At 41.6% G+C, this 57,671-nt stretch carries 54 protein-coding genes, 2 tRNA genes and 1 pseudogene (2 of these 57 running past the window's edge); 29 read left to right on the forward strand and 28 right to left on the reverse strand.

Annotation, left to right across the window (positions count from 1 at the left end):
• The 4 genes from PSE69_RS07900 to ppsR form a co-directional block, all read right to left on the reverse strand.
• Positions 1 to 71: the 5' end (the start) of a TonB-dependent receptor domain-containing protein gene (locus PSE69_RS07900; protein WP_272675202.1), read on the reverse strand. 2,068 nt of this gene lie to the left of the window's left edge; the window shows 71 of its 2,139 coding nt (coding positions 1-71); it begins with the start codon at positions 69 to 71; the stop codon falls past the left edge of the window.
• Between the two features lie 103 nt (positions 72 to 174).
• Positions 175 to 360 carry a hemin uptake protein HemP gene (gene hemP, locus PSE69_RS07905; protein WP_004919137.1) on the reverse strand — a complete coding sequence of 62 codons (186 nt, stop codon included), beginning with the start codon at positions 358 to 360 and terminating at the stop codon, positions 175 to 177.
• Positions 361 to 577: 217 nt separating this feature from the next.
• The gene (locus tag PSE69_RS07910; protein ID WP_036940000.1) at positions 578 to 1,627 is read right to left on the reverse strand and encodes a 3-deoxy-7-phosphoheptulonate synthase; all 1,050 of its coding nucleotides are present in this window, start codon (positions 1,625 to 1,627) and stop codon (positions 578 to 580) included.
• 127 nt (positions 1,628 to 1,754) lie between these two features.
• On the reverse strand, positions 1,755 to 2,615 hold the full coding sequence (ppsR, locus tag PSE69_RS07915) for a posphoenolpyruvate synthetase regulatory kinase/phosphorylase PpsR (protein WP_004919142.1): 861 nt from the start codon (positions 2,613 to 2,615) through the stop codon (positions 1,755 to 1,757).
• Positions 2,616 to 2,886: 271 nt separating this feature from the next.
• On the opposite strand from ppsR, the gene ppsA reads away from it, so the two are divergent.
• Entirely contained in the window at positions 2,887 to 5,262 is a 2,376-nt protein-coding gene (ppsA, locus tag PSE69_RS07920) for a phosphoenolpyruvate synthase (protein WP_014658213.1), read from the forward strand.
• A gap of 746 nt (positions 5,263 to 6,008) precedes the next feature.
• Here ppsA and ydiK read toward each other — a convergent pair.
• Entirely contained in the window at positions 6,009 to 7,124 is a 1,116-nt protein-coding gene (gene ydiK / locus PSE69_RS07925; RefSeq protein ID WP_014658214.1) for an AI-2E family transporter YdiK, read from the reverse strand.
• Positions 7,125 to 7,393: 269 nt separating this feature from the next.
• Between ydiK and ydiJ the strand changes: the two genes are divergently transcribed.
• From ydiJ to PSE69_RS07970, 9 genes are all read left to right on the forward strand, one after another.
• Positions 7,394 to 10,450 carry a D-2-hydroxyglutarate dehydrogenase YdiJ gene (gene ydiJ, locus PSE69_RS07930; protein WP_040133064.1) on the forward strand — a complete coding sequence of 1,019 codons (3,057 nt, stop codon included), beginning with the start codon at positions 7,394 to 7,396 and terminating at the stop codon, positions 10,448 to 10,450.
• Complete coding sequence (gene menI, locus PSE69_RS07935) at positions 10,447 to 10,863, forward strand: 1,4-dihydroxy-2-naphthoyl-CoA hydrolase (RefSeq protein WP_004919152.1); 417 nt, start codon at positions 10,447 to 10,449, stop codon at positions 10,861 to 10,863. The genes ydiJ and menI overlap by 4 nt, the downstream gene beginning before the upstream one ends.
• 369 nt (positions 10,864 to 11,232) lie before the next feature.
• The gene (gene sufA / locus PSE69_RS07940) at positions 11,233 to 11,613 is read left to right on the forward strand and encodes a Fe-S cluster assembly scaffold SufA (RefSeq protein ID WP_004919156.1); all 381 of its coding nucleotides are present in this window, start codon (positions 11,233 to 11,235) and stop codon (positions 11,611 to 11,613) included.
• 16 nt (positions 11,614 to 11,629) lie between these two features.
• On the forward strand, positions 11,630 to 13,129 hold the full coding sequence (gene sufB / locus PSE69_RS07945; protein WP_272675203.1) for a Fe-S cluster assembly protein SufB: 1,500 nt from the start codon (positions 11,630 to 11,632) through the stop codon (positions 13,127 to 13,129).
• A gap of 45 nt (positions 13,130 to 13,174) precedes the next feature.
• Complete coding sequence (gene sufC / locus PSE69_RS07950) at positions 13,175 to 13,921, forward strand: Fe-S cluster assembly ATPase SufC (RefSeq protein WP_004919160.1); 747 nt, start codon at positions 13,175 to 13,177, stop codon at positions 13,919 to 13,921.
• Positions 13,896 to 15,200: a Fe-S cluster assembly protein SufD gene (gene sufD, locus PSE69_RS07955; protein WP_004919163.1), complete on the forward strand. Its 1,305-nt coding sequence runs from the start codon at positions 13,896 to 13,898 to the stop codon at positions 15,198 to 15,200. The genes sufC and sufD overlap by 26 nt, the downstream gene beginning before the upstream one ends.
• A gap of 7 nt (positions 15,201 to 15,207) precedes the next feature.
• Entirely contained in the window at positions 15,208 to 16,446 is a 1,239-nt protein-coding gene (gene sufS, locus PSE69_RS07960) for a cysteine desulfurase SufS (RefSeq protein WP_004919165.1), read from the forward strand.
• A 170-nt stretch (positions 16,447 to 16,616) separates the two neighbouring features.
• Positions 16,617 to 17,033 (forward strand): cysteine desulfuration protein SufE, encoded by a 417-nt coding sequence (gene sufE, locus PSE69_RS07965; protein ID WP_004919167.1) that lies wholly within the window; start codon positions 16,617 to 16,619, stop codon positions 17,031 to 17,033.
• Positions 17,034 to 17,359: 326 nt separating this feature from the next.
• Positions 17,360 to 18,433, forward strand: coding sequence for a L,D-transpeptidase family protein (locus PSE69_RS07970; protein ID WP_014658217.1), 1,074 nt, complete (start codon positions 17,360 to 17,362; stop codon positions 18,431 to 18,433).
• Between the two features lie 93 nt (positions 18,434 to 18,526).
• Here PSE69_RS07970 and PSE69_RS07975 read toward each other — a convergent pair whose 3' ends face one another.
• From PSE69_RS07975 to PSE69_RS07995, 5 genes are all read right to left on the reverse strand, one after another.
• Positions 18,527 to 18,763 (reverse strand): major outer membrane lipoprotein, encoded by a 237-nt coding sequence (locus tag PSE69_RS07975; protein WP_004919171.1) that lies wholly within the window; start codon positions 18,761 to 18,763, stop codon positions 18,527 to 18,529.
• A gap of 549 nt (positions 18,764 to 19,312) precedes the next feature.
• Entirely contained in the window at positions 19,313 to 20,725 is a 1,413-nt protein-coding gene (pykF, locus tag PSE69_RS07980; protein ID WP_121875109.1) for a pyruvate kinase PykF, read from the reverse strand.
• 403 nt (positions 20,726 to 21,128) lie between these two features.
• Positions 21,129 to 21,205: transfer RNA gene (locus tag PSE69_RS07985), tRNA-Val, on the reverse strand.
• Positions 21,206 to 21,231: 26 nt separating this feature from the next.
• Positions 21,232 to 21,308 (reverse strand) — tRNA-Val (locus PSE69_RS07990).
• A 158-nt stretch (positions 21,309 to 21,466) separates the two neighbouring features.
• A complete protein-coding gene (locus PSE69_RS07995; protein ID WP_004919178.1) occupies positions 21,467 to 22,840 on the reverse strand; it encodes an MATE family efflux transporter in 1,374 nt (457 codons plus the stop codon).
• A 284-nt stretch (positions 22,841 to 23,124) separates the two neighbouring features.
• Here PSE69_RS07995 and PSE69_RS08000 point away from each other — a divergent pair, with 284 nt between their 5' ends.
• Positions 23,125 to 23,781 (forward strand): riboflavin synthase, encoded by a 657-nt coding sequence (locus PSE69_RS08000; protein ID WP_004919182.1) that lies wholly within the window; start codon positions 23,125 to 23,127, stop codon positions 23,779 to 23,781.
• Between the two features lie 168 nt (positions 23,782 to 23,949).
• On the opposite strand, the gene PSE69_RS08005 is transcribed toward PSE69_RS08000, so the two are convergent.
• From PSE69_RS08005 to punC, 4 genes are all read right to left on the reverse strand, one after another.
• Positions 23,950 to 24,225, reverse strand: coding sequence for a putative quinol monooxygenase (locus PSE69_RS08005; protein ID WP_004919184.1), 276 nt, complete (start codon positions 24,223 to 24,225; stop codon positions 23,950 to 23,952).
• 26 nt (positions 24,226 to 24,251) lie between these two features.
• A complete protein-coding gene (locus tag PSE69_RS08010; protein ID WP_004919186.1) occupies positions 24,252 to 25,007 on the reverse strand; it encodes a helix-turn-helix transcriptional regulator in 756 nt (251 codons plus the stop codon).
• A 152-nt stretch (positions 25,008 to 25,159) separates the two neighbouring features.
• Positions 25,160 to 26,308 carry a cyclopropane fatty acyl phospholipid synthase gene (cfa, locus tag PSE69_RS08015; protein WP_014658221.1) on the reverse strand — a complete coding sequence of 383 codons (1,149 nt, stop codon included), beginning with the start codon at positions 26,306 to 26,308 and terminating at the stop codon, positions 25,160 to 25,162.
• A 359-nt stretch (positions 26,309 to 26,667) separates the two neighbouring features.
• The gene (gene punC / locus PSE69_RS08020) at positions 26,668 to 27,891 is read right to left on the reverse strand and encodes a purine nucleoside transporter PunC (protein ID WP_121875110.1); all 1,224 of its coding nucleotides are present in this window, start codon (positions 27,889 to 27,891) and stop codon (positions 26,668 to 26,670) included.
• Between the two features lie 123 nt (positions 27,892 to 28,014).
• Between punC and punR the strand changes: the two genes are divergently transcribed.
• Positions 28,015 to 28,920 carry a DNA-binding transcriptional activator PunR gene (gene punR / locus PSE69_RS08025; RefSeq protein ID WP_014658223.1) on the forward strand — a complete coding sequence of 302 codons (906 nt, stop codon included), beginning with the start codon at positions 28,015 to 28,017 and terminating at the stop codon, positions 28,918 to 28,920.
• On the opposite strand, the gene purR is transcribed toward punR, so the two are convergent.
• Positions 28,921 to 29,946, reverse strand: coding sequence for an HTH-type transcriptional repressor PurR (purR, locus tag PSE69_RS08030; RefSeq protein ID WP_014658224.1), 1,026 nt, complete (start codon positions 29,944 to 29,946; stop codon positions 28,921 to 28,923).
• Positions 29,947 to 30,215: 269 nt separating this feature from the next.
• Here purR and cydH point away from each other — a divergent pair, with 269 nt between their 5' ends.
• Entirely contained in the window at positions 30,216 to 30,299 is an 84-nt protein-coding gene (gene cydH / locus PSE69_RS19860) for a cytochrome bd-I oxidase subunit CydH (RefSeq protein WP_101495216.1), read from the forward strand.
• Positions 30,300 to 30,374: 75 nt separating this feature from the next.
• Here the strand turns inward: cydH and sodB are convergent, their stop codons facing one another.
• Complete coding sequence (gene sodB / locus PSE69_RS08035) at positions 30,375 to 30,953, reverse strand: superoxide dismutase [Fe] (RefSeq protein ID WP_014658225.1); 579 nt, start codon at positions 30,951 to 30,953, stop codon at positions 30,375 to 30,377.
• A gap of 701 nt (positions 30,954 to 31,654) precedes the next feature.
• Between sodB and PSE69_RS08040 the strand changes: the two genes are divergently transcribed.
• On the forward strand, positions 31,655 to 32,002 hold the full coding sequence (locus tag PSE69_RS08040) for a Grx4 family monothiol glutaredoxin (protein WP_014658226.1): 348 nt from the start codon (positions 31,655 to 31,657) through the stop codon (positions 32,000 to 32,002).
• Between the two features lie 80 nt (positions 32,003 to 32,082).
• Here PSE69_RS08040 and rnt read toward each other — a convergent pair whose 3' ends face one another.
• Both rnt and gloA read right to left on the reverse strand, forming a co-directional pair.
• Positions 32,083 to 32,724 carry a ribonuclease T gene (gene rnt / locus PSE69_RS08045; RefSeq protein ID WP_004919199.1) on the reverse strand — a complete coding sequence of 214 codons (642 nt, stop codon included), beginning with the start codon at positions 32,722 to 32,724 and terminating at the stop codon, positions 32,083 to 32,085.
• Between the two features lie 118 nt (positions 32,725 to 32,842).
• Positions 32,843 to 33,250, reverse strand: a complete 408-nt coding sequence (gene gloA / locus PSE69_RS08050) for a lactoylglutathione lyase (protein ID WP_014658227.1) — start codon at positions 33,248 to 33,250, stop codon at positions 32,843 to 32,845.
• A gap of 171 nt (positions 33,251 to 33,421) precedes the next feature.
• On the opposite strand from gloA, the gene PSE69_RS08055 reads away from it, so the two are divergent.
• Positions 33,422 to 33,661: a DUF1289 domain-containing protein gene (locus PSE69_RS08055; protein WP_004919204.1), complete on the forward strand. Its 240-nt coding sequence runs from the start codon at positions 33,422 to 33,424 to the stop codon at positions 33,659 to 33,661.
• A gap of 555 nt (positions 33,662 to 34,216) precedes the next feature.
• Complete coding sequence (slyA, locus tag PSE69_RS08060; protein ID WP_036940025.1) at positions 34,217 to 34,651, forward strand: transcriptional regulator SlyA; 435 nt, start codon at positions 34,217 to 34,219, stop codon at positions 34,649 to 34,651.
• 495 nt (positions 34,652 to 35,146) lie between these two features.
• Here the strand turns inward: slyA and PSE69_RS08065 are convergent, their stop codons facing one another.
• Positions 35,147 to 35,614, reverse strand: coding sequence for a glycine zipper 2TM domain-containing protein (locus tag PSE69_RS08065; RefSeq protein WP_014658229.1), 468 nt, complete (start codon positions 35,612 to 35,614; stop codon positions 35,147 to 35,149).
• A gap of 542 nt (positions 35,615 to 36,156) precedes the next feature.
• Between PSE69_RS08065 and anmK the strand changes: the two are divergent.
• The 4 genes and pseudogenes from anmK to pdxY all read left to right on the forward strand — a co-directional run bounded on the left by anmK (position 36,157) and on the right by pdxY (position 40,489).
• Positions 36,157 to 37,274: pseudogene (gene anmK / locus PSE69_RS08070) on the forward strand (anhydro-N-acetylmuramic acid kinase).
• A gap of 24 nt (positions 37,275 to 37,298) precedes the next feature.
• Positions 37,299 to 37,952: a pyridoxamine 5'-phosphate oxidase gene (gene pdxH, locus PSE69_RS08075; RefSeq protein WP_004919212.1), complete on the forward strand. Its 654-nt coding sequence runs from the start codon at positions 37,299 to 37,301 to the stop codon at positions 37,950 to 37,952.
• A 160-nt stretch (positions 37,953 to 38,112) separates the two neighbouring features.
• Complete coding sequence (tyrS, locus tag PSE69_RS08080) at positions 38,113 to 39,387, forward strand: tyrosine--tRNA ligase (RefSeq protein ID WP_004919214.1); 1,275 nt, start codon at positions 38,113 to 38,115, stop codon at positions 39,385 to 39,387.
• Between the two features lie 238 nt (positions 39,388 to 39,625).
• On the forward strand, positions 39,626 to 40,489 hold the full coding sequence (gene pdxY / locus PSE69_RS08085; RefSeq protein WP_014658231.1) for a pyridoxal kinase PdxY: 864 nt from the start codon (positions 39,626 to 39,628) through the stop codon (positions 40,487 to 40,489).
• A gap of 54 nt (positions 40,490 to 40,543) precedes the next feature.
• On the opposite strand, the gene gstA is transcribed toward pdxY, so the two are convergent.
• Entirely contained in the window at positions 40,544 to 41,149 is a 606-nt protein-coding gene (gene gstA, locus PSE69_RS08090; protein ID WP_014658232.1) for a glutathione transferase GstA, read from the reverse strand.
• Between the two features lie 249 nt (positions 41,150 to 41,398).
• Here gstA and PSE69_RS08095 point away from each other — a divergent pair, with 249 nt between their 5' ends.
• Positions 41,399 to 42,265, forward strand: a complete 867-nt coding sequence (locus tag PSE69_RS08095) for a DUF817 domain-containing protein (RefSeq protein ID WP_004919221.1) — start codon at positions 41,399 to 41,401, stop codon at positions 42,263 to 42,265.
• 64 nt (positions 42,266 to 42,329) lie between these two features.
• Here PSE69_RS08095 and fabI read toward each other — a convergent pair whose 3' ends face one another.
• From fabI to pspF, 8 genes are all read right to left on the reverse strand, one after another.
• On the reverse strand, positions 42,330 to 43,118 hold the full coding sequence (gene fabI / locus PSE69_RS08100; RefSeq protein WP_004919224.1) for an enoyl-ACP reductase FabI: 789 nt from the start codon (positions 43,116 to 43,118) through the stop codon (positions 42,330 to 42,332).
• A gap of 150 nt (positions 43,119 to 43,268) precedes the next feature.
• Positions 43,269 to 44,072, reverse strand: a complete 804-nt coding sequence (gene sapF, locus PSE69_RS08105) for a putrescine export ABC transporter ATP-binding protein SapF (RefSeq protein WP_004919225.1) — start codon at positions 44,070 to 44,072, stop codon at positions 43,269 to 43,271.
• Entirely contained in the window at positions 44,072 to 45,067 is a 996-nt protein-coding gene (gene sapD, locus PSE69_RS08110) for a putrescine export ABC transporter ATP-binding protein SapD (protein ID WP_272675204.1), read from the reverse strand. The genes sapF and sapD overlap by 1 nt, the downstream gene beginning before the upstream one ends.
• Positions 45,067 to 45,957: a putrescine export ABC transporter permease SapC gene (gene sapC / locus PSE69_RS08115; RefSeq protein WP_004919231.1), complete on the reverse strand. Its 891-nt coding sequence runs from the start codon at positions 45,955 to 45,957 to the stop codon at positions 45,067 to 45,069. Before sapC ends, sapD begins: the two co-directional genes overlap by 1 nt.
• Positions 45,944 to 46,909 carry a putrescine export ABC transporter permease SapB gene (gene sapB / locus PSE69_RS08120; RefSeq protein WP_004919233.1) on the reverse strand — a complete coding sequence of 322 codons (966 nt, stop codon included), beginning with the start codon at positions 46,907 to 46,909 and terminating at the stop codon, positions 45,944 to 45,946. The genes sapC and sapB overlap by 14 nt, the downstream gene beginning before the upstream one ends.
• Positions 46,910 to 46,911: 2 nt before the next feature.
• Positions 46,912 to 48,585: an ABC transporter substrate-binding protein SapA gene (sapA, locus tag PSE69_RS08125; RefSeq protein ID WP_004919235.1), complete on the reverse strand. Its 1,674-nt coding sequence runs from the start codon at positions 48,583 to 48,585 to the stop codon at positions 46,912 to 46,914.
• Between the two features lie 366 nt (positions 48,586 to 48,951).
• On the reverse strand, positions 48,952 to 49,560 hold the full coding sequence (locus tag PSE69_RS08130) for a hypothetical protein (protein ID WP_004919238.1): 609 nt from the start codon (positions 49,558 to 49,560) through the stop codon (positions 48,952 to 48,954).
• Between the two features lie 550 nt (positions 49,561 to 50,110).
• A complete protein-coding gene (gene pspF / locus PSE69_RS08135; RefSeq protein WP_121875030.1) occupies positions 50,111 to 51,124 on the reverse strand; it encodes a phage shock protein operon transcriptional activator in 1,014 nt (337 codons plus the stop codon).
• Positions 51,125 to 51,408: 284 nt separating this feature from the next.
• Here pspF and pspA point away from each other — a divergent pair, with 284 nt between their 5' ends.
• From pspA to PSE69_RS08175, 8 genes are all read left to right on the forward strand, one after another.
• Complete coding sequence (gene pspA / locus PSE69_RS08140; RefSeq protein ID WP_004919242.1) at positions 51,409 to 52,080, forward strand: phage shock protein PspA; 672 nt, start codon at positions 51,409 to 51,411, stop codon at positions 52,078 to 52,080.
• Positions 52,081 to 52,159: 79 nt separating this feature from the next.
• Positions 52,160 to 52,390, forward strand: a complete 231-nt coding sequence (gene pspB / locus PSE69_RS08145) for an envelope stress response membrane protein PspB (RefSeq protein WP_004919244.1) — start codon at positions 52,160 to 52,162, stop codon at positions 52,388 to 52,390.
• Positions 52,390 to 52,743 carry an envelope stress response membrane protein PspC gene (pspC, locus tag PSE69_RS08150; protein ID WP_121875031.1) on the forward strand — a complete coding sequence of 118 codons (354 nt, stop codon included), beginning with the start codon at positions 52,390 to 52,392 and terminating at the stop codon, positions 52,741 to 52,743. Before pspB ends, pspC begins: the two co-directional genes overlap by 1 nt.
• An 89-nt stretch (positions 52,744 to 52,832) precedes the next feature.
• Positions 52,833 to 53,015: a hypothetical protein gene (locus PSE69_RS08155; protein WP_004919249.1), complete on the forward strand. Its 183-nt coding sequence runs from the start codon at positions 52,833 to 52,835 to the stop codon at positions 53,013 to 53,015.
• A gap of 120 nt (positions 53,016 to 53,135) precedes the next feature.
• Positions 53,136 to 54,533 (forward strand): YcjX family protein, encoded by a 1,398-nt coding sequence (locus PSE69_RS08160; RefSeq protein ID WP_004919250.1) that lies wholly within the window; start codon positions 53,136 to 53,138, stop codon positions 54,531 to 54,533.
• Positions 54,530 to 55,585 carry a YcjF family protein gene (locus PSE69_RS08165; RefSeq protein ID WP_004919253.1) on the forward strand — a complete coding sequence of 352 codons (1,056 nt, stop codon included), beginning with the start codon at positions 54,530 to 54,532 and terminating at the stop codon, positions 55,583 to 55,585. The genes PSE69_RS08160 and PSE69_RS08165 overlap by 4 nt, the downstream gene beginning before the upstream one ends.
• Positions 55,586 to 55,822: 237 nt before the next feature.
• Positions 55,823 to 57,382, forward strand: a complete 1,560-nt coding sequence (tyrR, locus tag PSE69_RS08170) for a transcriptional regulator TyrR (protein ID WP_014658237.1) — start codon at positions 55,823 to 55,825, stop codon at positions 57,380 to 57,382.
• A gap of 177 nt (positions 57,383 to 57,559) precedes the next feature.
• Positions 57,560 to 57,671, forward strand: the start of a protein-coding gene (locus PSE69_RS08175) for a hypothetical protein (RefSeq protein WP_014658238.1). The gene runs 263 nt beyond the window's last position; the window shows 112 of its 375 coding nt (coding positions 1-112); it begins with the start codon at positions 57,560 to 57,562; the stop codon falls past the right edge of the window.

Raw genomic sequence — 57,671 nt, forward strand, 5'->3', positions numbered from 1 at the left:
GCGAGTGTTGTCGCAAGTGCGGAAACGGTTATTTTTGATCCATTTAACGATATGGTGGGTGTAACAGACATCAGTTTAAACTCCATAGGAAATGCTTTCCTTATGTGGTGAATATCGCTGGCTGCCTTGATACAAGATCTGGGTGGCTTGCTGTGAATAAATTTTGAATAAAAACTATTTGGTTAAAATCAGTTTACCAGCACGAGTCTGCCTTAACTGGTATATCTCGCCGCGATGTTGGATCGCTAATTTACCTTCAGAGCCTAATAATTGATGACTATCTATAACGTCAACTTTTACGGGCGGAAGGGTTGAGTTGGCGATATTTTCAATAGGTGGTTTAGTGATGTTATCAGTCATATTTGGCCCAATTGATAATAAAACTAAGAGTGAGAATCATTATATTTAAGTTGCTAAGTAACATCAAGGGGTTTTTACATTTAGATGACAAAATCACTACAATGCATGAGTTGCTTATCGATTTAGGTCAATATTTGGTGAATATTTATGCGGAAAGGAACTCGACTCTTTCCTATCAAAGAGAGTGAAAGAGTCGGTGGGGGAATAAAATGTCAGCTTATTTAAAGCGGCTTTCTACTGCTTGGACCAAGATATCAATGAGTTGCTCGGTATCATCCCAGCCTAAACAAGGGTCTGTGATGGATTGCCCGTAAGTTAGAGGTTGACCTGTAATAATTTTTTGAGTGCCTTCAAGTAAGAAGCTTTCAGCCATTACACCACTAATTGCGGTCGAACCGCCTTTGATTTGCTCGGCAATATCGCGGGCGACTTCAAGTTGGCGACGGTGGATTTTTTGGCAGTTACCATGGCTAAAATCAACGACTAAATGTTCAGCTAATTCAAATTCACGTAGCTTATCACAAGCCGCTGCAATATCTCCGGCAGAGTAGTTAGGCTGTTTTCCACCACGCATAATAATATGGCCATGTGGGTTACCACTGGTTTGGTAGATGGTCATTTGGCCACTTTTATCGGGCGATAAAAACATATGTTGAGCGCTGGCTGCGCGGATGGCATCGATAGCAATACGGATATTGCCATCAGTACCATTTTTAAAACCAACAGGGCAAGAGAGTGCCGATGCCATTTCTCGATGGATTTGGCTTTCTGTTGTTCTTGCGCCAATCGCTCCCCAACTGATCAAATCAGCAATATATTGCCCTGTGACCATATCGAGAAATTCTGTTGCGGTAGGTAGCCCAAGCTGATTGACATCAATAAGTAATTTGCGGGCGAGCCGTATCCCCGTATTGACTTGGCAAGAGTTATCTAAATTAGGATCGGAGATCAGGCCTTTCCAACCTACAACGGTACGGGGTTTTTCAAAGTAGGTACGCATAACAATTTCAAGACGGTCTTGATAGCGTTCACGTAAGACATTCAGCCGATTAGCATATTCCAGAGCCGCATCAATATCATGAATAGAGCATGGGCCAACAATAACCAATAAACGGGGATCTTCCCCCGATAAAATTTTCTCTATCCGTTTACGTGACGCTGTCACGTTTTCAGCCACTTTCTCAGAAATAGGAAATTCGTCAGCGAGTGTCTGTGGGGTAATTAAGCTATCCACACGCTGAGTACGTAGTTCATCAGTTTTTTGCATTCTTTCTTCTCAAAAGCTTTAATAGGCAGAGCCGTATCAGTGATTAGGATCACAATAAACGAAAATGGCTCGAATTCAACCTACAACGTGAGATTGAATGAAAGATTTTTTAAAAAATACATTTCGACTAAAAGATACGCCGTTTTAGCCCCATCGTGTCAATGACTTTGGCAGAAATTTCCTCTACTGAGTAATTGGTTGTATTGAGATAGTTGATCTTGTTTTGTCTAAATAGTGCCTCGACCTCAGCAATTTCAATGCGGCATTGACGTAATGATGCATAGCGGCTGTTTTCACGTCGCTCTTCACGAATAGCGGCTAGTCTTTCCGGGCTTATCGTCAAACCAAATAATTTATGCGTATAAGGGCGTAGTGCAGCGGGTAACTGCAAGTTATCCATATCGTCTGCCGTAAATGGATAGTTAGCGGCTTGAATACCAAATTGCATGGCTAAATAGAGGCTGGTAGGGGTTTTGCCACAACGGGAGACGCCTAACAAAATCACTTGTGCTTGGTCTAGGTTGCGCAAGGAAATACCGTCATCATGGGCTAATGTGTATTCGATAGCAGCAATGCGAGCATCATATTGATTGATATTCTGTAGCGATAAGCCATGGGTACGGTTGAGTTTAGGCTCAGGCTCTAACCCCACTTCTTGCTGAATAGGGGCAACCAAGGTTTGCACAATATCCTGACAAAAACCGGCGCTGTCGGTAATAATTTTTTTTACGGAGGGGGAAATGATGGAATAGAACACCAGTGGACGGTTTTGAGTCTCTTGATAAATCGTATCAATTTTCTGTTTTATTTCCTGCGCACGTGCTTCTGTGGTGACAAAAGGTAGCGTATAGGAATTGAAAACTAAGGGAAATTGCGACAAAACAGCATGTCCTAGCGTTTCTGCGGTTATTGCGGTTCCATCTGAAATAAAAAAAACAGTTCGTTCTGTGAGGTTTGTTTTATGATTAGTTGCGGTTATTTCGCTCATATATAGTGTCTTTTGTTGTATTTTTCGTTGGTTTTAGAGAGATATTATATTTGATTAAAGTTTAAAAAATAGTTTATAGGGGAAAGTATAGCCAATATTTGAACAATTTTTAGAACAAAAATTTTTTCTTGCTAGTTGGAACGATTCACCAGTCTATATTCAGATATTGTCTGTGCTAGTCTATTTCGTGAGGCGAATTATCGCCAATGAGATTTTTTACGATTTGTACCTTGTCACTAAATTGCTAGATAAAGATAAAGGATCGCTTTCAATGTCCACAAATGGCCTCACTCCGTGTAATGTACTTTGGTATAACCAATTAGGGATGAATGATGTTGACCGTGTTGGCGGCAAAAATGCCTCGCTCGGTGAAATGATTACCAACCTGTCCGATCTTGGTGTATCCGTACCTAACGGATTTGCGACAACCGCACAGGCGTTTAATGATTTTCTTGAGCAGAGCGGCGTGAATCAGCGCATTTATCAGCTGCTAGATGAAACGGATATTGATGATGTTAATCAACTCGCTGCGGCGGGGGAAAAGATCCGTCAATGGGTTATCGACACCCCTTTTACACCACAGTTAGAAAGTGATATTCGTGCGGCATACCAAACACTGTCTGAAGGTGAAAAAGATGCCTCGTTTGCTGTACGTTCATCTGCAACAGCAGAGGACATGCCTGATGCTTCATTCGCAGGGCAGCAAGAGACTTTCTTGAACGTTCAAGGCATCGATGCTGTATTGGTTGCTATTAAACACGTATTCGCTTCCTTATTTAATGACCGCGCGATTTCATATCGTGTCCACCAAGGCTATGACCACCGTGGAGTGGCACTCTCCGCGGGTGTTCAAAGAATGGTGCGCTCAGATTTAGCATCTTCTGGCGTGATGTTCACCATTGATACTGAATCAGGGTTCGACCAAGTCGTCTTCATCACCTCAGCTTATGGCTTAGGCGAGATGGTTGTGCAAGGGGCAGTAAACCCAGATGAGTTTTATGTGCATAAACCCACCTTGCTGAATAATCGTCCAGCTATTGTGCGTCGTACTCTTGGCTCGAAAAAATTACAAATGGTTTATGCGAACAGTCAAGAGCACGGTAAGCAAGTACAGATTGAAGATGTGCCAGAAGCACTACGCAATCGTTTCTCTTTGACTGATCACGAAGTTGAAGAGCTGGCGCGCCAAGCATTACAGATTGAAAAACATTATGGTCGCCCAATGGATATCGAATGGGCTAAAGATGGGCATAATGGGCGTCTGTACATTGTTCAGGCTCGCCCAGAAACCGTTCGCTCGAATCAACAAGTGATGGAACGTTACCAATTAAAACAACAAGGGAATGTGTTGGTTGAAGGGCGTGCTATCGGGCATCGTATCGGTTCAGGCCATGTTAAAGTGATCCATAACTTAAATGAGATGGATAGGATCCAAGCTGGCGACGTACTCGTTACTGATATGACAGACCCAGATTGGGAGCCTATCATGAAAAAAGCGGCTGCGATTGTGACCAATCGTGGCGGTCGTACCTGCCATGCGGCGATTATTGCCCGCGAATTGGGTATCCCCGCTGTGGTCGGCTGCGGTGATGCGACAGAGCGCCTGCTGGAAAATAGTCAGGTGACTGTTTCCTGTGCTGAAGGGGATACAGGGTTTGTCTATGAAGGTGAGCTAGGATTTGAAATTCATAGCTCCGCCGTTGACGAAATGCCAGCGCTTGATGTCAAGATCATGATGAACGTGGGTAACCCAGATCGTGCATTTGATTTTGCCTGTTTACCAAACGAAGGGGTTGGCTTAGCGAGGTTAGAATTCATTATTAACCGAATGATTGGTGTTCACCCAAGAGCTTTACTGGAGTTCGATTCACAAACTCCTGAGCTACAAAATGAAATTCGCACCATGATGGCAGGTTATGATGATCCCATTGAATTCTATGTTGGTAAGTTGACTGAAGGGATTTCGACGTTAGCGGCAGCATTCTGGCCAAAACGGGTTATCGTGCGTCTTTCTGACTTTAAATCTAATGAGTATGCCAACCTTGTCGGTGGGGATATTTATGAGCCGGAAGAAGAGAACCCAATGTTAGGTTTCCGTGGAGCAGGGCGCTATGTCTCAGATAGCTTCCGAGATTGTTTCGCTCTTGAGTGTGAAGCCGTTAAGCGGGTACGTAATGAGATGGGGCTAACAAACGTTGAAGTGATGATCCCATTTGTGCGGACTGTCGCTCAGGCGGAAGCCGTAGTGGCTGAATTAGCGAAGCATGACCTCAAACGTGGTGAAAACGGCTTGAAAGTCATTATGATGTGTGAGATCCCATCAAACGCATTACTGGCAGACCAATTCCTTGAACATTTTGATGGCTTCTCTATTGGCTCTAATGATATGACCCAATTGACCTTAGGTTTAGATAGGGATTCTGGGGTCGTTTCTGAGCTATTTGATGAACGCAATGATGCCGTAAAAGCCATGTTATCGATGGCGATTCAAGCGGCTAAACGTCAAAACAAATATGTCGGTATTTGTGGTCAAGGCCCATCGGATCATCAAGATTTTGCGCAATGGTTAGTTGAAGAGGGAATAGATAGTCTTTCTCTTAACCCAGATACCGTTGTACAAACTTGGTTAAAATTAGCTGATTCATAATGAATTAATCTATTATTTAAGACGAGAGTCTCAAGCCGACAATTATAATTGTCGGCTTTTTTTATAAATCAAATTGAATATACCGATTGTCAACTTCAATAGAAGCTATCAGTTATTAATTAATGTCTAATATAAGTAAATTTAAATACTGGATGAGAATTAATAGGTGTTTACACGGATTAAGTAATATTAGAAAGTTAATAAACCGATCCATTAGTGTTAATCATTTTGAGTTAAATCAATAAGTGATGCTATATAAATAACTATATAAAGAATTATAAGGTGATATTACTTACTCAAAATGGGAGTAATAAAAGATGAAGTCATTGCCTTAGTTGCAGGCCAGCCGGCGAGGCCTAGGATGATGAACAAAATTCATGTTGAGAAAAAAATAAAAAAAAAGCCTATCATGGGCTGACAGGCAAAGACTACACACAGCAATTCTATTGGGATAATCACGCATTAAATTAAATAAGCATGATATTGAGATTCGTATTAATCAAAACGTAATTCGATGTGAAGATAATAAATTAATTAAAAATTATAATCACTAAGAACACTCTTAATATATTTATTAGTCGCTGTATCATAAAGAGAATTCGTTTCAACGAAAAAGATAATATCACAAATGAGCTTGAATACTAACATTAGTCTGTTAAATATTGTTTCTAAATATTAATGAACATAATCGATAATCCAACAGTATGCTTAATAGAGAGCATACTGTTGGTTAGTTTAAAGTAAATTTATTTTTTACTCATAAACTCTTCTTCGAGAAACTTTTCTGTTTCTTCAAGGTTTTCATTTGGTATGGCGACCTCATTCATCCAGGCTTTTAATAGACTGTATGACACCGCAAGTACGACCGGACCTATAAACAAGCCAATCATACCAAAGGAGAGAATACCACCGATAACCCCAACAAGTATGAGCACCATCGGCAAGTCAGCCCCCATTTTGATCAGCCATGGACGTAAAACGCCATCCATAGTTGCGACAACAGCAGCCCAAACAGCGAGGATGATTGCCCATGTTGTATCCCCTGTCCAGAATAGCCAAATGACGGATGGTACCATAATCAGTAGCGGGCCAAGCTGAGCAACACAGCAGATAAAGAGGAGAACGGTTAAGATAGCCGCATAACTGATACCCGATAAGGCAAGCCCTACACCGCCAACAATAGCTTGAATAAGGGCGGTGACGACGACACCTAATGCAACGGCGCGGATTGACTGTGCGGCTAAGACTACCGCTGCATCGCCACGTATCCCTGCTAATCGAACGGCAAAATGGCGGATACCTAACATCACAGATTCGCCTTTAAGGTAGAGTAAACCGCTAAATAGCAACATTAAGGCAAGATGGAACATAAAACGGCCGGCATTGATGGCTTGTGCGAGGAACCAACCAGCAGCTTGTCCTAAATAGGGTTGGACTTTGGCTAACAGTGCATTACCGCCACTAGCAACCAAACTATGCCAAGCGTAATAAATTTTTTCACCAACGAAAGGGACGCTGTTAAGCCATTCTAGATCAGGCAAGCGCAAACTGTTAGGTGACTTAGCGAGTTCAATTAGCGGAGTGCTATTTTGAATAATACTGCCAATAAGAATACCCAGCGGTATAACGAATAGTAAAAGTATTAAGGAGACCATGACTAAAGCCGCCAACCAACGCTTGTTCCACAACCTTGCTTCAATGCGTAGGAGTAGTGGCCATGTTGCTATCACCATCATACCAGCCCATACAAAACCAAGAATAAACGGGTTCAGTACCCAAAAACAGGCCGCTATCATTAAAATGATAAATGCGAAGCCAAAAATAAGTTTGGGTAAGTCGAGACGTTTTTGCGATTTTTCCATTAATGCCTAATCCTTAACAAATAAAAACACTGCAAGTGAGCCATTTTTTCAGGTGAAAATAACGTAATTTCTTTTTCACGATCAAAAAAAACAATATTGTGATATGGTTCCATCACTGACAATGTCATCAGCGGTTGTACCTTCTTTAAGGAAAACGGGTTTTGCAGGGGGAAGCTCCGTAAACCAATCAGGCACTATTGTGCTACTTAAAATAAAGATAGTACATAACGAGTAATGCGAACACTAAACAACAAGAGTCATCGTTAATAATGATCCCGCGTATAACTGAAGCACCTCATTTAAGTAAACTAGTTATTGAATTTCTGCACCAACTACAGGCACATGGCTTTACAGGCGATAATGGCACTAGCTATGCGGAACGCTTATCAATGGCGACCGATAATAGCATTTATCAATTATTACCTCAGGCGGTGGTATTTCCTCGTTCGAGTGCGGATGTCCAAATTATAACCCGTGTTGCCGGATTAGAAAAATTCAGAGAATTAACCTTCACCCCACGAGGTGGTGGCACAGGAACGAATGGTCAATCATTGACCGAAGGGATTGTGGTTGATATGTCACGTTATATGAACCGCATTCTAGAAATTAACCCTGAACAGGGCTGGGTTAAAGTAGAAGCGGGTGTGGTGAAAGATCAACTAAACCAATTTCTCAAACCCTATGGCTATTTTTTCTCACCTGAGTTGTCCACCAGTAACCGAGCCACATTAGGGGGGATGATCAATACCGATGCATCGGGGCAAGGCTCTTTGGTGTACGGTAAAACCTCAGATCACGTGCTGGGTGTTAAAGCGGTTTTGCTGGGAGGGGAATGCCTTGAAACACGCGCTATGCCTATCGCACTCGCCCAAACGATTGCGTCAGAGGATTCTGTCACAGGGCGTATCTACAAAACCGTACTTGAACGCTGTTTAGAGCAGCGCCCTTTGATTGAAGAAAAATTTCCAAAATTGAACCGTTTTTTAACGGGCTATGATTTACGTCATGTGTTTAATGATGACCTTAGTGAATTCGACCTGACGCGTATTTTAACGGGGTCGGAAGGTTCACTGGCTTTTATTACCGAAGCCACGTTGGATATTACCCCTTTACCAAAAGTACGCCGTTTGGTGAACGTTAAATATGACTCTTTTGAATCTGCACTACGTAATGCGCCGTTTATGGTGCAGGCAAAAGCTCTGTCTGTCGAAACCGTCGATTCAAAAGTACTGAATTTAGCACGGGAAGATATCGTTTGGCATTCCGTGAAAGCATTAATCACCGATGTACCAAACAAAGAGATGCTGGGCCTTAATATTGTTGAATTTAGTGGGGATGATGAGGACGAAATCAATCACTTAACCACGAGCCTGTGCCAGCGTTTAGATGAGTTAATGGCCAATCACCAAGCGGGTGTGATTGGCTATCAAGTCTGTCATGATTTGGATGACATCAACCGTATTTACAATATGCGTAAAAAAGCGGTTGGTTTATTAGGAAATAGTAAAGGGGCTGCTAAACCGATCCCATTTGTTGAAGATACCTGCGTACCACCTGAACACCTAGCGGATTACATAGTAGAGTTTAGAGCACTGCTGGATAGCCACAATCTGAATTACGGGATGTTTGGGCATGTGGATGCGGGGGTTTTACACGTACGTCCTGCTTTAGATATGTGTGACCCGCAACAAGAAGTGTTGATGAAGCAAATTTCAGATGACATTGTCGCGCTGACTGCCAAATATGGCGGGTTATTATGGGGGGAGCACGGTAAAGGGTTCCGCGCTCAATATAGCCCGGCGTTTTTCGGTGAAGTGTTGTATAACGAGTTACGGAATATCAAAGCCGCTTTTGACCCTGATAACCGTCTGAATCCAGGTAAAATCTGTCCGCCAGCCGGTATTGATGCGCCAATGAAACAGGTGGATGCAGTTAAGCGAGGCACCTATGATCGCCAAATACCTGTACAGGTACGCCAAACGTTCCGTGGGGCGATGGAGTGTAACGGTAATGGGCTATGTTTTAACTTTGATGTGAAAAGCCCTATGTGTCCATCAATGAAAATAAGTGGACAGCGGATCCATTCGCCAAAAGGGCGTGCGACCCTCGTTCGTGAATGGTTACGGCTTCTTTCTAACCAAGGCGTCACGCCAGAAAGCTTAGAAAAAGGAATACAAGAAAACCGTCCATCACTACGCGGCTTGATTGAGAAAACACGCAATACATGGCAGGCGAAAAAAGGGGATTATGACTTTTCTCATGAAGTTAAAGCCGCGATGTCTGGGTGCTTAGCTTGTAAAGCTTGCTCAACACAATGCCCGATCAAAATCGATGTGCCTTCATTTAGAGCCAAATTTTTAGCGCTATATCACAGCCGATATTTAAGGCCTGTGCGGGATCATATTGTGGCGGGAGTGGAAAATAGCGCCCCCTTGATGTCGAAAGCGCCGGGTGTATTTAACTTTTTCTTACGTCAGCCATGGGTACAGAAATTAAGTGAGCAGACGATCGGAATGGTCGATCTCCCGCTGTTTTCTCAACCTACCTTAAAGCAAGAGCTATCAGGGCATGCGGCGATGACAGTGACGCTGGAGCAGTTAGAGTCGATGTCTCCTGCACAACGTGAAAACCATGTGTTGGTAGTACAGGACCCATTCACCAGTTATTACGATGCAAAAGTCGTGGCGGACTTTGTCAAATTAATCGAAAAATTGGGCTTTAAACCTGTTTTATTACCATTTTCACCGAATGGTAAGGCACAACATGTCAAAGGGTTCCTTGCTCGCTTTGCCAAAACAGCGCAGAAAACCGCTGATTTTCTAAATCGGGTCGCCAAATTAGAGTTACCTATGGTTGGCGTCGATCCTGCATTAGTGTTGTGTTATCGCGATGAATACCGTGAGATTTTAGGGGCGCAGCAGTGCCGTTTTACCGTACAACTTGCTCATGAGTGGCTAGTGACATTGCCTGAGCCTACCGAGCATCGTCAGGTGTCGTCTGCCCCATGGTATTTCTTTGGTCATTGCACGGAAACAACCGCATTGCCAAATAGTGCGACTCAGTGGGCAAATTTGTTTAAACGTTATGGTCAAGAGCTTAAAAACATCAGTGTAGGGTGTTGTGGTATGGCTGGGACTTATGGTCATGAAGTGGCGAATATCAAAAACTCGAAAGGTATCTATAATTTATCGTGGAAACCCGCGATAGAGAAATTACCCAAAGAGCGTTGTTTAAGCACAGGGTATTCATGTCGCAGCCAAGTAAAACGTATGGAAAATACACAAATAAAACACCCTATACAGGCGTTATTGGAGATAGTTGAATGATTTGGAGACGTAAATTTACGCTTGACCACATGGCAGAAATGGCCAAAGGCTGTATGTTAGGCCATCTAGGTATTGAGATCACGGGGTATGGTGATGATTACCTTGAAGGCACTATGCCTGTCGACCAACGAACAAAACAGCCATTTGGTTTATTACATGGGGGCGCTTCTGTTGTGCTGGCGGAATCATTAGGCTCAATAGCAGGTTACCTATGCAGTGAAGGGGAACAACGTGTTGTTGGCCTTGAAATTAATGCTAATCACATTCGTTCGGCAACCCAAGGTGTAGTGAAAGGCGTTTGTAAGCCTGTTCACCTAGGGCGCCGCCAGCAGGTATGGAATATTGATATTTTCAATGAGAAAGGGCAACTGTGTTGTACTTCTCGTTTAACGACCGCGGTACTCTCCGATTGATACCCATTAACCTCAACTCGAATAGGGTTGAGGTTCCTTCAACAATTTCATCAGAATTTCAATTTTTGTCTTGCCGATTAAGTTGTATAATAAATGTATCTTTATTAATTTGTGCCATTTAAGTGTATTGATGAGTACATAATATTAAAAAAAATGTAACTTTTTTTAATCGTTATATTTTAATGAGTTAGTGTACATTTTTACACGCGATGGCGTATAAATAAGCGCAAAATGCGTAAAAAATGAGCTAGAATAGGTATAACCTTTCAAAACAAATGGTTGAAGTGACAAAGGTTATCGTTACCATAGGATAAACGGAGTTAATCTCCTGATAACTGGCTGAAAAGCCATGAGAATTGTGGGGTCAATATGACTGCAAATGTGAATGACAGCGTAGAAACTTTTTCTATAGACGAAACGAATTGGCAAGGTGTCAGCCTAACTGATAGCGCGGCGAAACAAATCAAAAAATTGATGGAGCAAAATCCTGAAACTAAAGGGCTTTCGCTGGGTGTTAAACAGTCTGGATGCGCTGGCTTTGGCTATGTTTTCGAGATGATCGAGAACCCAACAGAGGATCATTTACTCTTTGAACATGATGGTGCACGTCTGTATGTACCTAAAGAAGCCATGCCATTTATCGATGGTACAGTTGTCGATTATGTCCAAGAAGGGCTTAATCGGATATTTAAATTCAATAATCCGAAAGCGCAACATGCCTGTGGGTGTGGTGAAAGCTTCGGTGTTTAATATGTGAAGTCAGATTATGTCTCAGAGCAATGTAGAAATTGGCGATGAAGTTCAAAGCTGGCTAAATGACCAGCGTTATAAAGAAGGCTTTTTTACGAATGTCGCCACAGATGAAATGGCTAAAGGGATCAACGAAGATGTTGTCCGAGCGATTTCTGCAAAACGTAATGAGCCAGAGTGGATGCTAAAATTCCGCCTTGATGCCTATCATCACTGGAAAGGAATGGAAGAGCCACACTGGTTAAAAGCCCATTATCCAAATTTAGATTATCAAGACTACAGCTATTACTCAGCGCCATCTTGCGGTTCTTGTGATGACAGTTGCGGGTCACAATCCGGTGCGAAGCAAGGAACTGGTGTTACAGAAACCAATAATTATCTAACGGCTGAAGTTGAAGAGGCCTTCAACCAACTCGGTGTTCCTGTTCGTGAAGGGAAGGCCGTGGCGGTCGATGCTATTTTTGACTCAGTATCTGTTTCTACAACATATCGTGATGATTTTGCTAAACACGGCATTATTTTCTGTTCATTCAGTGAAGCTATCCAAGAGTACCCTGAGTTGGTGCAAAAATACCTTGGTACTGTCGTTTCTAGTCACGATAACTTCTTTGCTGCGCTCAATGCGGCGGTGGCATCGGATGGCACTTTTGTGTATATCCCGAAAGGGGTACGTTGTCCGATGGAGCTTTCCACTTACTTCCGTATTAATGCTGCAAAAACAGGGCAATTTGAACGGACGATTTTGATCGCCGACGAAGGAAGCTATGTCAGCTACATTGAGGGCTGTTCAGCACCTGTCCGTGATAGCTATCAGTTACACGCTGCGGTCGTCGAAGTCATCATCCATAAAGATGCAGAAGTGAAATACTCAACGGTTCAAAACTGGTTCTCCGGTGGCGACAGTGAAGCAGGTGGTATTCTTAACTTTGTGACTAAGCGTGCGCTGTGCGAAGGTGAGAATTCGAAAATGTCATGGACTCAATCTGAAACGGGTTCTGCGATCACCTGGAAATACCCAAGTGTTATCTTAAAAGGGGATAACTCGGTTGGTGAGTTTTTCTCTGTGGCACTGACAAACGGTAACCAGCAAGCCGATACCGGCACTAAAATGATCCATATTGGTAAAAATACGCGTTCGACGATCATCTCTAAAGGTATCTCAGCGGGTAAAAGCCAAAATAGCTATCGCGGCTTAGTGAAAATCTTACCAAGCGCACATAATGCACGCAATTTCACTCAATGTGACTCGATGCTTATTGGTACTCAGTGTGGAGCACACACATTCCCTTACGTTGAAGTCAAAAATAACACCGCTCAGCTAGAACATGAGGCGACCACTTCTCGCATTGGTGAAGATCAGCTTTTTTACTGCTTACAGCGTGGAATTAGTGAAGATGATGCGATTTCAATGATCGTAAATGGTTTCTGTAAAGACGTTTTCTCGGAACTTCCGTTAGAGTTTGCGGTAGAAGCACAGAAATTGCTGGCAATCAGCCTAGAGCACAGTGTGGGCTGATCACAATCAGGTTTATATGCGCAAAAGCGCTAAAGGCATGTTGATATGTTAAGTGTTAAAAATTTACATGTAAGTGTAGAAGGCAATGAAATATTAAAGGGCTTATCATTGGAAGTGAAACCGGGTGAGGTTCACGCCATTATGGGTCCGAATGGTTCAGGTAAAAGTACGTTATCTGCAACACTCGCTGGTCGTGAAGAGTATGACATCGACAGTGGCGAAGTCATTTTCAAAGGTAAAGATTTGCTAGAGTTGGACCCAGAAGAGCGAGCTGGTGAGGGTATCTTCTTAGCGTTCCAATACCCAGTAGAAATTCCAGGGGTGAGTAACCAATTCTTCCTCCAAACGGCCGTCAATGCGGTTCGTGAATATCGTCAGCAAGAACCTTTAGATCGTTTTGATTTCCAAGATTTTATTGAAGATAAAATTAACTTACTGGAGATGCCTCAAGATTTATTGACACGCTCTGTTAACGTGGGCTTCTCCGGCGGTGAAAAAAAACGTAATGATATTCTGCAAATGGCTGCTCTTGAGCCAGAACTCTGCATCTTAGATGAAACTGACTCAGGGTTAGATATTGATGCACTGAAAACCGTTGCCAATGGTGTCAATTCACTGCGCTCTCCAGACCGTTCATTTATCATTGTGACGCATTACCAGCGCATTCTGGATTACGTCAAACCTGATTTTGTGCATGTGCTGTATCAGGGGAAAATCATCAAATCAGGTGATTTCAGCTTGGCGAAAAAACTGGAGGAGCAAGGTTATGGCTGGCTTATTGACCAACAGTGAAAGAGCAGGAAAACGTGCTCAGGTAGCTGCATTAAATGAGCAAGCGATGGCGCGTTTTGCAACACTTTTTGAGCAACGCTCTGGGGCGAAATCGCATCATGCGGCGGCACATTGGGAAAAAGCTAAACAAGTCGGTTTACCGGTTTTTCGTCATGAAGATTGGCACTATACGCCGTTGCATTCGGTATTGAATACACATTATCGTTTTGCAGAACAAGATCTTGACGAAAAAGCGTGTGAAGCTTTAGCGCTTCCGATTGATGCCTATCGAATCGTACTTGTTGATGGCCGCTATAGCTCAACACTTAGCTCTATCGATATGGGGCCATTTCAAGTTGCGCTATTAGATAGCCAAGATATGCTGCCCGATGCGGTTAATAGTGAGATCTTTTTGCATTTAACGGAAAGTCTTGCTCAACAGCCAATTGTTATTCACCTAGGTGCAAATCAAATTGCACAAAAGCCCCTTTATCTACTGAATATATCCAGCGGTAGTGATGGCGATACGGTGAATACTAGCCAATATCGCTATCACATCACGTTAGATGCAAACAGCAAAGCGCAAGTGATCGAGCATTTTGTCAGTTTTAACGATAAAGCCCATTTTACTGGGGGCCGTTTAACAGTTGAAGTGGGGGATAATGCGCAATATCAGCACTTCAAACTGAATAACGAAAACAATGTGGCTCAGCATTTTGCTCATAATGACATCGTGGTTGGTCGCGATAGCCAAGTATTAAGCAGCAGCTTTTTGCTGGGTGGAGCACTAACGCGCCATCATACGAGCGCACAACTGATGGGTGAAAATGGGCATTTTTCACTCAATAGCTTGTTATTGCCAAAAGACAGTGAAATTGTCGATACTCGGACTTACCTTGAACACAATGTAGGTCAGTGTGAAAGCCGGCAATTACATAAAGTCATTGCCATGGACGGAAGTAAAGCCGTGTTCAATGGCATGATCAAAGTGGCACCAAATGCCTTAAAAACAGACGGTCAAATGAGCAATCACACGTTATTATTGGGTGATAAAGCAGAAGTTGACACTAAGCCTCAGCTAGAAATTTATGCTGACGATGTGAAGTGTGGGCATGGTGCAACGGTAGGCCGTATTGATGATGAGCAGTTATTTTACCTGCGCTCCAGAGGGATTGACGGTAAAGCCGCAAAACATATGATTATCATTGCTTTTGCAGCGGAGTTGACTGAGTCGATTGAAAATGAAGAACTCAAACAAGCCGTCATGGCGAATATTCGCCAACGCTTAGCAGAGGTCTAATACGCGTATGACATACAACGTAACAGCAGTTAGGCAGGATTTTCCTGCCTTATCCCAAAGTGTGAATAATCATCCTTTGGTCTATCTTGATAGTGCAGCAAGTGCACAGAAGCCTCTGCAAGTGATTGAAAAAGAGAGCGAGTTTACGTTGCATCAATATGCTGCGGTACATCGTGGGATACATACCCTCAGCGCGCAAGCGACAAGCATGATGGAAGAGGTACGCCAAAAAGCGGCCGATTTTATTCATGCCTCTTCAGCAGAAGAAATGGTTTTTGTTAAAGGCACAACCGAAGCAATCAACCTTGTTGCCAATACCTTCGGGCGAACATTTATCGGTAAAGGCGATAATATTGTCATTACTGAGATGGAACACCACGCCAACATCGTACCTTGGTACATATTAGCCGAATCTATAGGCTTTGAAATTCGGGTCATTCCTGTTAGTGATGATGGGCGGTTACTGTTAACGCAACTTGGTGAACTCATTGATGCCAAAACACGGTTATTGAGCTTTACTCACATCTCTAATGTGCTAGGCACCGTTAACCCCGTTAAAGAGATTATTCAGCAAGCGAGGGCTTTAGCGGCTAATTGTGGGGCTGAGTTGTATGTGCTAGTCGATGGCGCTCAAGGTGCGATGCACAGTGTTGTTGATGTGCAAGAGTTAGACTGTGATTTTTATACTTTCTCAGGGCATAAACTGTATGGGCCGACAGGGATTGGCATTCTGTATGGCAAAAAATCACTTTTAGATAAGATGCCTCCGTGGGAAGGGGGGGGAGCAATGATCCGCCATGTCAGTCTTAAAAACGGGATCACTTATGCGGATGCGCCATGGCGTTTTGAAGCAGGAACCCCCAATGTTAGCGCCATTATTGGCTTAGGGGCGGCCTTTGATTATCTCAACGCGTTAGGGAGAGCAGAAGCCTTTGCTTATGAAAAGGAAGTGATGTCCTATGCTTCTAAAAAATTAAAAGAAATTCCCTCATTAACCCTATACGGTAACGATCAACGTGAAGGGGTGATTGCATTTAACCTCGGCACACATCATGCTTACGATGTTGGCTCTTTTTTAGATCAATATGGTATTGCTATCCGTACTGGGCACCATTGTGCATTACCATTGATGGACCGCTATAATGTTCCTGCAATGTGTCGCGCTTCGGTAGGTATCTATACGACCAAAGAAGAGATAGATTCCTTATTCAATGCATTACAGCGCATTAAAAAATTGTTAGGCTAGGCGTTAAAGCCTGATTGTTTTTGTTATCATTGACTGAAAAAGCCAATATGTTATTGGCTTTTTCATTTATTAACCCTGCTCCTATTAACTGAACGATTTGCTAATCAGCAGAGAAAACGAATCAGGTTGACTAACCTTAGAGACATTTGTGATTAATTAAGGAAAGAAGTATGCCAGCTTTACCCGATGAACATAAATTGCTACGGAATTTTGCACGTTGCCAAGACTGGGAAGAGCGTTATCTATACATGATAGAGCTTGGTGGGCGCTTAACGCCATTAACAGAGCAACAACGTAGCGATAGTAACTTGATTGCAGGTTGTCAAAGCCAAGTCTGGATAGATATGCAAAAACAGCCAGATGGTAGCATTTGTTTTGCTGGTGATAGTGACGCGGCGATCGTGAAAGGGTTAGTTGCAATAGTCATTATTCTTTTTCAGGGGAAAACGGCTGAGCAGATCTTGTCAGTAGATGTCAAATCATTTTTCGCTCAACTTGCTTTGGAGCAGCATTTGACGCCGTCGCGTACTCAGGGCCTTAATGCGATGATCCGGACAATCCTTTCCCGAGCAACACAGCTACAATAATTATCTCGCGGGGAATACTATTTCCCTGCTTGTTTTTTTGAACTGTTCTGAGCAGCCATCCCTTGTATTCATGATTAACTCTTCGATTTAGCTTAACTCATTGTTTCATCAATGATATAACGATTACTACTTACAAAATATTCAACGGGTATTAAAGATAAGCAATATAGTTGCTATTATGTACATCTTGAATGAGAAGCGATGTCTATCCGCTTCGAATCGTCGAGTTGTGGCTAAGCTCCATTTGAATTTCTCGTGGCTGCTTTTTTGCTGCCTAGCTACCCCTCAAGTTATTAGAGCATAGTTTGGTATTCCCTGGAGTCGGTATGAAGAAAGCGTTAACTGTGGCAAGTTTGTTTGTGGCAAGTGTATTGCTATCGCCAGTACAAGCGAAGGATTATCCATTACCAGATAGCAATACGCGCCTTATCGGGGAAAATACACACTATGTTGTACCCAATGATGGTCGTTCATTAGAAATGATTGCCAGCGAATATCAAATTGGTTTACTGGCGATGCTAGAAGCGAACCCCGGTACGGATCCTTATTTACCCGAAGCTGGCAAAGAGTTGATTATTCCGACGCAAATGTTATTGCCAGCAACACCTCGGACGGGGATTATTATTAACCTCGCCGAATTAAGACTGTATTACTATCCTGAAGGTAGTAAAGAAGTGGTGGTCTATCCTATCGGAATTGGTCAATTAGGGCGTGATACACCGGAAATGGTGACATCTGTGAGCCAATCCATTAAAGATCCCACATGGACGCCAACGGCGAATATTCGTAAAAATTATGCCAAAGAAGGGATCACTTTGCCTGCGGTGGTACCCGCAGGGCCAGACAACCCAATGGGGCTTTATGCGTTACGTTTAGCATATGGCAGAGGTGAATATTTAATTCACGGCACGAATGCTGATTTTGGTATTGGTATGCGTGTTAGCTCAGGCTGTATTCGTCTACGCCCAGATGATATTGAAGCTCTGTTTAAAACGGTTCCTAAAGGAACGCGAGTGCAAGTGATCAATCAACCGGTTAAATATTCAAAAGAAGCTGATGGTAGCTATTACATCGAAGTACACCAACCTCTTTCCAAGAAAGCTTCAGATGATCCACAAACAATGCCGATACCGCTCTCTGATGATTTTAAACGTTTCCTTGAAAATGAAGAGATTGATAAAGCATTAGTGGAAAAAGAGCTGGCAAGGCGTTCAGGGTTGCCTGTGAGGGTTAACAAGGAGCAGGGGGTTGAAAGGCAATATGAACCGGAGTACAGCGTGAGTGGCAGTCAAACCGATGAAGTCATCAATGAACAGGGTAAATATCCAGCGTTGAATCCGATTGATGAATTTACTATTTCACAGCCTCAACCTGTCTATCAGGGATCTGAAAACGAATAACAGGTAAAAAATAAGGGCCTAATATCTAGGCCCTCTACATATAAGATTATGCGGTATAAAACAGTAGACTGTTATACCGTTGCTAATTCAAACTTACTTTTTGTAAGAACGAACTTGGTTATCAAGACGTTGGTTAGCACGAGCTGCTTCTTGTTGTGCAGCTTGAACTTCAGCGCGAATAGTCTGGACATCGTTGCTCAGTTGATCAACTTTACCATTCAGAGTTTGCACGTCTGAAGAGAGTTTTTGCACTTCAGTGCTGTTAGAACAACCCGCCAGTAATGCTGAAGCTAGAACGATAGAGCCCAGAACAATTTTAGTACGAATCATTATTTTACCCTCTAGATAGATTTATCTTGAAAATACCAAAGTAAGCGACCAGTAAAATAGATATCAGATTGTTTCTACATCTACTTATTCCATATGAACAACGCAATGTGTTCAGGAATGGTACTTACTTTTTCTTATGCTAGTACTTAATTTCCAGTTTTGCTAGAAATACTTTTAGCCAGACAGTAGGAAAAATAAGAAAAAATGTATTCTCAACTCTCAAGGCTATTATTCAATCAAATCAAACTCTCTTTGAGATATTAGTCTAATATAGCAAATGAATAATAGATTGCAATAACGCCATAAATCAAAATATTCTCTACCGGAAGCATTTTATGTTAAAACAAAACATCCTACCTTATTCGACTAATAGTATAAGTGTTGGATGAGCGAAAATGGCAACCATTTATTGTGCTCAGGCAGAATGACAAACATTCATTTATTGAAACATGACTTAAAAAAACAAAAACGGGAAAAACAAAGTTCTCCCCGTTTTAATTACGCCCTAAACGATGTCTTAAGACGTTATGGATTTTAAGCTATTGCTAATTACAGCACGTGTACGGAAGATGTATTGGTTGTTCCGCTTGGAACTAATGCACCAGATACCATCACAATAGCATCACCTTCTTTCGCCAAGCCGCTATTTAAAGCTGCACGTTTACCTTCGCGGTAAAAATCATCTGTTGATGTGAAACCACCAACCATCATTGGTACTACACCTTTTACCAATAACAACTGACGAGCGGTTTCTTCGTTAGTGGTTAGCGCTAAAATAGGCGCGGTAGGGAAGTATTTACGGACTGATTTGGCTGATTTACCGCCGAAAGTAGCAACGACAATCAGTGGAACGTCTAACTTCTCAGACATCTCAACGGCGCCACGGCAAACCGCTTCGGTGACACGTAGGCGTTGGCCTGGTTTTTGGTTATCAATACGGGTTGGCATGATGCGATCTGTGCGCTCACAAATCGTTGCCATGATATTAACGGCTTCAACAGGGTATTTGCCTTTAGCACTTTCACCGGAAAGCATCACAGCATCCGTACCATCAAGGATGGCGTTTGCCACGTCGCCTGCTTCAGCGCGAGTAGGGCGTGGGTTTTTGATCATTGAATCTAACATTTGCGTTGCGGTGATCACGACTTTACGTGCAGCAACACATTTCTCAATCATCATTTTTTGGGCGAAAATAACTTCTTCTACAGGGATCTCAACACCCAAGTCACCACGGGCAACCATGATACCATCAGACGCTTCTAGGATATCATCAAAGTTATTCAAACCTTCTTGGTTTTCAATTTTGGAGATGATCTGAATATTTTCGCCACCGTGTTTTTTCAGGTGAGCACGGATTTCTTCCACATCAGAACGTTTACGGATAAACGACGCGGCGACAAAATCGACGCCTTGCTCACAACCAAAAATCAGGTCTTCTTTATCTTTTTCAGCGAGAGCAGGTAAACCAATAGAGACGCCGGGTAGGTTAACGCCTTTTTTCTCACCTAAATCACCATTATTCAAGACTTCACAGATCACTTCTGTCGCGGTGACATCTTTCACTTTCATGCCAATTAAACCGTCGTCGACTAAAACGGTATCACCCGCGTTAAGATCTGCGGTCAAACCGGCATAAGTTACAGCAACTCTGTCTTTATTACCGATAACTGAGGTATCTGTAGTGAATGTAAAAGTTTGACCAGCAACGAGAGAAACATCGTTACCGCCCTCAAGTTTCATAGTGCGGATTTCAGGCCCTTTAGTATCAAGCAGGATAGCGGCTTGTTTGCCAGTTCTCGCACAGACTGCACGTAGATTTTTGATACGTTGACCATGCTCTTCATAGTCGCCGTGAGAGAAGTTGAGACGCATGACATTCATGCCTGCATCAAGAAGTTGGTTCAATTTTTCTTCTGATTCGGTTTTTGGACCGATGGTACAAACAATTTTCGTTTTTTTCATGGCAGTCTATCTAAAGGTTATAAAGGAAATCGGTATTGTCGTCGATTCATGAATACGTTTTGTTGCGCAACGCATTGTATTAAGAATAGGCGACAGTCTGGTGTTCAATGCAATTATGTTGTGGATTAGATCACATTTTTTATGCTAATTATTATGATTGTAACCTAATGCACTAAAGCTAACTTACTGATTTATTTTTGATGAAACCTTTCAGCTTGTGCGATTATTATAGACAACAAAAAACTGTGAGACAAATCAAATTTTGCAAAATTGAGTGAAGAGATATTTCAGATCAAAATAATTGAAGATTTTATCGGTGCTGTTGCGCAACACGAGAAGGTGGTCACAAAAACGGTGGAGCAGATAAGAAAACAAGGGAGAAACAGTGAATAACATCGTTGAATGGTGCGTCCGAGTAGACTCGAACTACCGACCCCCACCATGTCAAGGTGGTGCTCTAACCAACTGAGCTACGGACGCATTGTAATATCATTGACGTTGTGAAATGGTGCGTCCGAGTAGACTCGAACTACCGACCCCCACCATGTCAAGGTGGTGCTCTAACCAACTGAGCTACGGACGCGTTTCAAAACTGTCAGGGTGACAACGGGAACGAATATTAACGTCCTACCGCCGTTCTGGCAAGGGGAAAATGTATTTTCGTGATAGTTTGCTCGTATTTACAGCGACTAAAGCAAAAATACATTCCCCAATCGAATAATTTGCTTGTTATTCCATCAATTAGCGCGTTGAACGAAGTAAAACAACGCTATCAGGTTGCCTATGGATCCACCAAATACGGGTGGCCATACCCACGGCAGCCGCACTTAGACCCACAATAAATCCGATCCAAAAGCCTTTAGGCCCCATCGCAGGGAAGATAAAGTCAGTTAATGCGAGTACATAACCCACAGGTAACCCTAAAATCCAGTAAGCGGTAAAGGTAATAAAGAAGATAGAACGCGTATCTTTATAGCCGCGTAAAATACCTGCACCGATGACCTGCACCGAATCTGAAAGCTGGTAAATCGCTGCAAATAGCATGAGGCTTGAAGCGAGAACAACTACTTCAGGGCTTTTGTTATACATTAACGCAATAGGTTCACGTAAGGTTGCCGTCAGGATCGCGGTACAGCATGCGACTAATAAGCCAACTGCCAAACTGGTATAAGAAGAGACTTTCGCTGCTTCAGTCGATTGTTGTCCAAGGTTATAACCCACACGGATAGTGGCAGCGATACCCAATGACAATGGGAACATAAACATGACCGAGCTGAAGTTTAATGCAACTTGGTGTCCTGCAACCGCCACGACACCCAGCGGCGCAACCAGCAATGCGACGATGGCAAATAGTGTCACTTCAAAAAATAACGCTAACCCAATAGGTGCACCTAAAACAAAAATACGTTTCATAATAAGTGGGTTAGGGGAAGCAAAGGGTTGTGTCGCCTTAATATCGCGTTGTGAGCCCGCTCTTTTTACGTACCAACGCATCATAATGCACATTACCCAGTAGACTGATGCAGTTGCGACACCACAACCCACACCACCTAATGCAGGCGCACCAAAATGCCCATAAATAAAGATATAGTTAATGGGAATGTTGACCATCAAGCCGAGAAAACCAATCACCATGCCTGGTTTGGTTTTGGATAGACCTTCACATTGGCTACGAAAGACCTGATAAAATAGATAGCCGGGCGCACCCCACATAATCGCATGTAAGAAACGGACAGACTTATCTGCTAGCTCTTCATTAATATGCGGCATGTTACCAATAATTAACTTACTATTATAAAGTAAAAAGATCACACCCAGTGAAAGGAAGAACGCTAGCCATAGCCCTTGCTGAATTTGATTACCAATTAACTGACGGCGACCAGAACCATTCATCTGTGCGACGATAGGTGTCAGTGCCATTAATAACCCCTGACCAAAAAGAATAGCTGGCAGCCAGATAGAAAATCCAACTGCAACTGCTGACATCTCGGTTTCACTGACACTACCTGCCATCACGGTATCCACAAAACCCATCGCCGTTTGTGAAAATTGAGCAAGAATGATCGGAATGCCGAGAGCGAGCAAGCTACGCGCTTCTGTAAAATATTTCTGCACGCATACACCTTTAGAGTAATAAATACTGATTAATAGAATATAGAGAAAGAAATGCTAATGATTTTTGATAAATCAAATAGTTAATAGCAACTTTATATTTTAACTCTTTTGATAACTTAAGCCAATGATCTGTTGTTCTTAATATGAAAGAAAGTTGTGTATGGAGCGGCATGATAATGTTACACAAATTCACACATAGGTTGAGCCAAACCACTCAAATTAGATAGATCTCTAAGAATGTTTAGGTAAACTGAGACTATCAATTCATAGCACTGAGAATCATTATGTTTACAGGTATCGTTCAGGGGACTGCCCCAATTGTTGAGGTTACAGAGAGAGCTAACTTTCGTACCCATGTGATGAAATTTACACCAGAACTGCTTGTCGGCTTAGAGACCGGCGCTTCCGTAGCGCATAATGGTTGTTGCCTAACAGTAACAAAAATAGATGGCGAATATGTTAGCTTTGATTTAATCAAGGAAACACTCAGGCTAACCAACCTAGGTGAATTGAAGGTTGGTGATGTTGTTAACATTGAAAGAGCCGCAAAGTATGGTGATGAGATAGGCGGCCATGTGGTATCAGGCCACATTGTGACGACCGCAGAGATCAGTAAAATCTTCACATCAGAAGATAACCATCAAATTTGGTTGTCTATCTATGACAAAGCATTGATGAAATATATTTTACACAAGGGGTTTGTTGCGATTGATGGGATCAGTCTCACTGTCGGTGACGTAATCAATAACCGTTTTTGTGTACATCTGATCCCTGAAACCTTAGCAAGAACCACATTAGGTTTGAAACGGCTGGGGGATAAAGTGAACATTGAAATAGACCCACAAACTCAAGCGATAGTTGATACAGTCGAACGAGTTTTATTGCAGAAAGAGCAGGAAAAAAAAGCTCAAGAAGCGATTACACAGGCAAGCGATAACTAAATGTAACCCTTTGTATGAGGGAAACTGAAAATGCTATAGCACCGAGGAGTTAGCTGGTGTTATAGCATTAAAAGTCTGATAAGTTTTACTATCTTAAGGGCTTAAGGGGAAATCCCTTGTATTTGCACTTTTGTTGGGTTTTTTAGTACCAAGTATTAATTTGCGCCACTATGCTTTTTCGCTAAAATTAATGGAAATGCTAGCATTATCACGTTCAATTGCTTCAACGAGCCGTTTAAAATGCGCTGACTTTTTATGCATTTCAAGCGCATCGGTACTTTCCCATTCTTCAAAAACGATGTAACCATCCTCTTTAGTGATAAGGTCATATTTAATGCATCCTTGCTCACGACGACTTAGCTTAGCTAAATTTTTGATTATGTCTTTGGTTAAAAATCCATTCTTATTTTCTGTTGTGATTTGTGCATATACAACAATACTCATTCCGTTCTCCTTATGTGTATCGAGAACTATCTTAAAGGGAACTTGGCTTTTGTATTGTAAAAAAACGAATAATGAGACTTCAAAAAAGCAGACGGCGTCATCGTGAAATAACGCTTAAAATCACGATAGAAATGGGACTGATCATAATAGCCTGTTTCTAGCCAGCGATAGGTATCTTGCTCGGCAAGCATTGCCTTAAGTAGTTGTTCTAGACGGCAATTTATCTGATATCTTTTAGGGGTAATGCCATATTCTTTTAAAAATTCTTTTTGTATAAAACGTGCGCTGTATCCCATTTCATCAGCAATATCATTAATCTTTTTGGTTGGATTTCGGTAGAGGATCGCCAATATATCATCCACTAATTGATGCTGTTTTGAGACTTTCGTCGCATTAAAACAATCAAGTAGTCCTTTAAAGGATGATTTCGATAACTCTTTATACCAAGGATCCTGCCATATATCGGCTAACGCGGTCGGTATATCGGTATAAGTTAAAATGCGTTTAGGTAATAAAAAACGCACGGCATCATGGCGTACACGCAATACCATGAGCTTCCCATGATTAGGCTCTGCGGTAAAAGTGTCGATACGCGGAATAACAAGCTGATATTTGTTGACTTGTTGATGGTGATCAGTAGACAGACGTAACGCTTTGGTAGAAACCCAAATTTCTGCGCCAGTACCAGGAAAAATTTTAATCGGTGTTGTAAATTTCTTGATAATTAGAATCGAACTGATAAAACCATTCAATTCCGTTGGCGGATAATACTGTTTGAGCATAATTCCTACATAGCGAGTTGTTCGAATCACTTATAATAACGTTTTTTAGTCGAAAGACTAATTAAAATAATATTTATGCATTATTAAAGGCTCTATAAAGAGATTCATCTCAATAATAGAGCCTTTATAAGAAGGAATATTCCGTAATTGTGTTACCGAGGAACTCTAATGCCTCCGCTAACGCCGTTCGGACTCCAGAGGATTTGCCACAACTGAATATCTCTTGCTCGGAAAGCGCCAGCACAAGAGTTTAAGTAATAGGTAAACATACGTTTAAAGCGAGGAGTATAATTATTACTTAGTTCTGACCAACTATTTAAGAAGCGTTCATACCAAGCCATTAACGTTTTATCGTAATCAGCCCCAAAATTGTGCCAATCTTCCATGATAAATTTACCTTCACTTGAGTTCCCAATATTTTGAATAGAGGGTAATACGCCATTTGGGAAAATATATTTACCAATCCACGAGTCCACATTGACTTTATTTTTGTTAGAGCCAATTGTGTGTAACAAAAATAAGCCATCGTCTTTAATATTTCTACGTGCCACATCGAAATAGGTTGCGTAGTTTTTAGGGCCAACGTGTTCAAACATGCCGACAGAGACGATGCGATCAAATTTATCATTTAACTCACGGTAATCTTGCAAAATGATATTAACGTCTAAGCCTTTACAGCGCTCTTGTGCGAGTTTTTGTTGCTCTTTAGAGATAGTGACCCCTGTAACAGAGGCGCCATAATGGCGAGCGGCATAGGCGCTTAAGCCTCCCCAGCCACAACCAATATCTAAAAGGCGCATACCCGGCTCTATTTGCAGTTTGCGACAAATTAGATCCAATTTATTAATTTGTGCCTGTTCAAGTGATGTCGCATCATGCCAATAACCGCAAGAATATTGCATATAAGGGTCAAGCATTAGGGTAAAAAGATCATTACCCAAATCATAGTGCTCTTCTCCTACAATCCAAGACCGTTTTTGGGTTTGCAGGTTTCTTAGGCGCGCCATAGCGACTTTCATGATATCGGTAAGGTTATTCGGCAGCTTAGTGTCGAGTTTCGCTTGCAATACTTTATAGAAAAATATATCTAAGCGCTCACAGTCCCACCAGCCGTCCATATAACTCTCGCCAAGACCGAGAGACCCTTTTTGTAAAACCCTTTTATAAAAATCGGTATTATGTATTTGAATATCGAAAGGGCGAGAGCCGTTTATTTCTATGCCTGCTTGGTTTAATAAAGACTCTGCGATCCTTTGCCAATTCGAAACTTTCGCTTTAGTTTCATCTACACAAGTGCTCATATGCTCTCCAACTTGAGATGAAGGTTTTTGAGATAGAATTTCAGTTTGCTGAAAGTGTAGGGTTGCGAAGAATAGCTTCACAAAGACAGGAGCGCATTTATACCGTCGCGCCCTGAGTTTAAACCATCAATATTTATTAACTCAAAAATCACTTCGGACTAAGTATTATCCGAGTATAGAAGCGATAGTTTTATTTAACAATGGCGAAAAATGTCACTTTAGCCAGAAAAGTAGAATTTGAAAGTAAATATACAGAATTGGAATGTCAAATAAAGAGTGGATGATTTTAAAAAGACGACTTAATTAGGTTTTTTATTCCAAATCAGCCACTACAGAGTAGTGGCTGATAGCAAAATTAGTTATTGAGGCTGATATTCTGCATTTTTCCGTGATGATTCAGTGCAATCTTTTGTATTTTGAACAAAATAACCAATAATCATTGGTAATATTGTTATTGCCATGACACCTGTTGTGGATAGTAGCGGATCAAAAGGTAATGCGGAAACTAATATACTGGCGACAAAACACAATCCCAGTTGTAAGGTATTTTGCAATGCGGCAGCTTTACCACTTGCCTGAGGGTAGGCATTCAGAGCTTTTGAAACTGCAATTGGGTAAGAAGCACCGTTCATTGCTGCCATAAAACAAAAGGGGATTAAGATCATGGTTAGGCTTGGTGTGGTATAAATTGCCATTACAAACAGAATTGACATACTCACAGCATAGCCGATCAATAATAATGGAAATAAGATTTCAGCACGGACTTTGATTAATAAAAAACGACATCCATAACCACCAATAATAAAGGCAAGAGTTTGAGGAATATAACTCAGACCAATATCTGCTGGGTCAAAACCCATATTTCTTAAAATAAAAGGTGACCCCGTTAACCAAGCAAAGAAACCGGCACTACAGGATGCGTAAACCAAAACGTTACCACTGTATATACGTGAGCTGAGTAATTTTAAAAATGAAACGGACTCTTTTCCTGATGTACTACTAATGATCTCTTTTGGGGCAACATTTTTTAATAAAAATGTCGGAAGTAATAATAAAACCCCAACGGCCATTAAAACAACAAAGATAATTTCCCAATCATAATGCTCAAGCACCCATGCACCCAATAAAGGCGCCAAAGCAGGAGAAAGAGCAACTAGGGGCATAATGGTCGCAAACACTTTTTGCGTACTAGAGGAGTCATAACGGTCGATAACTAGTGCTTGCCAAAGAACGGCTGCACTACAGACGCCAATTGCCTGTAAAAAACGTAAGATAAGCAGTTGTGTTGCACTGGTGACCCATAACATCCCTAAACAACTTAAAATAAAGAGTGACAAACCGGCAATGAGGATCGGTTTACGACCTAGCTTATCCGATAAAGGCCCCCATAGCAGTTGAGCAAGGGCAAATCCCCCTAAGAAGATACTTAGAGAAGCACTAATTGCGCCTTCAGAAGTATTTAATGCAGTTTGCATTGACCCAAATGCGGGAAGATACATATCAATAGCTAAGAACCCTAGCATACTCAACCCAGCAAGGTAGAACATAAAGCTTGGGGAGTGTTTTGTCGCTGTATTTGTCATGGCAGATTACTTATCTAAAATTTACAAAATTGTTAATAGATACCCTATTGTATAGGTTGTATTTTTACATTGTGAAACGGTAATATTTGGAATGTGCTATCAAAATTTTTGAAAGGTATCGTTATGTGGTCAGCTCATTCCTTAGAAGTGATTGATGCAGTTGCAAGAACTGGGAGTTTTAGTGGTGCAGCAGAGGAGCTTCACCGAGTGCCTTCTGCGATTAGCTATACGGTCAAGCAAGTCGAGGAATGGCTTGCAGTACCGATATTTGAGCGCCGTCACCGCGATGTTGTTTTAACAGAGGCTGGGGAAATATTTATCAAGCAAAGTCGATCTGTTATCAAAAAAATGACACAGACACGCCACCAGTGTCAGCAAGCCGCAAATGGCTGGCGAGGGCAGTTTAGTATTGCGGTTGACTGCATAGTGAAACCTCAACGAACGGAGCAATTGATCCTCGATTTCTATCGCCACTTCCCAGACATTGAGTTGTATATCCATCCTGAAGTTTTTAACGGTGTTTGGGATGCGCTTGCGGATGGGCGTGTCGATGTGGCTATTGGTGCAACACGCGCCTCACCGATCGGCGAACGCTATAGTTTTCGCGATATGGGGTTTATGTCATGGTTATGTGTTGCCAGTCCTAACCACCCATTAGCGCAGTTAAAGGGAGGATTAACGGATGACCAAATGCGTGAATACCCAAGTCTATGCCTTGAAGATACATCAAGGAACCTACCCAAACGCGATACATGGGCACTAGATAACCAGCGGCGTTTAGTCGTGCCATTTTGGGAAAATGGAATGGCGTGTTTAGTGAATGGGTTATGTGTTGGGATGGTACCTGAACACCGCGGAGCGCCATTTTGTGAAGCTGGAAAGCTTGTGCCATTACAATTAACACAGCCGTTTCCGCCAAGCCCATGCTGTTTAACTTGGGTTGAAAAAAATACCTCACCGGCGTTGAGTTGGTTACTTGAATACTTAGGAGACAGTGAAACACTCAACGCCGAATGGCTAGCTCCTTAATTAGCGGCGGTAATCGATGAACGGACCATCAGCCACTGAGCGCCGTTCAACTAAACGTGGATGCACTTCGATTGTTTGTGCATCTTCACGTTTATTCACTATGCGATCTAGCAACATAGCGAATGCCATTTGGCCTAAGCGTTCTTTAGGTTGATGTATTGTGGTTAATGCAGGGGTGAAATAACGTGCATTGCGCACATTATCATAACCTATAATGGAAATATCTTGAGGAACCCGTAGCCCCATTTCGTCAGCGGCACAAATGGCGCCCATCGCCATGATGTCACCACCACAGAATACGGCAGTGGGTTTTTGCTTATTACTCAAAATTTGCATCATGGCTTTATAGCCTGACTCAGGTTCAAAGTCGCCTTGAACAATCCATTCGTCACGTAAAGTGACCTTCGCCTCTTCCATGGCCTTTTTAAAGCCAGTGAGCCGCCCAATCCCTGTATTTCTTTCCAAAGAGCCGGGGATCACCGCAATATCGCGATGGCCTCGGTCAATTAAGTAACGACCCGCGAGATAGCCGCCATGGAATGAATTATCAATGATACTGTCAGTAAAGTCACCGCGTGATGTTCCCCAATCCATAACGACCATTGGGATGTTACGGTAATCTTCTAACATATTGATTAGTTTATCAGGATATTCAGAACACATGACGAGTAGGCCATCGACACGTTTTTGTGCCAGCATCTGTAAATAAGCTTGTTGTTTACCTAAGTTATTATGCGAATTACATAAAATTAGAGTATAGCCTTTCTCATAACAACTGTTTTCAACAGACTCAATGACCTCAGCAAAATAAGGTGCCTCACTCGATGTCGCGAGCAAGCCGATGGATTTTGTATGATTAACTTTCAAACTACGAGCAACGGCACTCGGCGAATAATTGAGTTCTTTTATTGCAGCCCAAACAGCAGCCTTAGTATCATCGGCTACAAAGCGTGTTTTGTTAATTACATGGGATACGGTTGTGGTGGAGACGCCAGCGCGCTTCGCCACATCTTTAATCGTTGCCATGGGGAAAAAAAACTCCTGACCAATAAGCGGTCTTGTCATGAATTCTTATTAAAAATTACCAGCATATTGAGGCATAGTACCTTAACTGGCAATAATTTAGCGATTTGTTATCGATTTTGTCTGATCTAGCGCAAAAACAAAAGAAATAATTGATGTTATAACCTGTGATATAGACACTGGTTTTTATAAATCGTCATGTCATACTTATTTAACCATGTTAAAGTTATGGTTATGTTGCTGGTTAACTGTTCGTTTGATGAGAGGAACTCATGGATACAGATTTTAAATTTGGATTATTAGCAGCGTTAGGTTCTTTGGCTGTGATCATTGCTTTTGCAGTACATATTTTCTAATTTTGCCTTTTAAATAAAGGTAGAATGAATAAGGGCGAGTGAATACTCGCCCTTATTGTTAGTGATAAAAATCAATTAAGCTAGATTTTCTTCAACAAATTTCCAATTAACCAGCGCCCAGAAGTTCTCTAAATACTTAGGACGTGCATTGCGGTAGTCAATATAGTAGGCGTGCTCCCAAATATCGACAGTAAGAAGAGGTTTGTCATCACCAGAGATAGGGGTGCCAGCGTTAGAGGTATTTACAATCGCTAAGCTGCCATCAGTTTTTTTAACTAACCAAGTCCAACCAGCACCAAAGTTTTTGGTTGCTGCATCAGTGAACTGCTGTTTAAATTCAGCGAAAGAACCAAATGCTTTGTTAATCGCTTCTGCGACTTTACCTGTTGGTTCCCCGCCAGCGTTTGGCGCTAAGCAGTTCCAGTAGAAAGTGTGATTCCAAACTTGTGCCGCATTGTTAAAAATACCAGCATCTGAGGTTTTAATGATCTCTTCCAGTGATTTACCTTCGAAAGCAGTACCTTTGACTAAGTTATTCAGGTTAACAACATAGGTATTATGGTGTTTACCATAATGGTACTCGAGTGTTTCTTCCGAGATATAAGGTTCTAGAGCATTCTTAGCATAAGGTAGAGCGGGTAGTTCAAAAGACATTGCGTACTCCTTGTTTAGGTGTAAAACAACACATATGGGTGTAGTGCTCATAAAGTTGAGCGAATATTTTTATAGCCATGATCATGCTGTTAATGTGCATAAACTGAACATTTATGCGGCATGAACTATTATTTAATATATTAATAATAGCACGATATGGCTGCCTGATTGTAGGCTTAGTCATTATAGGGTTATCTTAACAAATCTTACTGATAAATACACCGTAAAATCATAGGGATATTATTTTATCAGCAGAGTTTCACCGTAACTGTAAACGGGGATATGAACGTATGGCTTTTCAATAGCGGGTGGATGACTAACGTGTAGTTAGCTCATAACTGCTGTGGCTCTCCTGATTGTTCCCTAATACCAAATAAATTTGTGAGATAGGCTGATAGTTCAGTGAGACTGTTATTCGTTGGTTTTTTATCATCGCGGGAGAGTATGGTAGGAAAAGAGTGATACAGAGCAGGGAGCGTGCTAGGTAGTAGATTTATTTGACTTGAATCATAAATAAGTCACAATACAAGCAAACCAAAGGAGGGGCTTAACACCCCTCTTTTTCATTCGTAATCGCAGCTTAACTCATTGATGTATTAAGAGTGAAATGTAGTATTATGTAGTATGTTTTTTGTTCTGTATTTTTTATCTTATTGAAAAACAAAAAATATACTAATTATATTAATGTTAAGGAAGTAAAAATGACGACAATTGAAAGAATCGAACGCCAGATTAAAGAAAACCCAATCCTGCTGTATATGAAAGGCTCTCCTAAGCTTCCTAGCTGCGGTTTTTCTGCTCAGGCAGTTCAAGCGTTATCTGCTTGTGGTGAACGTTTCGCTTATGTCGATATCCTGCAAAATCCAGATATCCGTGCAGAGCTACCAAAATACGCAAATTGGCCAACATTTCCCCAATTATGGGTTGACGGTGAATTAGTAGGTGGTTGTGATATCATCATGGAAATGTATCAGCGTGGTGAATTACAGTCACTGATTAAAGAAACAGCAGACAAGTACCGTCCTGCTGATGAGACGAAAGCTGAGTAATCTCGTCATTAATGTATCTAAAAAGACCGTATTAAGCGTTTAGACTAATACGGTCTTTCTATTTCGGAAACGGCTATTTTTTACTCTTGCTCCGCCGGTGGCCATCCACCGAGCTTTTTCCACTTATTAACTAACTCACAAAAAAGAAGAGCAGTGCGGTTTGTATCATACAAAGCGCCGTGAGCCTGCTTACCGTCGAAAGGGATCCCTGCTGCGACACAGGCCTTAGCTAAAATCGTTTGCCCAAAAACAAGGCCACTTAATGCAGCGGTATCAAAAGTCGCAAAAGGGTGGAAAGGGTTACGTTTTAAACCCGCACGTTCAGCGGCATTCATGACAAAGCTGTGGTCGAATGTGGCGTTGTGAGCCACAATGATAGCTCGATTACAATCGGTCGCTTTCATCCCTTTTCGTACCATTTTAAAAATGGCATGCAGTGCTTCATACTCACTAACAGCACCACGTAAAGGGTTAGTTGGGTCAATCCCCGTAAAAGCTAACGCAGCGGGTTCTAAATTAGCCCCTTCAAAGGGTTCAACATGAAAATGAAGTGTTTCATCAGGCGATAACCAGCCATCTTTATCCATTTTGAGCGTGATGGCGGCAATTTCAAGTAGACCATCCGTTTTGGCATTAAACCCACCAGTTTCTACATCAATGACAACAGGGTAATAGCCCCTGAAGCGGCTAACCAGTGCGTTAGGATTATTTTTATCAGACATTAGGCTTTCATTTTAGGTTTCCGGTTGTTGGTTATTATGCCAAAAACCGAAAAGTTTTGCAGATAAACTCACACTAGGCAGCATATGAACTGCCTAGTGACTTAAGAATCGAAATGAATTAATTACCGAGGCCTTTGCTAGCACTTTTGTTCTCAATTAGCTCGATTTTGTACCCATCAGGGTCTTCTACAAAAGCAATAATTGTACTACCACCTTTGACTGGGCCTGCTTCACGTGTCACATTTCCACCTGCACGGCGGATATCTTCACAGGTCTGAGCGACGTTATCGACACCGAGGGCAATATGGCCATAAGCTGTGCCTAATTCGTAACTATCAACCCCCCAGTTATAGGTGAGCTCAATTACGGCACCTTCACTTTCGTCACTGTAACCCACGAATGCCAATGAATATTTATACTCAGGGTTTTCACTGGTACGCAGTAGACGCATACCGAGAACCTTCGTGTAAAAATCAATTGAACGCTGCATATCCGTCACACGTAACATGGTATGTAGTAAGCGCATAAGAGAACTCCCTTGAATTAACTAAATGAAACTGAATCGTTTTAACGACTAATATAACGTACCTATTATCTTTAACACAATGAAATAGGTTTATTTATTGTACAAATAATAGATATAATCGTATTAGTGGAGTATATCATTAATTGGTGTTTTTAGTTAGGTGATATCAGTATGGCAGAGCAACTCGAGTTTTTTGAAATTCAAAGCCCTTGTCGTGGGATTTGCCAAGCCAATGAGCAAGGTTATTGCCGTGGTTGCTTTCGCTCTAGGGAAGAACGTTTCGGATGGTTAAAATTTACCGATAGCCAAAAGCGTAATATCTTACGTTTATGTCGCCAGCGCTATATTCGTTCAATAGCCGTCAAAACTCAGCAAGATGACTCACCTTCACCTCAACAAGAGCTTTTTTAATTGTTATCAACGCACTCATTCCCCATCAATCTTTTTAATTAAAGTTTTTTAACGACTATTCGTTGAAGCGTAATTAAATTGAAATGAAATTAATAAAACATAGTTAATTACTTCATATATCCTTCAATTAAATTTTAGTTATTCAAAATAATAATCAAATAAGGGCAAAGCTACCGAAAATGGCATGATTTTAAGATTAACTATATTTAATTGTTTTTAAAGGAGTAATCGGCAATTGTCTTTTTTATTGTTAATTGTAATTACTATAAGGGTTAAAATAGATAGATTCGAAAGAGGAGTAAGGCTATTCTTATTAACAAGATCATTGATAGTCTATGTGAGTAAATAAAACGATGTTTAATATATAAAATGAGTGGATTTAATGGGTGATTAAAATCACAAATCAAATGATTGACTATGACTATAAATAGGTATTTATCATGGTTTTTTCTAATAATTAGTTGTCATAGCAAGAAGGAGTGAATATATAATTTAAAGAATAATTTATGGGTTGTATATTTGTTGGGCAGAATAGTGTTATATAAGGAGGGAACATTGGAGTCACAAATAGGAGCCGATTTATCACGTGTTGTACGCATGTGGAGATCACTGATTGATCATCGTTTGAAACCACTTAAGCTAACGCAAACGCATTGGATTACGTTACATAATATTAGCCAGCTACCGCCGGAGCAGTCGCAAATTCAACTTGCAAAAGCGATTGGTATTGAGCAACCTTCATTAGTGAGAACGTTAGATCAGTTAGAGGAAAAAAAACTGATTTCTCGTCACACTTGTGCGAATGACCGTCGTGCAAAAAGAATAAAACTGACACCAGAGTCTGAGCCATTTATCAAAACAGTTGATGAGGTAATTGATAATACACGCAAAGAGATTTTAGGAAATATTACACAGGATGAACTGGGTCAGTTATCATTATTGTTACTGAAATTAGAGAAAAATATTTTACGATTACAAGGAGATTTATAATTAGTGAAATTATTAATGAGCTAAGTACATTATTAAACTTTAAATCATTATGACAAGATTAATTATCTATTTTATTGATAGAACTTTTCTTCTGATTTTTTCGCCTAATAAATTAGTATGAAACTAAATTATTGGCTTTATTTATTGTTTGATGATAAATCATTTTTATTTTAACTGATTTATAAGATAGAAGGGTGTTTAAAGTTTACTGCTGTTAACTTGAGTAGCAAGTGATACTTTTTAGATTAATTGTGTTTTGAGGAACAAATCAAACAGCGTAAAAATAATCATTGGAATTTAAGCAAACATTAATATTTGTCAGTTATTTACAGATGTTCAACGGTCTGTTGGTACTGCATAAGATGTCAAATCCAAAGTCCAATAAGGAAGTGAAACTGTAGATGTATGATGACTACACAACAATGGTTTAGGTAACCTTAAAATTAAGAAGATATGTTCACCGGTCAGAATTTTGCCGGTGAACATATACTAAGATTAACGTGGAGAAACAGTGACCGTGCCGCCACTATTTGCAATCATGACACGTTGGCCAGAACGGAAAACACTTGGATCTTGTTTTTGAACGACGACAATGTTTTTGCCGCTATCAAGACGGATCTCTAACTGTACACCTTGGCTTCTATTCAGCGCACCTTGGGCTTCTTGGCCTGCTAAACCACCCGCAATAGCCCCCGCAGCGGTTGCAAGCGTTTTACCAGAGCCGCCACCAATGGTGTTACCCAATAGGCCGCCTAGTACCGCACCACCAATTGCACCGATAACGTTTCCATCATCACCTGCTTGGATAGTAACAGGGCGAGCATTAAGCACAGTGCCGTAAGTCACAGTCTGTACTTGTTTCGCGTCTTTAGCTGAAATAGTATCACCAGAAAGTGTACTGGTATTGACACAGCCAGATAATACAGTGACTGCTACAACACCGACGAAAACTTTCTTAAGCATAATTACTCCTATGAGACTTGCTGTCTGTGGCACTAACATAGCATTGGATTGTTGTTTTAACCATAATCACAATATGAAGACGACCATTATGATGTAGGGCTAAAACGGGTATCAGACTACTGATTTTGTTTTAAACAAAGTGTAAACACTAGGTAAAATATCTCAAAGTAGGAAATATTTCATAAAGTAAGGCACACTTTGTTAAATGTTTCCATTAAATAAATTGACGATACAAATATCATTGTGTGTTAATTGCACAAAAATTGTTCTAATTACCCAATGACGACCCTTGTTTGCATTGATAAATACCTTAGCTTGTTAATTATACTATAACTTATAATTGGCTAGGTAGATATTCGAGCGCCCAAATAACCTTATTGTCGATATTTTAAACGTAAAATCGCTAGGATCCGTGTACTGACTTTTTTTCTGCGAGTCAGCCCGAGAAATTACAATGTGTGGTTGACAAACTCCCTCATCAAAGCACAATCTTTTGAAGCTTAAATTCACAAAGCGTTATGCAACCTAAAGGAACAATAATGATAAAGTCAGGTCGTTATATAGGGATTATGTCAGGAACCAGCTTAGATGGGGTTGATGTTGTTCTTGCAGCGATTAGCGATAAATTTGTTGCTGAGCAATTAAGCATTAGTGTTGCGTTTCCTGTGGAGCTAAAAAAAAGAATTCTTAATATTTGCCAAGGCCAAGAAACCACATTATCTGAAATAGGAAAAATTGACCGTGAATTAGGGTCACTTTATGCCGATGCTGTGAATCAATTATTGGCGAAAGCCGGCATTCCCGCAAAAGATATCATTGCAATTGGTTGTCATGGGCAAACCGTCTGGCATGAACCCGATGGCCCGCAACCTTTTACCACACAACTGGGCGATAACAATAGAGTTGCCGCATTAACAGGCATTACGACGGTGGGGGATTTTAGGCGTCGCGATATGGCCTATGGTGGACAGGGGGCTCCATTAGTACCTGCATTCCACTTGGCAGTATTAGGCCATGCAATAGAAAAAAGAATTATATTAAATATTGGTGGCATATCGAACATTACCGCTTTACTGCCGGGGGCTTATGTCAAAGGTTACGATACCGGGCCTGGTAATATGTTGATGGACACATGGATATGGCGTCATAAACAGTGTGCATACGATGAAAATGGTCATTGGGCGAGTACAGGTACGGTACATCAACCTTTGCTCAAGGCGATGTTACGTGATCCGTACTTCCGGCGGTCGGCACCAAAAAGCACAGGGCGTGAATATTTTAATATGCAATGGTTAGATAAGCACTTATCTGACTTTCCTGATATTTTGCCTCAAGATGTGCAAGCGACTTTATGTGAATTAACCGCCGCGTCAATTGCCGAGCAGATTTTACTGTGTGGCGGCTGTGAACGTTTAATTGTTTGTGGGGGGGGGCAAAAAATAGCTTTTTGATGCAGCGCCTAGCGGCTTTGCTTCCGGGGACAGAGGTGGGGCCAAGTGATAAATATGGTTTAAGCGGTGATGATATGGAAGCATTAGCTTTCGCATGGCTGGCTGCTCGAACTATGGCTAATTTGCCGGGGAATCTTGCATCCGTGACAGGCGCTGAACGTGAAACGGTGTTAGGTGCGATTTATCCCGCGAATATCGATGAAAAATAATTGCGTTAAGGAAATAAGTAAACGATGAATGACGCACAAAATTTAGAGTTAGCAGCATTACGCCGTGAATACACGAAAGGTGGTTTAAGGCGATCTGACTTAACGGCAGACCCACTAGATCTGTTTGAGAAGTGGTTAAAACAGGCCTGTGAAGCGAATTTAAGTGATCCTACTGCAATGTGTGTTGCGACTGTTGATGAAACAGGTCAGCCGTATCAACGTATTGTTTTGTTAAAGCACTTCGATGAAAAAGGGTTGGTCTTTTATACCAACATGGGGAGCCGAAAAGCGCAGCATTTAGGAAAAAACAATAAAGTCAGCTTACATTTCCCATGGTACCCACTTGAGCGCCAAGTGAGTTTTTTAGGGGTGGCAGAGCGTTTAAACCCTATTGAGGTCGTCAAGTATTTCCATAGTCGTCCAAAAGATAGCCAGATTGCGGCTTGGGCATCTCAGCAATCATCCAGAATTTCAGCGCGTAGCATTTTGGAAGGTAAATTTTTAGAACTAAAACAAAAGTTCCAAAATGGCGAAGTGCCACTACCGAGTTTTTGGGGTGGTTTCCGTGTGGTATTCAATAGTGTTGAGTTCTGGCAAGGGGGAGCCAACCGGTTACATGACCGTTTTATTTATCAGCGAGACGGGGATGGCTGGAAAATTGATAGATTAGCGCCGTAATTAAATGTTTTTTAGCTGGCACTTCACAGCTAGGCGCTTTATGCTATAGGTTCGTTTACGAAAACTGACAAGCGACACCTACGAGATTGGGTAATCACTCCCCAGCTCGAGGTCATTTTACTAAAAATAGATAGACAAAATTCAACTGATGGAGTCATTGATGTCTAGCAATAACCTGATTAAACAATTGCAAGAGCGGGGCCTCGTTGCCCAGGTAACGGATGAGGATGCGTTAGCAGAGAGACTGGCGCAAGGCCCTATCTCTCTCTATTGCGGCTTCGACCCTACCGCCGACAGCTTGCACTTGGGACATCTGGTTCCCTTGCTGTGTTTAAAACGATTCCAACTAGCCGGGCACAAGCCTGTGGCGTTGGTCGGTGGCGCGACGGGTCTGATTGGCGATCCGAGTTTTAAAGCCTCTGAGCGTAAATTAAATACCGCAGAGACCGTCCAAGAATGGGTAGAAAAAATCCGTAATCAAGTATCGCCTTTCCTAAGTTTTGATTGTGGCGATAACAGCGCTAAATTAGCCAACAACTACGATTGGTTTGGTAAAATGGATGTGCTGACTTTCTTACGTGATATTGGTAAACACTTTTCTGTTAACCAAATGATCAACAAAGAAGCGGTAAAACAACGCCTAAATCGTGATGATGTGGGGATCTCTTTCACTGAGTTTGCTTATAACCTGCTGCAAGGTTATGACTTCGCAAACCTCAATAAAGAGCATGGTGTTGAGTTACAAATTGGTGGTTCTGACCAGTGGGGTAACATTACTTCGGGTATTGATTTGACTCGCCGTTTAAATCAAAACCAAGTATTCGGTATGACTGTACCGTTAATCACCAAATCAGATGGTACTAAATTCGGTAAAACTGAAGGTGGTGCAGTCTGGCTTGATCCTAAGAAAACCAGTCCATACAAATTCTACCAATTCTGGATCAATACGGCTGATGCTGACGTCTATCGCTTCTTAAAATTCTTTACCTTCATGGAATTAAGCGAAATTGATGCACTTGAAGAAGAAGATAAAAACAGCGGTAAAGCGCCACGTGCACAATATGTTTTAGCTGAAAATGTAACTCGACTGGTACATGGTGAAGAAGGTTTAGCCGCGGCGCGTCGTATTACTGAAAGCCTTTTCTCTGGTGCAGTGTCTGATTTGACCGAAGCGGATTTTGAACAACTGGCTCAAGATGGTATGCCATGCATTACGCTTGAAAATGGTGCTGACTTACAGCAAGCGCTTGTTGATTCAGAGTTAACGCCTTCACGCGGACAGGCAAGAACAGCAATTAGTTCAAATGCGGTGGCAGTTAACGGTCAAAAACAGACCGATCCAATGTATGTGTTCAGTGATTCTGATCGCCTGTTTGGGCGTTTCACACTGATCCGTCGTGGTAAGAAAAACGACTGCTTAATCAACTGGAAATAACGCTGACGAACCTTTGTCCTACTAGCCCGAGAAGTTCTCGGGCTATTTGTATTCATCATATTTTTCAGATGGCATGATTGACTAAATATATTGAGTTACTGTGAACATACCTGTTTCTATGAACGTTAGTATTGCCTCATTGGTTGGTCACATCTATTTGGAATTATTTTGAATCTATATACGCAATGGTGAATCACTGATTTCGCTTCATTCGATTTAACAATTCCTTGGGTCTTCCATGAAAAGTGTTCTCTCAATTCAATCCCATGTTGTTTTCGGTCATGCAGGAAACAGTGCGGCTGTCTTTCCTATGTGCCGTATGGGCGTCGATGTATGGCCACTCAACACCGTACAATTTTCCAATCATACGCAGTACCCGCAATGGACGGGCACAGTTTTTCCCGCTCAACATTTAACAGAGATTGTTAGCGGCTTAGCTAAAATTCATAAATTAGACATTTGTGATGCCGTCTTAAGCGGTTATATCGGCTCTGCTGAGCAAGGCAATGATATTCTTGCGATTGTCAAACAAGTCAAAGCAGCAAATCCACAGGCGCTCTATTTTTGTGACCCGGTAATGGGGCATCCAGAGAAAGGATGTATCGTTGCTCCAGGAGTCGCTGAGTTTTTATGTCAACAAGCCTTACAAGCTAGTGACATCATCGCACCTAACCTACTTGAGTTAGAAACACTGTCAGGAAAAACCATTGCAACGGTAGAGCAAGCTGTGGAAGCAGCACGTCAATTATGTTGCAAAGGGCCTAAAATTGTTCTAGTCAAACATCTAAGTCGAGCGGGCTACAGAGCCGATCGTTTTGAAATGATTTTAGTCACCGCAGAGCATAGCTGGCATGTGAGCCGACCTTTGGTTGATTTTGGTGAAAAGCAGCCGGTAGGAGTGGGGGATCTGACGAGTGGTTTGATGCTGGTGAATTTATTAAAAGGTGAAAGTTTGCCTAAAGCTTTAGAGCATGTAGCTGCCGCTGTTTATGAGGTGATGTTACAAACCAAAGTAATGGGTGAGTATGAGCTTCAATTAGTTGCTGCGCAGGATAAGATGGTTACACCAGAACATAAATTCTGTGCAACCGCACTTGATTAAAGTGTGCAAACAAATAGAACAGGTAGCGCTCCATTATGGAGCGCTACAGTAAAATCAGATCAAACCTTCAGCAGCTAATGCTTCTTGGACTTTAGGGCGCTTAGCGACTTTGTCTCGATACTCTGTTAAATGTTTCAGATGAGTAATATCAACACCGACGATTTTTGCCCAGTTACTCACAGTAAATAAATAAGCATCAGCAACAGTAAAGCTGTCATCAGCAAAGAAGGCTTTTTTAGCCAGTACATCATCAACATATTGGAATTTTTTGATGAGTGTCGCTTTAGCCATCTCTTTATACTCATCAGGAGTGCCCGGCGTGAATAAAGGCGCAAAATTCTTATGTAGCTCAGTAGAAATAAAATTCAGAGCCTCCAATTGATGGTAGCGTTTCATCGTACCTGCTGGCGCGATTAGATTTCTATCTTGTTTTTGATCAGCGAGATACTGGACGATCACGGCTCCTTCAGTTAGCTGTTCGCCATCATCTAAGATTAAAGTAGGAACTTGCCCTTTCGGGTTGATAGCTAAGAAATCTTCGCCATTTTCGGTTTTCTTCTCTTTTAAATTGACACGCACAATGCTGAAATCCAGCCCTGTTTCGCGCAAGATAATGTGAGGGGAAAGGGAACAAGCACCGGGAGCATAATACAATTTCATCATAAAACTCCTAAATAGTTATATTGGCAATCAGCAGACTAATATCATCCATAGTATATCATGACGCATGAGAAAGCATTTGCTTTAAGATGTCAGTATTTATTCGTTTTAGAGTAGGCAGATGATTAGATGTAACTTTAGTAAATAATTAAGACTAATGCCTTATCTTTTATTGTGTGGAACTTGTTAGGATCCGCGTTCAAAATCAGCTATCACAGAGTCGCCACTTTATAACGTTAGGCTTGTAACATGGAAAGTATGTGTAACAAATTAAAAATATTAAATAAACTTGATAACGTATTAATGGCGCATACGCCTAATCAGAGTACTGGATTTAAGCGTTTTGTTTTAGAATTTTGGTTTTTTGGCTTAATCAATGCGCGCTCATGCTTATTTGCGGGCTTCTTTTTTTTAGCATTGTTTCTTGTTCCTGTTAAAGGGCTATTTGGTTTACCTCGCTATGATATTTTACTGGTGTTTGCAGTACTATTTCAGGCTTTTCTTGTTTGGTCAAAGTTAGAGACTTGGGATGAGCTAAAAGCGATTTGTGTTTTCCATTTAGTGGGGTTTATCATGGAGTTGTTTAAAACTTCAGCGACAATAGCCTCGTGGCAATACCCCGATGAAGCCTATAGTAAACTGTGGGGAGTTCCTCTATTTACAGGATTTATGTATGCGGCTGTTGGTAGCTATATTATTCAGTCGTGGCGTTTTTTTAAAGTGCGTATTGAGCATTACCCACCTTATTGGATGGCAACATTGGTGGCTTTAGCGATATACATTAATTTTTTTAGCCATCATTATATTGATGATTACCGTTGGTATTTAACGGCTTTTATTTTTGGCCTATATGCACGTAGTACCGTTTTTTATACTCCCTTAGATAAAGAGCGGCGAATGCCATTATTACTTGCGTTTATGCTGATCGGCTTTTTTATTTGGTTAGCGGAAAATTTCGGAACCTTTTTTGGGGTTTGGCAATACCCGAACCAAATTGGTGCGTGGTCGGTTGTGCATGCAGGGAAGTGGGGAGCTTGGTCTTTATTAGTCATTGTGACTTTTACGATTGTCGTTCATCTTAAACATATTAAGGCGAATGTCACAATCGCTCGTTAAATGCGGCTGTTTTTAAAAGCAAAACGCCATCCGGAGATGGCGTTTGTCATCAATGAACTAAAACTTATTTAAGTTCCAGTTCATTCATTGCGGCAATGCTGAAACCACCATCAACATGTACGACTTCACCAGTAATACCTGCTGCAAGATTTGAGCTTAGGAATGCCGCTGTATTACCCACGTCTTCGATAGTGACTGTACGACGAATTGGCGTTACAGCTTCGCAGTGTGCCAGCATTTTACGGAAGTCTTTGATACCTGATGCCGCGAGTGTACGGATTGGGCCTGCTGAAACCGCGTTGACACGGATACCTTGAGGACCCATTGCATTTGCCATATAACGAACGTTAGCTTCTAAAGAGGCTTTAGCAAGACCCATTACGTTATAGTTAGGAATAGCGCGCTCAGCACCTAAATAGGTAAGCGTCAGTAAAGAAGCATCTGGGTTTAGCATGTTACGGCATGCTTTTGCCATCGCAACAAAACTGTATGCACTGATATCGTGAGCGATACGGAAACCATCACGTGTTACCGCGTCAACATAATCGCCGTCAAGCTGATCTGCTGGTGCAAAGCCGATTGAGTGGACAAAGCCATCAAATTTAGGCCAGGATTTTCCTAATTCAGCAAACATAGCGTCAATACTTGCATCAACAGCAACATCACACTCAAGAACGATGTTAGAGTTTAAAGATGCAGCAAACTCTTCGACACGAGGTTTTAATTTTTCGTTTTGATAAGTGAACGCCAGTTCAGCGCCTTGTTCATGCATTGCTTTAGCAATACCGTATGCAATTGATAATTTACTGGCAACGCCAGTGATTAGAATGCGTTTGCCGGTTAAAAAACCCATAGCATTATCCTTGTTTATTTTCTATTGAAAACGCGAATATAACAGAAGACACCGTGTCTTGGGTAGTTTTCGCATTTTTTATTGACGAATCGTCGATATCTTACCATGTATTGCATAAAGAAGGGTATTTTGCTGTTCTCCTCGGAGCAGTCAAATATCCTGTCGCCATGCTTCAATGGATAAAGGTTCGCCGAAATGGCTCTCAATCAATCGACGGGTGACATCATGAAGTGGTGACGCTAGCACTTCAGCAGTATTTCCGCGCTCGACGACAACCCCTTTATCCATGACTAACATTTTGTCGCTAATATGCTTCATCATTCCTAAATGCTGCGTGACATAAATGTAAGCAATATCCTGCTTTGCCTGCAACTCCAACATCAGATTGATAATTTGTGAACGCATTGACATATCTAAGGAGGCCAATGCTTCATCCGCAATAATAATTTCAGGCTGTAAAATTAGCGCTCTTGCCAATGCGACACGCTGCTTTTGGCCTGACGCAAGCATATGAGGGTAATATTCTGCATGATCGGCCAATAGACCCACTTGGCGAAGCGTTTGAATAATACGGCGCTCTCGCTCAATACCGGTCAGTTCCGTGTTCAGCTTTAGTGGTAACTCAAGGGTTTGACCAATACGTTGGCGAGGGTTTAGCGAGGTGCTGGGATCTTGGAATATCATACGGATACGCTGGCTACGGTAACTGTAGTCACCATAACTGAGGCGGTGACCGCGGATCATAATCTCGCCTGCGGTCGGCTCCGTGACGCCGGATAACATACGAGCAAGGGTTGATTTCCCCGAACCGTTGGCACCAATAATGGCTAATGTCTGGCCTGCCTGTAAGTTAAAGCTCAATGGTTTCACCGCTTCTAATTCATAACGGCGGAATAGCCCCTCGCGAAAACGAAAAGTTTTGGTGAGATTGCGAACCTCAAGTAACGTTTCCATCAGGATGGTTCCTCCGTATTTAGCGGATAATGACAGGCAAACAGATGGTTTTTGATATTACGTAGAGGTGGAGCCACGATACATGTCCGTTGTGCATAAGGGCAGCGGGGGCCAAGGCGACAGCCAATTGGAAGATGTTCCAGCGATGGGATGGCGCCCGGAAGGGTATTTAATCGGCCTTTATGGGGAATCGGGCTTTCAAAATCAGGTATTGAACGAATCAGTGCTTGTGTATAGGGGTGGCGAGGACGTTGCAAAATATCCTCTGGTGTTGCGCTTTCAACAGTTTGACCACAATAAAGCACGTTAATTCTATCCACGAGTTTTGACATCATTTCCATATCATGGCTGATCAACAAGATAGTCATATTATTGTTTTGATTAAGCTTATCGAGCAGTCGGAAAATTTGTGCTTGGGTAGTGGACTCCATCGCATTGGTTGGCTCATCGGCTATCAATAAACGTGGCTGATTCGCAATTGCAATGGCTATCATGACTTTTTGACATTCACCATCAGTAAGTTCATAAGGGTAGCTACGCATAATGTCTTTATGATCTTTGATCCCCACGCGGTGTAATAATTCGATGGCTCGGCGCTTACGCCAATTAAAACGTTGCCACCAACGACCTTTATAAGTCCAGCCTGGGATAGCCTGTATCAATTGCTTGCCAATATTTTCGGCGGGGTCGAGACAAGATTGCGGCTCTTGGAAAATCATCGAAATATTATGACCGATCAACCGATGACGCTTACGAGGGCTAAGTTTAAGTAAGTCAATATCTTGGAAGCGAAAGCGGTCGGCGGTAACACGGATATTATCTTTGGTGACGCCACAAATGGCTTTGGCAATGAGGCTTTTACCTGAGCCAGACTCACCAACTAAACCACGGACTTCCCCCTCAGTAAGGGTCATCGAAATACGGTCAACGGCTTTGACTGGGCCGTTGGCTGTCATAAATTCAATGGTCAAATTGCGGATGTCTAACAATGGCATTATTCAACCCCCGCATTGATTGCTCGGTGTAAGCCATCACCGAGTAAATTGACGAATAAGACACTTATCATAATCGCTGCACCGGGCAAAATGACTGACCAAGGGGCAACATAGATAAGCTCTAAACTATCCCCTAACATGGCTCCCCACTCAGAAGAGGGCAACTGTGCACCCAGATCAAGAAAGCCCAGCGCGGCAATATCCAAAATAGCGATAGAAAGTGCTCTCGTCAGCTCTGTTACTAAGATTGGGGTAATGTTAGGTAATACGGTATACCACAAAATAAAAATATTTGATGCGCCGTCAAGCCTAGCAGCAACAATATACTCTTTATCTAGCTCATCGTGAACAGCAACATAAATTGTTCTTACCATGCGAGGGATCAGGGCTAAGCAGATTGCGAGCATAGCATTTTGTAAACTCGCGCCCATGAATGCAACCACGATAATGGCAAGTAACAAAGACGGGATGGATAACAATGTATCAAGTATATGGTTGAAAACCGCTGACTTTAAGCCCCGTGTCATCCCTGCTAGACAGCCTAATATCAGGCCTATTAGAGTGGCAATAAAAGTGATTAATAATGCCGCGCCGAACGTCGATTTTGTGCCCAAAATGAGGCGGCTTAGGATATCCCTGCCGAGGTCGTCAGTACCTAGGAAAAAGGCGACATTACCATAGTGAGACCAAGAAGGCGGTAATAATTGGTAACCTAAGAATTGCTGATCGATGGTATAGGGCGCGATATAAGGGCCAATAAAAGAGAGCGCCAATAAAAATAGCACGCCATAGAAACCGATCATCGAGAGAATATCAGATGAAAAAATATTCCAGACAACCCGCGTAGGGGAAGGCATCTTCTGTTCACGATAAAAATTATCTGAGGACATACCAATCCTTATGTTTTAACGGATCCATCATTGCCCCTAAAATATCAGACAGTACGTTAACGGTAATCACTAAGGCCCCAATCAACATGACGCCAGCAGAAATAGCAGAGTAGTCTTGTTGGCGGATGGCGGTGACTAACCAACGCCCCAGTCCTGGCCAGTTAAATACCAATTCGGTCACCATGGTCAGTGTTAACATGGTAGAGAATTGTAGGCCTAATTTAGGGATAATTGGCGGGATCGCATTGTGGAAAATATGACGACGGATAATGGTAAGTCGTGATAACCCACGCGTTGCAGCCGCTTTAATGTAATTTTCACTGGCTATCTCTTCAGTACTATTTCGAACTAAACGAATGACCTCGGTAGTCGGAGCCAGAGCCAGTGTTAATACAGGTAAAATCATATGTTCGAGTACGTTTATGATCATTTGTTGGCGATAAGGTGAGTCGGAAAGCCAAGCATCAATTAATGCAAAACCTGTAACAGATTTTAGATTATAGAGAAGATCAATACGCCCAGACACTGGCAGCCAGCCTAATCGTAGTGAGAAAAACAGTGTCAAGACTAACGCTAACACAAAGACGGGTACAGAAAAGCCAAGTAATGCAAAGGTGCTGATTGCAATATCCGCGGGTTTATTTCGCCAAAAGGCGGCAATCATCCCTAAAGGAATACCGACGATCAGGGCAAACATAAAGGCTAAAATACACAATTCCATTGTTGCAGGGAACGTGTCTTTTAATTGCTCTGTAATGGGTTCGCCATTAATACTGGAAACGCCAAAATCAAAGTGGAGTAGACCATCGAAATAAAATAGATAAGCATCAATAAGCGATGCGCCGCTTAAAGGCGCATTAGGCGTGAAATAGCTGAGGCTAAAGCTCACCAAAGAGAGAAAAAAAACGGTGACTAACAGCAAAAGTAAACGACGCAGCGAATAGATGATCATGGTTACTGTTCCTGTTTATGACCTGTTTTTTGGCTATTTTCATTCATATCTCTGTACACGCCTGCAAATGAAGTATTACCAAATGCACTGATCACGAGGCCCTTCATATCAAAGCGATAGGCTTGCAAACGTAAAGAGTAAGCGAGAGGTAAAACAGGCAAATCATCGCTCAGTAGCTGTTGGGCTTGATGATAGTAATCAATACGGGCGGCAAGTTGCTCCGTTAACAGTGCTTTATGCAGTATTTCGTCAAAAGCAGGGCTGCACCAATGACTTAGGTTGGTCTGAGAAGCTATCGCGGCACAACTCAGCAAAGGACGGAAGAAACTGTCTGGGTCGTTACTGTCGGTCGCCCAACCCGCTAAAGTCATATCATGGGAGCGATCCATTAATTGGTTCTCTTGAAAACGGCCTTCGACAGAGCGAATATTCATGATAATGCCTACTTGCGCCAAATCAGCTTGGATAAGCTCAGCCATTTTTAATGGGCTAGGGTTATACGATTGTGATGAAACAGGTACCCAAAGGTCAAGTTGCAAGTTTTCCAGTCCTAGCTCTTGTAACATTTTTTTGGCTAACTCGGGGTTATAATCAGTCACTTTGGCTTGATTATCATAGGCCCAAGAAGCTCGTGGCAAAATCGAAGCGGCAGTTTCTGCTGTGCCGTAGTAGATAGATTGCATCAAGCGATCATTATTAATGGCATAAGCGATGGCTTGGCGCACTTTGAGTTGGTCCAAAGGGGGCTTGCTGGTATTGAAAGCCAAATATGCGATATTCATGCCTGAACGCATTGATAGGCGTAGACGTGGGTCATCACGTAACACTGACAATTGGCTGGCGGCAGGGTAAGCCAACACATCGCATTCGCCAGTGAGCAATTTTGAGATTCTCCCCGTACCGCCAGCGCCCATATCAATAACCACCTCTTTCATGCGAGGTTCACCCTTCCAGTAGTTATCATTACGAAACAGACGGACAAATTGGCCTGCTTGATAGTCATCAAGGCGAAATGGTCCGGTGCCGACAGGGCGCCAATCAATCATCTCTTGGCGATTAATTTGAGCGAGGTGATCGGCATATTCAGCCGATAAAATAGGCGCATAGTGGGTCGCTAAGTGCCATAGAAAAGAAGCATCAGGGGCATTCAGACGGAATTCAACCGTATAATCATTTAATTTACGAATACTTTGTACGCTATTGGCAAATTGCAAACTATCAAAATAGGGGTAGTGACCGCCATTAATGTAGTGATAAGGATGATTAACTTCAAACATGCGAGCGAAGCTAAAAACAACATCATCGGCATTCATATTACGTGTTGGAGTAAACCACGGTGTTTGTTGAAATTTGACATCTTTACGCAGTGTTAATCGATAAGTTGCGCCATTATCCAGTACCTCCCAGCGTGACGCCACTTCCGGAATTAACCGATAGGTAAAAGGGTCAACATCTAGCAGGCGATCATAAATTTGCGCTGCCAAGGGGTCGACAATTAGGCCACTACTGACTAACTGGGGATTGAAAGTGGTAACAATGCCATTAACACAATAGATAAAACCGTTTTGACGGATGTTTTTGGGAACATCATTCGCCGCAGTATCCTGATATGACACATCGTTAGCCTGAGCGACCAGTGAAAAAGTAAATAGAAGCCAAAGAATTATTAAGCGCATAGCACTGATATCGTTAACCTTAAATATCCTATTGTAGCGTAAAAAGGGGCTGACAGGATATAAGCAAAAATAGTGTTTATTTTTAGGACAAGCAGGGCCGTCATGAATAGAAAACAGTCTGAAAAAGGAAAATAATATTATTAAAATTCATCTAATTATAATTAAATGAGAAAAAATCTCATTAAACCGCTTTACAAATGGTACTGATAACTATTATCATTCGCTTTGCCTCCTAAGCAAAAAGCTTGTGGTCAGGCATGACATTGCTCACATTGCTTCCAGTGTTTTTTTATAGCCAGCATGGGTGCTGGCTTTTTTTTATCTCAAAATAGATAGATTATACATATCAAAACGGATAAGGGTCGGCTAGTGTATTAACCCAACGGCTTGTAAATCCTTTTCTTCAACATTGCCTTGTAAAGTACACATAATTTTAACCGTGTTATTTTCCTTGTTGGCTTCGATAAAAAACAGTTTTTCAGCGGAATCACCAACAGGGATCAGGCCGCTAACTGGCGTGAGGTTTTTTTGCCAAGGTTCAGAAATCGCATTTCGCATTTTTGAATTGGCGACAAAATAGCCAGCCCCTTCAATCAGGGGGATGTGCTGAGATAAATGTTGAATGACATCTTGTTCTGGCATGGATGTTTCAAACCCCCAGTAATAAAACCTTCCCCCAATCCGGTTATTAGAAATTTCTTTATAACGCTCAAGATCAATAGCAATGGCGATAAAGTGGGTAAGTTCTAAACCATCTTTAGTGGTGTATTGCAAAGGAATATTAATGCCTGATTGACTAAATAATTCAGCGATAGTGATATTTTGGGGGATCATTGCGAATTCTTGGTTATGTTTTATCTCTTCAAAAAAACGACTATCGCATGCAGAAAGTGCTTTTATAATACCGATTGCATGTGCAGAGTAAGTGCAACTTATCAATAAAGAGAATAAAATCATTTTTTTTATGATAGCCATTTTATACCCTCAAAAATATAGCCATAAATAGTGACAAAACGGTCAATGACAAGTAACGTATAAAATAAAAATTAAGTGATTAGCTTTCGTAATGTTAATTAAATTAAACTCAGTTAACTTGATAGCTTTACTTGCAGTTTATTTCACACTTATTAGATGTACGTATATTTACTAATCGAGATGTTAGCCATTTATCCTTTAATGTAATAGTAGAGTGATATATGAAGATTAACAATATTTAAAAAATCACATCGGCTATTTTAGTTCGGTCATTATTTATCTACTCAATTATGTTGTACACTACAAATAAAAATATACGTTCTTACTCCCCCTACGAATAATACTATTAATAGGGAGAAAAGATAGTTTATGGATTAATCACTCATTAATTGCAAATGTAGCTACTATTGCCGAGAAATAGCATTTAAGTGCTGTTAAAGACAATCATGCCATGTTCAGTCAGCTTCGTTTTGACGTTGACTGAAACGGATATTTAACACCATAAGAGATAAATAACAGAGCTTTTAATTTATTTTAGTATCATATCGATTTAATTATTAGTTGATAAATTATCAAGATTAATTTGATGTTTTTTAATTAACCCACGTAGCTGATCATAACTTAGAGATAACCGCTGAGCGGCTTTACGCTGATTAAATTGGCTCTGTTGTAAAGCTTGCTCAAGTAATTGTTTTTCACTTTGCTGCTGCCAAAGGCGTAAATCACATGGCAAAGAGGGTAATGATATTTTTTGCTCTGGTATCTTTTCAGGGTTTGAGAGGACGGCGAGTTTCTCACCAAAAGGGTCAAAAATAATTGTTTCAACAGGCGCATCATTATCTTTATGCCGATAAACGGAACGCTCAACCACATTTTTTAATTCACGAATATTACCCGGCCACGGATATTGCTCTAACGCTTGCTGTGCTTTTGGACTAAAGCCGCTGAAATATGGGCGTTTGAGTTCACCACACATTGCGATGGCAAAATGTTCGGCTAAGAGCATGATATCGGACACACGCTCACGTAAAGGTGGAATACGGATCACTTCAAAGGCTAACCTATCAAGTAGATCTGCCCGAAAGCGGCCCTCTTTTGCCAATTCAGGTAAATTTGCATTTGTCGCACACACTAAACGCACGTTGACTTTCAGAGATTGACTGCCACCAACACGTTCAAGTTCGCCATATTCAATAACACGAAGAAGCTTTTCTTGTACGGACATAGGCGCAGTAGCAAGTTCATCGAGGAACAGCGTGCCTTTATCTGCCCGTTCGAAACGACCTTGATGGCGTTTTTGAGCGCCCGTAAATGAGCCTGCTTCGTGGCCAAATAATTCAGAATCTAGCAAATTCTCATTGAGTCCACTGCAATTTAGGGAGATAAAGGGTTCTTGCCAACGAGGAGAAAGGTAGTGTAGGCGATCGGCAATTAGCTCTTTACCTGTACCGCGCTCACCAATGACTAATATGGGTTTATTTAGTTGAGCCAGTTCAGACGTCCGTTCAAGTACATCTAAAAAGTTAGATGAGTTACCAATAATTGTATCATTAGTGTTTTTCATGGTTATTTTTACCAATAGTTGGTTTTGTTGGCCTATTTAAAATATAGTCTAGATTGACGCTAATGAATATAAAAATAATTTATTGGTTATAATTCAAAGTGTTATGTATTTTTATGAAAGTTGGCACGCTGATTGCAGTAAATTAATCGTAATAGAACGAATGTCCTTGTCACAACGTTATGTGGCGGATGAAAACAGTTAAACGGAGCATCACGTATTGGTTGGAAGCCAAAATCGGGTTGAGGCTCTACTGAATGATAAAATCCATCAAGAGGAAATAAATAATGGGTATTTTTTCACGTTTTGCCGATATCATTAATGCAAATATCGCATCTTTGCTGGACAAAGCAGAGGATCCGCAAAAAATGATCCGCCTGATGATTCAGGAAATGGAAGACATGCTAGTTGAAATCCGTTCGACATCGGCTCGTACTTTAGCAGAGAAAAAAGGTTTAGAGCGTCGTATCGAAATGGGCGAAAAGCAAGTTGCTGATTGGCAAGAAAAAGCGGAATTGGCTCTTGTGAAAGATAAAGAAGATCTTGCGCGTGCCGCATTGATTGAAAAGCAAAAAGTCAACTCAATGGTTGATACCTTAAAACATGAGCTTATTATTGTTGAAGAGACGCTAACGCGCTTGAAAGGTGAAATCACTGAGCTTGAAAATAAATTGCAAGAAACGCGCGCTAAACAGCAATCCATGATGGTGCGTTTAGAAGCGGCACAATCTAGCCGTAATGTTCGTCGTCAACTCGATAGTGGTAAGTTAGACGAAGCAATGGCACGTTTTGAGCAGTTCGAACGCCGTATTGACCATATGGAAGGTGAAGCTCAGAGCTACGGTATTGGTAAACAAAAATCATTGGAACAACAATTTGCTGAATTGAAAGCAGATGATGAAATTAGTGAACAATTAGCGGCATTAAAGGCTAAAATCAACACTAATAAAGAACAGTAATTTTGTAATCCCTAAACCTTAGCGTAGCGAATGGCTGCGCTAGGGAAGCGGATACCACCATTTGATATAAGGAAATGTGATGGGCTATGTTTTTCTGTCTCTCGTACTGATTGTTTTTCTCATTTTTATTCTGCCGTTTTGGTTGTGGTTACACTACAACAAACAGAATAACAGGCAGGGGAGCCAGCTAACAGAAAATGAAATCCAACGTTTAACTCAGCTTGCAGAGCAGACACAACGTATGCAACAGCGCATTAAAACGTTGGAAGATATTCTGGATGCGGAACATCCTAATTGGAGGCAAAAATAATGACCAATTTTCGCAATCGCCAATTATATCGATTAACTGACCGTCGTGTTTTTGGCGGAGTGTGTGCCGGTATCGCACAATTTTTTGATTTACCGGTTGCCTTAGTCAGGGTGATTGCCATATTGGCACTCTTTATGAGCTTCGGGTTAACACTGGTCTTATATATCGTCATGTGTTTTGTGCTACCTAAAGCTCCAAGTGGTTATCAAGGTCAAGATGTTAGTGTTGAAGTTTCAAAACTATTTAATGAAATTGATGCACAGTTAAAATCAGGTGAACTACGCTTACGCCAAATAGAGCGCTATGTCACCTCAGATACCTATACCGTTAATAGTAAGTTTCGTCATTTATAATTAATGTGCGCCCTCACATTTCGGGGAATAAGACTTTTGTTTTATTCCCTAAAATGTCTATCCAACGCTTAAATTCATGCGGTGGCACTATGCAAACGAATATTAAACGTAAACTCAAACAACAAGCCAAAAAACAAGCACTCAGTAAAGGGTTGAAGATAGTTGCAACACTTGCCATAACTTATGGACCAGGAGGTATTCTTGGTAAAATACTCAAAATAGTAGGCAGTAAGTGGGTCATCGGTTATTTAACAAAACGGATAGTAAAATAATCGTATAAAATACAGTGGTTATTGATTGAACCGTATAAAAACAAATTGCACTCAACAAATTAGTGATGCTGAATTTATGCTAAATTAGGCATCAATAATATTTGAGCGAGTGGGAGAAATATGAAACGGCTGCAAAATGAATTGACGGATTTGGTGAATCGTAGTGTCGATCGCCATGTTAGGCTCGCCGTAACTGGGCTGAGTCGTAGTGGAAAGACAGCATTTATTACTTCTCTTGTAAATCAGCTATTAAATGTAAATAGTGGTGCGCGTTTACCGCTATTTTCAGCCGCACGAGATAACCGTTTACTGGGTGTAAAACGGATACCGCAACGCGATTTTTCGATCCAGCGCTTTACGTATGATGAAGGGATCGCACAATTATATGGTCATCCCCCTCAATGGCCAACGCCGACACGCGGTGTCAGTGAAATACGCTTGAAATTACATTATCGCTCAGAAGACTCATTTTTTCGTCATTTTGTTGATAACTCTTCTTTATATCTGGAAATTATCGATTATCCAGGGGAATGGTTACTCGACCTTCCTATGCTTGATCAAAGCTACTTAGAATGGTCTTCTCAAATGAAGACCTTACAAAAAGGGGAGCGAGGTAAGCTTGCGCAAGCATGGTTAACATTATGTGAGTCATGTGACCCACTCGCACCCGCCGATGAAAATTTACTCGCGGCAATTTCCACGGCCTACACCACGTATTTAGAAGAGTGTAAAGCGCAAGGCCAACATTTTATTCAACCCGGACGTTTTGTACTTCCAGGGGAGCTTGCTGGAGCGCCAGCATTACAGTTTTTTCCATGGCCGAATATCGAAAAATATGGTGAGAAAAAACTGGCGCAAGCCGATAAGCATACCAACATTGGTATGCTACAGCGTCGCTATCAATATTACTGTGAGAATGTTGTAAAAGGCTTTTATAAAGACCATTTTCAACGGTTTGATCGGCAAATTGTTCTGGTGGACTGTTTACAACCTTTAAACAGTGGTCCGGACGCATTTAACGATATGCGCATGGCTCTGACACAGCTAATGCGTAGCTTCCATTATGGTAAACGAACGCTACTAAGACGTATGTTTTCCCCCTGCATAGATAAGTTGCTATTTGCTGCAAGTAAGTCTGACCATGTCACGCCAGATCAACATGCCAACCTAGTGTCGTTATTACAGCAGTTGGTCCAAGAGGCTTGGCAAAACGCAGCATTCGAAGGAATTAGCATGGATTGTATTGGTCTTGCGTCTATCCAAGCCACAGAGAGTGGTATTGTTGATTATCAAGGTGAAAAGCTGCCAGCATTAAAAGGGGAACGTTTGAGCGATGGTCAATTGATGACATTCTATCCAGGGGAGGTTCCAAAAAGGCTTCCGAGTGAAGTCTTTTGGCAAAAGCAGCGGTTTGAGTTTGAAAACTTCCGTCCTCGGCAAACACCGTTAGATCAGCCGTTACCTCATATTCGGATGGACAGTGCACTGGAGTTCTTGTTGGGAGATAAATTGAAATGAATGAACCAATCAAACAACGAGTTGATTTTTCCGAAGAAGATATAGCAGCAGAGGCTGAAAAACTCAGAAAAGCACGCCACTTTGATCCGCAAGAGCAACATAAATTTACGCCCGTAGAAATTGAGGCCGAGCAAGATGAGCAAGAAGGTGAGGTTGAAAGTTTAATTAACGAAGCGCTTAAGCCTAAAAGGAGTTTCTGGCGTAGGCTAGTCGGAACGGCAGTTGGGATTTTTGCTGTGAGTGTGATGGCTCAGTTAGGTATCTGGATCCACACGTCATGGGTCACGCAAGATTGGACTGCATTGGGTACAGCAGCCGCAGGAGGACTAATTGTCGTTGCAGGTGTCGGATCAATTGCCACAGAATGGCGGCGTCTATATCGCTTAAAAGAGCGGGCTCAAGAGCGTGATATTGCAAGGGAATTGCTACACAGCCATGGCATGGGGCAAGGGAAAGTTTTTTGTGAAAAACTGGCAAAACAGTCGGCACTTTCGGAGCAGCATCCCGCAGTGCAACGTTGGCAGGCTACGATACAGGAAACACACAATGACCGTGAAGTGGTTGAGTTGTATAGCAAATTAGTTCAGCCGATTCTTGATGAACAAGCACGTAAAGAGATCAGCCGCTCGTCGGCCGAGTCTGCTCTGATGATTGCGGTCAGCCCACTTGCCATTGTTGATATGGCATTTATTGCATGGAGAAATATTCGCTTAATTAATAGAATTGCTGCAATTTACGGCATTGAATTAGGGTATTACAGCCGCATTCGACTCTTTCGAATGGTATTAATTAACATTGCTTTTGCCGGAGCGTCAGAGCTGATCCGTGAAGTGGGTATGGACTGGTTATCACAAGATATTACAGCTCGTTTATCTACTCGTGCCGCACAAGGCATTGGTGCAGGGCTATTAACCGCCAGATTAGGGATTAAAGCGATGGAGTTGTGTCGCCCATTGCCGTGGATTGATGATAAACCGCGTTTAGCTGATTTCCGAGGGCAACTGCTGAGCCAAATAAAAAATGCGGTTCCGAGCAAAAAAGACGCTAAATAAAAGTCTCATCGCTGGCAGGTGTGATTGACAGTAAAGTACACTTGCCAGCCTAAAAACAGAAAGTGGTTATCTTTACTACCATCCCTGATTATTACTTGTTGTCGTAATAGCAATTTTTGCCATTTTCCCACGTTGTAAATTATTAGTGTCAACAATATGTGACACATGTGCTGTATTCTTACCGTAAATCAAGCTAAAATATTAGATCTATATTGTTTCTGCTAAAGGTTTTTATCCATGCGCCTCGAAGTGACTTGCCAAGACCGTATCGGTCTAACTCGTGAATTGCTTGATTTATTGGTCCTACAGAATATTGATCTTAAAGGCATTGAAATATCGGCGCAGAGACGGATATACCTCAATTTTACGCCTGTTGATTTTCAGGTGTTTAGCACGTTAATGGCAGAAATTCGTCGTATTAATGGCGTAATTGATGTACGTCGTATCTTTTTCATGCCGTCTGAGCGGGAGCATAAGGCGGTGTGGGCGCTATTAAACTCATTCCCTGAACCAGTTTTATCCATCGATAATAAACTAAACATTGAATTGGTTAACCCAATGTCATTACAAATTTTTGGCGTGGATGAAACCAAGATAAAACAAAAGACTTTCTCGCAACTGGTTAGTAACCATGGTTTACAACGTTGGTTTGAGCGAGAAGAGCCTGAGCCTTATACGGAAAGAGTAACCGTAAAAGGAAATGACTATTTAATGCAAGTCACGCCAATCATCTTAGCGGATGAAAATGGCAAGTCACACTGTACTGGTGCTGTTTTATTACTAAAATCAATAGCGATATTAGAAAAACAGCGCAAGCAAATTGTGGGTGCAGATGTGGATGGTTTTGACCTTATCGTTGCCAGTAGCCCCGCCATGTCACATGTTGTCGAACGTGCTAAACGTATCGCAATGTTAGATGAGCCTTTATTGTTAGTTGGGGAAACGGGAACAGGTAAAGATATGCTAGCCAAAGCGTGTCATTTGCATAGTGCACGCGGTAGTGCGCCATTTTTAGGGCTGAATTGTGCTTCAATGCCTGATGATGTGGTCGAAAGTGAATTGTTTGGTTATGCAGCAGGGGCATATCCGAATGCCTTAGATGGGAAAAAAGGGTTCTTTGAACAGGCAAACGGTGGCACGGTATTATTGGATGAAATTGCGGAAATGTCACCGCAAATGCAGATAAAACTATTGCGTTTTCTGAATGATGGAACATTTAGGCGCGTCGGTGAAGAGCGAGAAGTGAAAGTGGATGTGCGGGTCATTTGTGCCACACAAAAGAACCTGCCAGAGCTCGTTGCACAGAAAAAATTTAGGGAAGATTTATATTATCGCTTAAATGTTTTGAGCTTAACTATTCCTCCTTTACGTGAAAGACAAGAAGATATCTTGCCGCTAACCGAGGTTTTTGTCGCGAATTTTTCTAAAGAGTTAAATATCCCTAAACCTCGATTAGCACCTTCCTTAGTTGATTATCTAAGCCGCTATTATTGGCCTGGTAATGTAAGGCAGTTACGAAATGCCATTTATCAAGGCTTAACTCAATTAGAAGGGGATGTCCTGAATTCACATGATATTGATTTGCCAGAAATAGATAATTTACCAACGGTGGCTGTTGACTCTTTAAATGGTTCGTTAGATGAAATAACAAAACGTTATGAGGCATCGGTACTCGCACGTTTATATCGTGATTATCCAAGTACACGGAAGTTGGCAAAACGCCTTGACGTTTCCCATACCGCGATTGCGAATAAGTTACGCGAATATGGATTGAGCCAGAAAAAAGAGCAAGAATAACTTTTTTTGATGAAAATGTGATCGTTGGCGATGATTTCATCACTGCGGGTATCTTTTAGCACAAAAAGCAAACTATACTGAGAATAACTGGATATTCATTTGAAAAACGTTAAAGCTGTATTTTGATTGATGATAACCGATATCGCAAGGCCACCCGTGTGCCTGCAAGGAGTTGCTATGGATCAATTCGCTCTTAACTTTATTGTGAATACAAAACTACGTGAGTATCTCAATCAACGTCATTATAAAAATGATATGTTTGAGTCAGCGGCCTCGGCTGCTGAGTTAT

The sequence above is a fragment of the Providencia sp. PROV122 genome (assembly GCF_028482365.1).
Classification (GTDB): domain Bacteria; phylum Pseudomonadota; class Gammaproteobacteria; order Enterobacterales; family Enterobacteriaceae; genus Providencia; species Providencia stuartii.

Excerpts from the sequence above, each read along its gene's own strand:
- hemP (WP_004919137.1), bottom strand. The coding sequence starts at position 360 with ATGACTGATAACATCACTAAACCACCTATTGAAAATATCGCCAACTCA.
- PSE69_RS07910 (WP_036940000.1), bottom strand. The coding sequence starts at position 1,627 with ATGCAAAAAACTGATGAACTACGTACTCAGCGTGTGGATAGCTTAATT.
- ppsR (WP_004919142.1), bottom strand. The coding sequence starts at position 2,615 with ATGAGCGAAATAACCGCAACTAATCATAAAACAAACCTCACAGAACGA.
- ppsA (WP_014658213.1), top strand. The coding sequence starts at position 2,887 with ATGTCCACAAATGGCCTCACTCCGTGTAATGTACTTTGGTATAACCAA.
- ydiK (WP_014658214.1), bottom strand. The coding sequence starts at position 7,124 with ATGGAAAAATCGCAAAAACGTCTCGACTTACCCAAACTTATTTTTGGC.
- ydiJ (WP_040133064.1), top strand. The coding sequence starts at position 7,394 with ATGATCCCGCGTATAACTGAAGCACCTCATTTAAGTAAACTAGTTATT.
- menI (WP_004919152.1), top strand. The coding sequence starts at position 10,447 with ATGATTTGGAGACGTAAATTTACGCTTGACCACATGGCAGAAATGGCC.
- sufA (WP_004919156.1), top strand. The coding sequence starts at position 11,233 with ATGACTGCAAATGTGAATGACAGCGTAGAAACTTTTTCTATAGACGAA.
- sufB (WP_272675203.1), top strand. The coding sequence starts at position 11,630 with ATGTCTCAGAGCAATGTAGAAATTGGCGATGAAGTTCAAAGCTGGCTA.
- sufC (WP_004919160.1), top strand. The coding sequence starts at position 13,175 with ATGTTAAGTGTTAAAAATTTACATGTAAGTGTAGAAGGCAATGAAATA.
- sufD (WP_004919163.1), top strand. The coding sequence starts at position 13,896 with ATGGCTGGCTTATTGACCAACAGTGAAAGAGCAGGAAAACGTGCTCAG.
- sufS (WP_004919165.1), top strand. The coding sequence starts at position 15,208 with ATGACATACAACGTAACAGCAGTTAGGCAGGATTTTCCTGCCTTATCC.
- sufE (WP_004919167.1), top strand. The coding sequence starts at position 16,617 with ATGCCAGCTTTACCCGATGAACATAAATTGCTACGGAATTTTGCACGT.
- PSE69_RS07970 (WP_014658217.1), top strand. The coding sequence starts at position 17,360 with ATGAAGAAAGCGTTAACTGTGGCAAGTTTGTTTGTGGCAAGTGTATTG.
- PSE69_RS07975 (WP_004919171.1), bottom strand. The coding sequence starts at position 18,763 with ATGATTCGTACTAAAATTGTTCTGGGCTCTATCGTTCTAGCTTCAGCA.
- pykF (WP_121875109.1), bottom strand. The coding sequence starts at position 20,725 with ATGAAAAAAACGAAAATTGTTTGTACCATCGGTCCAAAAACCGAATCA.
- PSE69_RS08000 (WP_004919182.1), top strand. The coding sequence starts at position 23,125 with ATGTTTACAGGTATCGTTCAGGGGACTGCCCCAATTGTTGAGGTTACA.
- PSE69_RS08005 (WP_004919184.1), bottom strand. The coding sequence starts at position 24,225 with ATGAGTATTGTTGTATATGCACAAATCACAACAGAAAATAAGAATGGA.
- PSE69_RS08010 (WP_004919186.1), bottom strand. The coding sequence starts at position 25,007 with ATGCTCAAACAGTATTATCCGCCAACGGAATTGAATGGTTTTATCAGT.
- cfa (WP_014658221.1), bottom strand. The coding sequence starts at position 26,308 with ATGAGCACTTGTGTAGATGAAACTAAAGCGAAAGTTTCGAATTGGCAA.
- punC (WP_121875110.1), bottom strand. The coding sequence starts at position 27,891 with ATGACAAATACAGCGACAAAACACTCCCCAAGCTTTATGTTCTACCTT.
- punR (WP_014658223.1), top strand. The coding sequence starts at position 28,015 with ATGTGGTCAGCTCATTCCTTAGAAGTGATTGATGCAGTTGCAAGAACT.
- purR (WP_014658224.1), bottom strand. The coding sequence starts at position 29,946 with ATGGCAACGATTAAAGATGTGGCGAAGCGCGCTGGCGTCTCCACCACA.
- cydH (WP_101495216.1), top strand. The coding sequence starts at position 30,216 with ATGGATACAGATTTTAAATTTGGATTATTAGCAGCGTTAGGTTCTTTG.
- sodB (WP_014658225.1), bottom strand. The coding sequence starts at position 30,953 with ATGTCTTTTGAACTACCCGCTCTACCTTATGCTAAGAATGCTCTAGAA.
- PSE69_RS08040 (WP_014658226.1), top strand. The coding sequence starts at position 31,655 with ATGACGACAATTGAAAGAATCGAACGCCAGATTAAAGAAAACCCAATC.
- rnt (WP_004919199.1), bottom strand. The coding sequence starts at position 32,724 with ATGTCTGATAAAAATAATCCTAACGCACTGGTTAGCCGCTTCAGGGGC.
- gloA (WP_014658227.1), bottom strand. The coding sequence starts at position 33,250 with ATGCGCTTACTACATACCATGTTACGTGTGACGGATATGCAGCGTTCA.
- PSE69_RS08055 (WP_004919204.1), top strand. The coding sequence starts at position 33,422 with ATGGCAGAGCAACTCGAGTTTTTTGAAATTCAAAGCCCTTGTCGTGGG.
- PSE69_RS08065 (WP_014658229.1), bottom strand. The coding sequence starts at position 35,614 with ATGCTTAAGAAAGTTTTCGTCGGTGTTGTAGCAGTCACTGTATTATCT.
- pdxH (WP_004919212.1), top strand. The coding sequence starts at position 37,299 with ATGAATGACGCACAAAATTTAGAGTTAGCAGCATTACGCCGTGAATAC.
- tyrS (WP_004919214.1), top strand. The coding sequence starts at position 38,113 with ATGTCTAGCAATAACCTGATTAAACAATTGCAAGAGCGGGGCCTCGTT.
- pdxY (WP_014658231.1), top strand. The coding sequence starts at position 39,626 with ATGAAAAGTGTTCTCTCAATTCAATCCCATGTTGTTTTCGGTCATGCA.
- gstA (WP_014658232.1), bottom strand. The coding sequence starts at position 41,149 with ATGAAATTGTATTATGCTCCCGGTGCTTGTTCCCTTTCCCCTCACATT.
- PSE69_RS08095 (WP_004919221.1), top strand. The coding sequence starts at position 41,399 with ATGGAAAGTATGTGTAACAAATTAAAAATATTAAATAAACTTGATAAC.
- fabI (WP_004919224.1), bottom strand. The coding sequence starts at position 43,118 with ATGGGTTTTTTAACCGGCAAACGCATTCTAATCACTGGCGTTGCCAGT.
- sapF (WP_004919225.1), bottom strand. The coding sequence starts at position 44,072 with ATGGAAACGTTACTTGAGGTTCGCAATCTCACCAAAACTTTTCGTTTT.
- sapD (WP_272675204.1), bottom strand. The coding sequence starts at position 45,067 with ATGCCATTGTTAGACATCCGCAATTTGACCATTGAATTTATGACAGCC.
- sapC (WP_004919231.1), bottom strand. The coding sequence starts at position 45,957 with ATGTCCTCAGATAATTTTTATCGTGAACAGAAGATGCCTTCCCCTACG.
- sapB (WP_004919233.1), bottom strand. The coding sequence starts at position 46,909 with ATGATCATCTATTCGCTGCGTCGTTTACTTTTGCTGTTAGTCACCGTT.
- sapA (WP_004919235.1), bottom strand. The coding sequence starts at position 48,585 with ATGCGCTTAATAATTCTTTGGCTTCTATTTACTTTTTCACTGGTCGCT.
- PSE69_RS08130 (WP_004919238.1), bottom strand. The coding sequence starts at position 49,560 with ATGGCTATCATAAAAAAAATGATTTTATTCTCTTTATTGATAAGTTGC.
- pspF (WP_121875030.1), bottom strand. The coding sequence starts at position 51,124 with ATGAAAAACACTAATGATACAATTATTGGTAACTCATCTAACTTTTTA.
- pspA (WP_004919242.1), top strand. The coding sequence starts at position 51,409 with ATGGGTATTTTTTCACGTTTTGCCGATATCATTAATGCAAATATCGCA.
- pspB (WP_004919244.1), top strand. The coding sequence starts at position 52,160 with ATGGGCTATGTTTTTCTGTCTCTCGTACTGATTGTTTTTCTCATTTTT.
- pspC (WP_121875031.1), top strand. The coding sequence starts at position 52,390 with ATGACCAATTTTCGCAATCGCCAATTATATCGATTAACTGACCGTCGT.
- PSE69_RS08155 (WP_004919249.1), top strand. The coding sequence starts at position 52,833 with ATGCAAACGAATATTAAACGTAAACTCAAACAACAAGCCAAAAAACAA.
- PSE69_RS08160 (WP_004919250.1), top strand. The coding sequence starts at position 53,136 with ATGAAACGGCTGCAAAATGAATTGACGGATTTGGTGAATCGTAGTGTC.
- PSE69_RS08165 (WP_004919253.1), top strand. The coding sequence starts at position 54,530 with ATGAATGAACCAATCAAACAACGAGTTGATTTTTCCGAAGAAGATATA.
- tyrR (WP_014658237.1), top strand. The coding sequence starts at position 55,823 with ATGCGCCTCGAAGTGACTTGCCAAGACCGTATCGGTCTAACTCGTGAA.